Here is a 56,497-nt window from a genome sequence, read left to right on the forward strand (position 1 = left end):
GAATCGTTCCGGGTGCGCCATGGAAAACCCCGCCTGACTAACGGTCTGGCGGGGTTTTCCTTGTCTACGGTACCGAACCGTTCGTTCGAAAATGGGGAGCGCCGCTGCGACGCTCCCGCAATTCATCCCGGTTATTTCGCCTGCCAGACATAAGGCCCGACGACGGTGCCGACGAAGCCGCTTGCAACCTTCGTGCTGAGGAAGCGGACGTCGACGTCGCTCCTGAGCGTCCGCTTCGCGCCGCCCGTCATATAGTCGAACGCCATCGTGCCGCGATCGGCACGGATGGTCAGGGTGACCGGCGCGTTGTTCGCGACCGGGGCGGCGGCGACCAGTTCCTCGGCCCCCTTGTTCCGCGTGTAGAGCGCGACGACCCGCTTGCCGTCCAGCCGGGTGACGCCGAAGAACAGATAATTTTCGTCATTCTGCATCGCCGCCAGCCCGGCACGGTCGCCGTCGCGCTGCGGCGTGAAGGCGACCGTCGTGCCCATCGTCGCGATATGATGCTGCTGGCGTCGACCGACAAAGCCCGGCACTCCATTTAGGTCGCCGATCGGCGCGCCGCCGTCGATCAGCAACTCCCCACCGGCCACGCGATACACCGGTGCCTTGGGCGTCCGCACGCCGATCCACTGCATGGCCAGCGTGTTGCCGTCGAACTCGTCGACATAGCCGAAGTTACCGCTGGTCGGCAGCTTTGGCGCGGGCTGGCGCGGCAGCTTCGGGCGCGCGGCGACGAACGGTACGCGCTGTCCGGCGGGCAGGATCGTCGGCCAGCCGTCCTTCCACGTCACCGGCAGGAGGAACGTCTCGCGCCCGATATTGTAGTAATCGTCGCCATAGGGGCGCACCGCGAGGAAGGTCGCCCACCAGTCGCCATTCTGCGTCTGGACCAGCTTGGCATGGCCCGCCGCCGATACCGGATCGGCGCGGTCGCCGGGCAGGTCGCGCTGGGTCAGGATCGGGTTGCCGCTCCACGGCGTGAACGGCCCGCGCAGGCTTTTGGAACGGAAGGCGACCTGCGAATGGTTGACGCTGGTCCCGCCCTCGGCAGCGGTCAGATAATACCAGCCGTCCTTGCGGAAGATGTGCGGTCCTTCGATCCACACTGGCTTCTTGGTGATGTCGACGCCGCCGTTGATGAGCTGCGTCGATGCACCGACCATCTGGCCGGCGCGCCAGTCATATTCCTGCACCCAGATTGCGCGGTGGCCGTCATAGCGCGGCGGCTCGTTCGGCGCGCGGTTGTTGACGATATAGGCGCGGTCCCCCTCCCAGTAGATCGACGGGTCGATACCCTCGAACGGCAGCCAGATCGGGTTCGACCATGGGCCTTTCGGGTCCTTGGCAGTAATGACGAAATTGCCTTTGCACGCGACGCAGGTGTTGACGATGTAGAAGGTGCCGTCGTGATAGGATATGTCGGGTGCGAACACCGCTTCCGACACGCGCCGCCCGGTGAAATCGAGCTGTTCGGGCCGGCTGATCGCGTTGGCGATCTGGGTCCAGCTGACCAGATCCTTCGAATGGAAGATCGGCAGCCCCGGAAAATGGGCGAAGGACGACAGCACGAGATAATAGTCGTCGCCGACGCGGGTGACCGACGGGTCGGGATAATAGCCCGACAGGATCGGATTGCGATACTGGTCGGGGCCGGGCGTCGCACGTTCGACGCTGCGGCCTTCATAGGTGAAGCGGCTGAACCGCGCCGGTTCGGCAAGTGCGGTGGTGCTGGCGATGAGGGCCAGTCCGGTCATCAGAGGTCGGAGCATCACTTGTTCCTGTCGCAATGGGGATGGGGTCAGGCGTCGAGGCGGTAAAGGCCGGCACCGTGCGGCGGCAGATCGGCCTCGACCCGTGTGGAGGCGGTGCCGATGTCGCGGCGCGCCCACAGGTCGCGGACCCGGACCGGACCGTTCAGCTTCAACCAGCGCAGATCGACGCCGGTTTTCCGTGGCTTGTCGCCCGGATTGAACAGCGCGAGGTAGGTGCCGCCATTCGCTGCCCTTGCGGTCCAGGCGCGCATCCCGTCCTGCACATGCAGCGGGCGGTTGGCGGTGCTGGCCTGGTTGACGGCGATGACTTCCGGGTTGGTCAGCAGTGCAAGCGTCGCCGCGTCGAGATGGCGCAGGTCGCCGCCCATGATGAGCGGCGATCGCGCGATCGACCATAGGGTCATCAACGTGCGCTGTTCGGCCGGGGTGAACTTGGTGTCGCGCTTGCCGAGTGCCAGTCGGCCGAGCGGCAGCATGTCGGCATCGGGCCAGCCGCCCGGACCCGCAAAACGCTGCCAATTCTCCAGCCGGACGAACTGCGCGTCGAGCAGCGGCCATTCGTCCCAGAAATCGTCGCTGATGCGCCACATCTGCGCGTGCGTGCGGACATGATCGCCGCTTGCGACCGGCGTTTCGCCGGGGGAGAGGCTCAGCAGGATCGGGCGGCCCGAGCGTTTGATCGCCGCGCTCGCTGCTTCGATCTCCGGCGCGTGCGCGTCATAGGGGCGGCTCATATCGTCCATCTTGACCAGATCGACGCCCCATTCGGCATATTGCGCGAACACGCTGTCATAATAGGCCTGCGCGCCCGGCCGGCGCATGTCGACGCCGTACATGTCGCCATTCCACGAACAGATGCTCGACGGGTCGGCAATGTCCTGCGCGCGGTAGCGGGTCCCGAGGATCGGCAAGTTGCGGCGCACCGCCTCGCGCGGGATGCCGCGCATCAGGTGGATACCGAATTGCAGGCCAATGCCATGAACCTGATCGGCGATGGCGCGAAAGCCGCGACCATCGGCGGCGGAGGGGAAGCGTTTCGGATCGGGCTGCAATCGGCCATAACCGTCGAGCACCGGCACTGCATCGGCGCGATATTCGTAGCCGGTGGCGCCGGGTTCATACCATTGGATATCGATGGTGAAGATCGAATAGCCGGCGGGCAGCAGCTTGTCGCGCATGATCCGCGCGGTCTGCAGCGCTTGCGCTTCGGTGATCGTCGTGGCGAAGCTGTTCCAGCTGTTCCACCCCATCGGCGGCGTCTGGGCGAGCTTTGCCTTGGTCCGCGGTGCCGCTCGCGCCGCGCCGGCAATGATCGGTGCCGCGCCTGCCGCACCGATCAGTCCGCGCCGTGTGATTCCGTCGGTCGTCATGCCCCGTTCCCCCAATTATCGGTCGAGCAGCGCGGCATCGCCCCACACCACCGGATCGTTGAACCGTGCGCCGCGCTCGCCCGCGGCGACCAGTTCGATCAGCTTGACGCCGCGCACGTCGGCGGCGATCGGTGCGGCGGTCTCACCGAAGCGCAGCGGCTTCGACGAGGCGAGCAGTCTGCCGTCACCATAGATGCGGAAGGTCACCGGATAGCGGCGGTCGCGCGCGCTGTCGTCGACGCCGACCGTCGCGGTGAAGCGCCGCGCGGTCGTGTTGCGGACCTCGATCCGCGAATTGGCAAGCACGCCGATCGCGGTTTGGAAGCGGCGCCCCGCGACGCCCGCCGTCTCGCCATAGGGGGTGCTGTCGGCCTGCGCGCCGCCCCAGCCGCCATAGCGCGGCCGCTCGCCATCACCACGCGAACTGCGCCATGGCAGCATCCCGCGATGGATCAGCGGCTCGACCTCCGGCACGACGACGCCGTCCACCGCCGGGTTCACCCGGCCGGGCATTTCGGACAGATACCGTCCGTCGGCCAGCCGCCGCGTGCCGCGTGCGACGAAGGCCAGCGTCTCGTGTGCCGCCAGTTGCAATTTGCGTTCGCCCCGGAAGCGGCTGGCCGTACCGCGCCAGAGGTCGGTCAGGTCGATATCGGCATCGCTTAGCAGCTTCAGATGATCGGCGGTCAGCACCGCCTCGACCGGCTGGTTCAGCCGGTTCAGGATCGCCACCGCCTTGTCGCCACTGGCCAGCGTCTTGACGAAAATCTGCACATCGTCGCTGTCATGCGCCAGCACCGCCTGATTGCCCGCTGCATCCTGATTGAGCGCGATGATCCGCTCGTTGCCGAGGATCGCGAGCAGTTCGGGCGTCGCCTTGCGCAGGTCATAGCCGATCAGCAGCGGCGCATTGACCATCGCCCACAGCGTGAAGTGCGATCGCGCCTCGGTCAGATGGCTGGCATCGAATTCGCCAGTGCCGACGAACAGCATGTCGGTATCGTTCCACGACCCCGGATGGGCATAGAGCGGGCGACGCGCCGTGCTGTCGAGATTATGAAGCATCCGACTCCAAGTGGCAGATATATCCTCGCTGGTGCGCGACGTGCCGCCGATATTGCGGCCCCACGACCGGATATCGGCCGCCCCCCACAGGCACAGCGATAGGATATAGTCGCCATCGGGATTGTGCCGCCGCAGCGCGCTCGCGACATCCTCGTACAGCTTGCGGGTAGCGGGAATGTCGGTGCGACCGAGCGAGTCGACATCGACCAGCGGCTGGAACACCCGGTGCCGCCCGCCGCGCACCGCCGGACTGTCCGGCCCAAGCCCGCGAATGCCGCAACCATCGACCTTGATGTAATCGAAACCCCATTCGGCGAAATAGGTCCGGATGTCGCCATCGACATGGCCGTACAGCCCGATTTCCCGTTCCAGTACCGACCCTTGCGGCTGGTTCGGCATATTCGACGTGAACACCTGGCCACAGGAATTGCGGCCGATGTCCGAATAGATGCCGGCCTTCAGCCCCATGGCGTGCAGCCGATCGGTCAGCGGGCGAAAGCTGGTATTGCCATCGGCGGTTCGCGCCGACGGAAAGGTATCGGTGCGGATCAGCACCCGCCCGTCCGACTGGCGCCGTTGCAGCCACCAGCCGTCATCGATGTTGACGTAGCGATAGCCCTTTTTCGCCAGCCCGGTGTCGATGATGATCGTTGCCGACGCGAGCAGCTTTTCCTCGTCGATATCGGTGTAGAAGGCGTTCCAGCTGTTCCAACCCATCGGCGGCAGCTGCGCGCGCCCTTCGGTATTCGCACTCCAGCGGCCGGTCGGGCGCAAATCCTGTGCGGCGGCGGCCAGCGGCAGCAGCGCGGCGATGCCGGCGAGCAGCCAGCGCTTCACTTCGCGGCCTTCAGCGTAAAGCTGTCGACGTCGAGGAAGCCGGCGCCGGGGGCGGGGTTATAGCAGAAGATCGCCATCTGCTCGCCCTGGAACGTTCCGGTCCGCCAGGCGAAGGCGAGCGGGAAGTCGCCACCGATCGGCTGCCAGCGTCTGCCGTCGCTGCTATAGGACAGGCGGCCCCGGTCGGTAGTGAAGTCGAGGTCCATCGCCATCCACAGATCGCGTCCGGCGATCGGCTGTGCAGCAACCCGGTTGTCGATATTCGGGCCGGTATCGGTGCTTTCGATCAGGTCCATCGCCAGCGACGCCGCGCCCTTCGCATCGCGGGTCACCGCCAGCGTCGCGCTATATTGGCCGAAGGTACCGAAGCCGCAGCGGTCGCCGCTGCGGATATCGGCGATATCGAGCTTCACCTCCGCCCGGCTGCGCGGTCCCTGCGCCTTCTGGACCAGCGTATTGCGCGCGGTCCAAAAACCGTCCGCCTGGGTCGGGCGCAGCCGCAGGAAGCCCGGCCGCTGCGTCAGCGACCAGCGCGCGTCGATCGGGTTGTGGTTCCACTGCCATTGCAGCCCGAGCTTCGACCCGGAAAAATCGTCGGAGGTCGCAGGTTCGACAAAGGGAAAGCCCTTGATCGGCTTGGCCGCACGCTCTGGCACCCGGTCGGGCGCATCCGGCGTACCCCAGACCGGCCAGTCGTCACGCCAGAATATGGGGCTCAGGTTCGTCATCCGACCGATCGAACCGGAATCGATCATCACGAAACCGACCCAGTTCCCGTCCGGCGTATCGACCAACGCGCCCTGATGACCGCCGCTCTTGTCGTCGATCTGCGGCCGGGTTTCCCACGGCCCGTACAGGCTCTTCGCGCGCGATACCGTCAGGCCCAGCCGGCGCGGGATCGCGTTGAACAGGTAGTAATAGTCGCCGCGGCGAATGATCTTCGATCCTTCCGCCCCGGCATTGTAATGGATCTTGCGATCGTCGACGACCTTGCGGAGATCGCGGTCGAGCTTGAGCAGCCGCGTCGTCCCGTCCGATCCGATCGCGGTGGCGATATAGGCCGAGCCGTCCGGTTCGATGAACAAGCCGGGATCGAACGCCGCCCGATCGAGCTCGTTCATCGTCCAGGCTCCACGCGGATCACGGGTGCGGTAGATGCGCGTATTCTGCCCGACCGGGGTCACCGCGATATAGAAGGTGCCGGCGTGATGGCGCAGGCTGGCTGCGAACAGGCCGCGCCGATAGGCGTTCTTGCCATCGGTCAGGTTATATTCGGGCCGATCGTCCAGCCGGGGTACGACATGGCCGATGATCTGCCAGTTGAGCAGATCCTTCGAATGGAGCAGTGTCAGGCCCGGCGCATTGGCGAAGGTCGTGGTGACGAAATAATAATCGCTGCCGACGCGAATGATGTCGGGATCGGGATAATCGGCATAGAGGATCGGGTTGCGATAGCTGCCATCGCCCTGATCGGCGCGCCACACCTGTGCCGGGGCGGTGCCGGCCAGCGCGGCGATGGTGACGAACAACGTCGCTCGGATCGATCTGGTAGCCAACATCGCTCTCCCTGTCCGGCGACTTGCGGCCGTTTATTGTCTGGGTATTCGCCCCGCGCCCATGCGTCAACGCCGTTCGTGGTAGCGGTAACGTATTGACCGAACTGCCGCGCTTTGATCCGAAACTGGTCCTGTCCTGCCCGATTTGACGGCGGCTGTCCGGGTCCGTAGCATCGTGTGCAAGGATCGAACCGACATCGAACCGCGGCCTATTACCTCTACATTGCGCTGCCGGCCGCCGCGTCGACGCTGAGGGCGAAGGAAGCTGTGTGAGCACGAAGGGGCAGGATATCGACATGGCCGAAATCGACGAGGGCGTCGCCGGAACGCTGTCGGACGAACCCGCCGCCCCGGCACGCAAAGGGTCGGGCCGCCGGCTACGCGGTGCGGTGGCGCATTATCTGGGTACCGCCATCGTGTCCGGCCGGATCGCGCCGGGCGAATTGCTGACCGGCGAAGTCGCCAATGCCGAGGCGCTGGACGTCTCGCGCAGCGCCTATCGCGAAGCAGTGCAGGTGCTGACCGCCAAGGGGCTGGTCGAGAGCCGACCCAAGATCGGGACGCGGGTGCTGCCCCGGCGACGGTGGAATTTCCTTGACCCTATGGTGCTCGCCTGGGCGTTCGAGGGGGAGCCGAACATCGCATTCATCCGCGGTCTGTTCGAACTGCGTGCGGTCGTCGAGCCGGCGGTAGCGCGGCTGGCGGCGGAGCGGCGCGACAAAGACGATATTAAGGCGTTGCGCGCCGCGCTGGGCGGGATGCGCCGCCACACACTGGCGACCGAGGCTGGGCGTGCCGCCGACCGCGATTTCCACGATGCGCTGATCTATGCCACGCATAACGAAACATTCGTGGCCCTGAGTGCGAGCATTGGCGCGGCGGTCAACTGGACGACGCAGTTCAAGCAGCGCCAGCGCGCACTGCCCCGCGATCCGGTGCCCGATCATACCCGTGTGTTCGAGGCGGTGGCGGCTGGCGATGCGAAAGCGGCGGAGGAGGCGATGACCGCGCTCGTCTCGCTGGCGCTGGAGGATACGCGCACCGCGATGTGACGCGATCCCCATGGTGCAAACGCGACGGTAGCGCCGCCCGCGCGGCTGTTGCATGGTAGCGCTCACAATAGTCGGGGAGGGGTTATGCGTTCGATTCGGGCTCTGGCAGGCTGCGCGCTGTCGGCATCGCTGTTGTGGAGCATGGCGGCCCATGCGCAATCGGCGGCGCCAACGCTCGCTAATATCTTCGGCGATCACGCGGTGCTGCAGCGCGACCGCCCGATCGCGATCTGGGGCAATGCCGCGCCCGGCACGGCGGTCACCGTCAAGCTGAACGATCGCAGCGTCACGGCGCAGACCGGCAGCGACGGCAAATGGCGCGCGACGCTCCCGTCGATGCCGGCGGGCGGCCCCTACACACTGGACGTCCGCACCGGCACGGCATCGGTGCAGCGCCTGTCCGACATCATGATCGGCGACGTGTTCCTGTGCGGCGGACAGTCGAACATGGAGTTTCAGGTCAAGCATGCCACCGGCCTCGAAGTGATCCCGTCGGCTAACGACGCCGCGTTGCGCTTCACGACCATCCCCGACAGCAGCAAGACTGCGCCCGCCGGCGATCTCGCCAAGCGGGTCGATTGGCGCAGCGTCACGCCCGAGACGGTCGGCGACGCATCGGCGGTCTGCTATTTCATGGCGCGTTCTCTGCGTGGGACCGAGAAGGTGCCGATGGGGATCATCGCCTCCGAATGGGGCGGCACCCGCATCGAAAGCTGGATCAGCGCGCCGGCGCTGGCGACACAGCCCAGCTTTACCGAGGGCCTGAACGCGATCGCGATGTTCGACCGCGATCCGGCGGCGGCGACGGCTGCGGACGGGGTGCGGCGCGAAAAGGCATGGGAAGCGCTCGACCCGGCGGCCAGGACCGAACGCGCGTTCCGCAACGCCGATTACGACGATCGCAAATGGGCGACGGTGCCTGCGCAGTATGAGCAACTGCCCGCTGCCGACCGCGATCGGCTGGGCGGGGTCGTCTGGCTGCGTACGACGGTTGACCTGACCCCGGCACAAGTTGCGTCCGCGCAGACGCTGCGGCTGGGGCCGATCGGACGCTATGACGAAACCTATGTCAACGGCCGTTTCGTCGGCGGGGGCAGCGTCGACTGGGCTTGGCGCAACTATGGCATCCCGGCCGGCATGCTGCGCGCAGGGCGCAACGTCATCGCGATCCGCACGGTCGGCCCTAAGCAGGACGGGCGCTTCACCGACATGAGCATCCGTACCATCGGCCTGTCCGATGGCGGGGCGGTGCCGCTGGCGGGGCCGTGGCGCTACCGGATCGGCTCGGTGTTGAAGGACGTCGCGGTCGGTCCGGCGCCATGGGACGTGCCGAACAGCCTGACCACGCTCTACAACGGCATGATCGCGCCGATCGCGCCATACGGGCTCAAGCTGGCGGCCTGGTATCAGGGTGAATCGAACACCGGGCAGGCTGCAGCCTATCGCGGGTTGATGTCGACGCTGATGGCCGATTGGCGGCGCGCCTTCGCCGCACCCGAGCTGCCGTTCTTCGTCGTGCAACTGACCAGCTATGGCAAGCCCGCCACCGCGCCGCGCGATTCGGGCTGGGCGGCGCTGCGCCAGTCGCAGGCACAGGCGGTCGCCGCCGATGCCCATGCCGGCCTCGCCGTCACCATCGACGTCGGCGACCGGTTCGATATCCACCCGGCGCAAAAGACGGTGATCGGCGAGCGGCTGGCCCGGCTGGCGCGTGTCGTCGCCTATGGCCAGCCGGGTCTGCGCAGCGGTCCCGAAGCGGCCGAGGCGGCGCGGCAGGGCAGCGATATCGTCGTGCGCTTCCGCAACGTGACCGGCGGCCTGCAACGCTATGGCGGGGCAGGGGCGATCGGGTTCGAACGCTGCGCCGGCACCATGTGCAGCTTCGTCGACGGCCGGGTCGAGGGCGATACGGTCGTCCTGCCCGGCGCCAACCGGCCGGAGGTGACGGCGGTGCGCTACGCCTGGGCCGATGCGCCGTTCGTCAACCTGTTCGATGGCGCCGACCTGCCGGCGGCGCCGTTCGAACTGCCGGTGCGCTGACGGTCTTCGGGCGGCGGGAAGGAAGCCCCGCCGCCCGGTCGATCACCCTGCGACGAAGCTGGTCGTCGCGATGTGGTGCAGCTTGTCGACCGGTCCGCCGGCGACGCGCAGCTTCCCCGTCTCGGCCTGCGCCGCGGTCAACAGGTAGCGCCCCTTCGCCGTAACCGGCACCGTGACCGCCCCTTCGGCATCCGCAGTCATCTCGACGCTTTTGCGCTCCGGGGTGATGACGGTGATCTTGGCGGCCTTCACCGGCTTGCCGCCCTGCATCAGCGCGAAACGATGGCCACCGGCGGTGAGCGGCGCGATCTCATAGGGCATGGCGGTCGCGGTCTCGGCACGACCGGCGCGCGCATAATAGACGACGCCTTCCTTTGCCTCGGCGTCACCCCATGGCGCGAACACCGAATCGTCGGTTACGCGCACGTCGCCCGCCGGCACTAACGCTTCGAGATAGCCGACCTTGCGCTGCAACTGCGCGCCCGTCTGTCCGACGATGCGCGGCGCGACCAGTCGCTTGAATTCGGGATCACCACCCGGCGGCAGCGCCTCGGCCGGTTCGCCCAGATAGATGCGCGCCGGGCCGGTGCCGTCGCGCTCGACCCAGATTTCATGGGCATCGGCCACCGCCGGCAGCGCCAGCGCGAGAATAAAAGCCAAGGTTCGCATCGATCTCTCCTGTACGGTCCACGTCCACGACGCCATGGCTCCCGCATAGTTCTAATGAGAGTAGGTCGCAATAGCGTTGCAATGTCCATTTCGGGCCGTTAATGCGAGGCATATTGAAAGTGACTCGCAAAGGGGGAATGATGAAGCGTCCGGTACGCACGACGACGCTGGCGGGACTGCTCGCGATGTTAGCAGCGGTCCCGGCATTGGCCGAACCGGTCGTTCCGGCGGAGGGGGAATCGGACGCGCAACGTGGTGAAGAGATCATCGTCGTCGGCAAAAGCTATGGGCAGGCGGTCGGCAAGACCGTCACCCCGCTGAAGGACGTGCCGAACACCATCACCGTGATCGATCAGACGCAGTTGCAGCAACGCAACCTCTTCACCCTCGAAGACGCGCTGATCGTCACCAACGGCGTGACCGTGACCGGGATCAGCAGCGAGGACCCGTCCTATCTGTCGCGCGGCTTCACCATCAACAATTACCTCGTCGACGGCGTCCCCACCTTTGCCTTCGGCTTTCCGGCGGTCGTGCCCGACCTGTTCCTGTACGACCGGGTCGAGGTGCTGCGCGGGCCGGCCGGGCTGTTCAGCGGCGCGGGCAATCCGGCGGGCAGCATCAATCTGGTGCGCAAGCGGCCGCTCGACACCTTCGCCGTCAGCGCGCTGGCCGGCTATGGCAATTTCCAAAATGTCCGGGGTGAGGTCGACATGTCGACACCGCTCGGCGACCGCTCCGGCCTGCGCCTCGGCGCGATGGTGCAGGACCAGGACCAGTTCTTCGACATCGCCCACCGCTATCGCTTCGCGGCATTCGGCGTGGCCGATACCGAGATCGGCGATCGCACGACGCTGACCGTCGGTGGCAATTACGACCTGTTCAAACCGGCGATTCAGTCGGGCCTGCCCGGGTTCGTCGGCGGTGCGGACGGCAGCGACGGGCGGCTGCTCGACGTCGACCGTTCGACCTATCTCGGCGCCGACTGGAACCGGTTCCGTTCGGAAAGCTGGTCGGGCTTCGTCGAACTGGCGCACCGCGTCAGCGACCGGTGGACGTTGCGCGCGACCGGCCTGCTGACCAACGTCGATCGCATCGATATCTACAGCTATATCGGCAACCAGCCGGTGACGCCCGCCAATGGCGGCACCACCAACCACATCGCCTATCGCGGCGACAGCGCGATGCAGACCCGCTCGTTCGACTTCAATGGCGTCGGCAGCTTCCCCGCCTTCGGCCGCGACCAGACGCTGATCCTCGGCGCCGATTATCAGGCGAGCTCGGCGACATCGGATTTCACCCGCCTGTCCAACTATGCGCGGATCAACGTCTTCGACCCCGTCTCACCGGCCGAGCCGCCACTCGACCCCTATGGCCCGCTGCCGGCGTTCCAGGGACCGAACGGCCCGGTCACGCAGGTCTATGGTGGGTCGCTGACCGACATCGAGCAATATGGCCTGTACGGCCAGATGCGCTTGAGCCCGCTCACCGGGCTGACGCTGGTCGGCGGCGGGCGGATGACGTGGTGGGACACGACCATCACCACCACCCGTGTCGCGACCGGATCGATCCCGCTGCCCAGCCGCTACAGCTTCGACGAACGCTTCACCCCCTATGCCGGCATTGTATGGGACGTGACCGGCGACCTGAACCTCTATGCCAGCTATGCCGACAGCTTCACGCCACAGGCCCCGCCCGCCGGCCGCAGTCTGCCCGGCGGCGGTGCGGTCGAGCCGCTGATCGGCGAACAATATGAGGTCGGCAGCAAGCTGTCGCTGATGGACAAGCGGCTCCTGCTGTCGGCGGCGCTCTATCAGATCACGCAGACCAACCGCCTGTTCAACGATCCCAACGAACCGACGCTTGCCTATCAGATCGGCAAGGTCCGTGCGCGCGGCATCGAGGCGGAGGCGAGCGGCGAGATTTTGCCCGGCTGGCGGGTCAATGGTGGCTATACCTTCACCCGCACGAAATATCTGGAGGACGCCAATCCGGTGCTGGAGGGGCTCAGCCTGTTGCCGGTCATCCCGGAACATATGGTCAAGCTGTTCACCAATTACGAAGCCGGCGACGGCCCGCTCGCGGGGGCGAGCATCGGCGCGGGGGTGACCTGGTTCGACGGCACGTGGAGCGGCAACCCGCCGGTCTATAACGCCAATGGCACGCTGCGCACGCCGTCCACGATCGTGCGGCAGGGCAGCTATACGGTCGCCGACCTGCGCGCCGGATACCGGATCACCGACAATCTGTCGCTGGCGGTCAACGTCAACAACCTGTTCGACCGCAGCTATTATGCCCGTATCTCCTCGACCGGGCGGGGCAATTATTATGGCAGCCCGCGCACCGTGTTCGCCAGTGTCAGGGTGAACTTCCCGTGATCGCACAGGCGCGGCATATCCTGTGGCGGCGCTTGGCCGACAATGCGCTGCGGCTCATCGCGGCGCTGCCGGTCGGCTATGCCGTCGCCAGCCTGTGGGCGATGGCGCTGGCGCGGATATTGCCGGGCGATCCGGTGCAGACGACGATGGCGGCGGCGCTGATCGCGCTGCTGCTCTGCGCGCTCGCCGCCATGTGGGCCTATGCGGCGCGTAGCGGCTGGCGGGCGCTATGGACGTTGGTCGTGGCGGGCGCGGTCGCCGGCGCGTTCACCTGGGGATCGGTCGCCATCTGGGGGCGGATATGAGCAAGGGATTTCGCCAGTCGCAATCGACGCTGCACACCTGGTCGGGGCTGCTGCTCGGCTGGTTGCTGTTCGCGATCTTCGTCGCCGGCACCTCCGCATATTGGCGGGAGGCGCTGAACCGCTGGGCACGACCCGAACTGGCCCCAATCGCCAATCGCGAGCGGGTTGTCGAAGGCGCCGTCGCCTTCCTGAACCGCCGCGCCCCCGATGCGCAAAGTTGGTTCATCACCGTGCCCGGTACGGAGAGTGCCGGTGGCGAGGTCTTCTGGGTGCCGCAGGTCAAGCCGGGCGAGGAACGCCGCCGCGGCCGCCGCGATACCCGCGCCTTTATCGGCAGCGACGGGCAGGAGGGGACCGCCCGCGAAACCCGCGGCGGCGACTTCTTCTATCGCTTCCATTTCGACCTGCATTATGTCCCGGTCTTCTGGGCGCGCTGGCTGGTCGGCATCGCCGCGATGTTCATGCTGGTCGCGATCTTCACCGGCATCGTCACCCACAAGAAGATTTTCCGCGATTTCTTCACGCTGCGCCGGGGGAAGGGGCAGCGTAGCTGGCTCGACGGGCATAATGCGACGGCGGTGCTGGCGCTGCCGTTCCACCTGATGATTACCTATACCGGGCTGGTCACGCTGATCGCGATGCTGATGCCATGGGCGATCGTCGCCCATTACGACGATCCGACCAAATTCTATGCCGCGGTGTTCCCGGAGGCACCGGCGGTCGAGCGGACCGAACGGCCTGCACCGCTGACCCCGCTGGCCCCGGTGCTGCGCGATGCCGAACGGCGGCTGGGCGGACAGGTCGGCTATATCACCGTCTTCAATCCGGGCGATGCCGCGGCGCGGATCACGCTGACCCAGTCGGGCACGTCGATGCTGTCGGCGCGCACCCCGGCACTCGCCTATGACGGCGTGACCGGGCGGCTGACCTGGCGCGCCCCGCCGCCCGGCGGCGCGGTCGAGACGCAGGGGGTGATGGTCGGGCTACATGCCGGGCGCTTCGGCGACTATCCGATGCGCTGGCTGTATTTCCTGTGCGGCATCGCCGGATCGCTGATGGTGGCCAGCGGACTGGTGCTGTGGACGGTCAAGCGGCGCGAGCGGCTGCCCGATCCGGCGCACCCGCATTTTGGATTCCGGGTGGTCGAGCGGTTGAATGTCGGTTTCATTGCCGGCTTCCCGATCGCGATGACGCTGTATCTCTGGGCCAACCGGTTGCTGCCGGTCGACATGGCGGCACGCGCAGATGGCGAGGTCAACATGATGTTCGCCGGCTGGAGCGTGCTGTTCCTCTACGCCCTGCTGCGCAGGCCCGCACGGGCATGGGTCGAGTTGCTGGCGTTGCAGGCGGTGCTGCTGTTCGCCCTGCCGCTCTACAATATCGTCGCGCTGCCGACCGGCCTGCCCGCGACGATCGCGCACGGCGACTGGGTGCTGGCCGGTGCCGACCTGACGTTCCTCGCGCTCGGCCTGGGCTTCGGCTTCGCGGCATGGCGCGTCCATCGCTTCCGTCCGAAGGCGCGGCGTCGTGCCGCCCGCGCCGTTTCGGCGATCGACACCGCAAACTGGGCACCCGCCGAATGATCCTGCTCGCCTTACTGATAGCACTTGCCGCCTTCGCGCTGCTGGCGCTTGCCAGCGACCGGCACCGCGACCGGTGGCCGGCGATCGACCCTCGCTGGCGACGCCGCGGCGGTTGGGCGCTGGTGGTCGCGACCTTCGTCGCGGCGTTCGCAGCATGGGGGCCGGTCTATGGTGCGATCGGGGGCACCGGGCTGCTGATGTTGGGGGCGGGGGCGAGTTTCCTCGCGCTCAACCTCACCCGGCCGTAAGCGCGCTCGCCCAGGGTTCGAACGCGTCGCGGGCGCGCGACGTGTACATCTTCTTGCGGTCGGCCTTCTTCGTCCGCCCGGGAATCGGCGGCATCAGCCCGAAATTGACGTTCATCGGTTGATAGGTCTCGGCCACCGCCGCACCGGTGATGTGATGGAGCAGCGCGCCCATCGCCGTCTCGACCGGCGGAGGTGTGACGCTGCGCCCGGCCAGTTCGGCGGCAGCGAAACGTCCTGCGAGCAGGCCAACGGCGGCGCTTTCGACATAGCCTTCGCACCCCGTCATTTGCCCGGCAAAGCGCAAATGCGGCCGCGCCTTCAGCCGCAGCGTTGCATCGAGCAATTCGGGTGAGCGGATGAAGGTATTGCGATGCAGCCCGCCCAGCCTTGCGAACTCGGCATTCTCGAGCCCGGGGATGGTGCGGAACAACCGCACCTGTTCGCCATGCTTCAGCTTGGTCTGGAACCCGACGATATTCCACAGCGTGCCCGACGCATTGTCCTGCCGCAACTGCACCACCGCATGCGGCCACCGCCCGGTGCGGGGATCATCCAGCCCTACCGGCTTCATCGGGCCGAAGCGCAGCGTGTCCAGCCCGCGTTCGGCCATCACCTCGATCGGCATGCAGCCTTCGAAATAGGGGACGTTTTCCCATTCGCGAAACTCGGCCTTTTCCGCCGACAGCAGCGCGGCGTGGAAGGCCTCATATTGTTCGCGGTTCATCGCGCAGTTGATGTAATCCTTGCCGTCGCCCTTGTTCCAGCGGCTCTGGAACCATGCCTGTTCCATGTCGATCGAGTCTCGGTGGACGATCGGGGCGATCGCATCGAAGAAGGCGAGCGCCTCTGCCCCCGTCGCGCTGCCGATATCGCCGGCCAGGCCGGGCGCGGTCAGCGGCCCCGTCGCGACGATGGTCATGCCGCTGTCGGGCAGGGTGTCGATCCGTTCGCGGACGACGCTGATGTTGGGATGCGCCACCAGCGCGGCGGTGACCGCGGCGGAAAAGCCGTCACGATCGACCGCCAGCGCCGATCCCGCCGGCACCTTGTGTTCGTCGCCCTTCGCCATGATGAGCGATCCCAGCGCGCGCATCTCGGCATGCAGCAGCCCGACCGCGTTCGATTCGGCGTCGTCCGAACGGAAGCTGTTCGAACAGACCAGTTCGGCCAGATCGTCGCCCTGATGCGCGGGCGTGCTGTCGCCGCCGCCGCGCATTTCCGACAGACGGACCTTCGCCCCGGCCTGTGCCAGTTGCCACGCGGCCTCGGACCCGGCGAGCCCGCCGCCGATGATGTGAACGTCATACTGCATGACGGGGCGTCTAGGCCGGACAAGCCCAACCGGCAATGAACGTACGAAACGGACCGTCGATTTGTTGGGTTACGCGTTGGGGAAGTACGACGAAGGGAAGGCGCATGAAAATCTACACCATTGGTTACGAGGCGGTGACGGTGGCTGAATTCGTGACGGCGTTGCAGGCGGCCGGGGTCAGGCGGGTGATCGACGTGCGGGCGCTGCCGCTGTCGCGTCGGCCGGGCTTTTCTAAATCCTCGCTGGCGGCCGAACTGGCGACGCATGGGATCGATTACGTGCATCTGAAGGCGCTCGGCACGCCCAAGCGGGGGCGTGACGCGGCGAAAAAGGGCGACGTCGCGACGCTGCGCGCGGTGTATGACGAGCAACTCGAACTGCCCGAGGCGCAGGCGCAGGCGGCGATAATGCTGGGACTGGCGGCGGAAATGCCGTCGGCGCTGCTCTGCTTCGAACGCGAACCGGCACATTGCCACCGGACGTTACTGCTCGAAGCCGTAGGGCAGGGCGCGGAGATAGTAGAACTCTACGCGTAAAGATCCTCCCCGGAATGGGGAGAGGACCATGCGCAGCATGGTGGAGGGGGGCTTCCCCAAGCGATGCGTTCGCGGCCAACCCCCTCCACCATCGCCTTCGGCGGCGGTCCCCCTCCCCGTGCCGGGGAGGAATTTCAGCCGGTCACCGGCCGCTGGACTTGCCCCGCATCATCCCGGTGTAACGGCCCATACGCCACCACCACCTCCAGCGGCAGCGGCCCGTACAAATGCGGAAACAACTGCCCGCCGCGCGACGGCTCCCATTTTACCGCCTCGCCCAGCGCCTCCAGATCGACCTCCGCCACATGCAGATCATCCTGCCCGGCAAAATGCTTCTCGACCGTTTCGGTCAGTTGGTCGAAGGTCGACAGGTGGATATAGCCATCGGCCACATCCACCGGCGCCCCGTCGAAACTGCCCGCCTCCAGCACTGCCATCTGTTCGGCGGTCAGCACCTTGAAGGCGGTAGCAGGCGTCATTCCTCGATATCCTTCTCGCTGATCGTGGCGGGACCGGTCCCGTCGTCGACCATGATATCGCCCTCAACCGGCGGCAGCGCGGCGCGTTCCTCGGCGACGATCGCTTCCGCCTCGTTCTCCGGGTTCTCGTCCTCGTCGATCTTCGCGGCGGACACGACCTGTTCGCCTAGCCCCACGCGGAAGATCGTGATCCCCTGCGTATTGCGGCCCGCGACGCGGATATCGCCGACGGTGGTGCGGATCAGCTTCGCCTGATCGGTCACCAGCATCAGCTGTTCGCCATTATGCGCCGGGAAGCTCGCCACGACCGGCCCGTTGCGGTCGGAAGTGACGATATTGGTGATCCCCTGACCCCCACGCCCCGTCCGGCGATATTCGTACGCCGAAGTCCGCTTGCCGAAGCCGTTGGCGGTGACGGTCAGGATGAATTCCTCCGCCGCCTCGAACTCGGCCATGCGCTCGGCCGACAGCGTCACCTCGCGCTCGCCCTCCTTCCACGGCGCCGCCTTTAGATAGGCTTCGCGTTCGTCCGGCGTCGCATCGAACCCGCCAAGAATCGACAGCGAGATGACCTCGTCGTCCTTGCCGAGCGAAATGCCGCGCACGCCGGTCGAGGTCCGGCTCTGGAACTCGCGGACATCGGTCGCGGCGAAGCGGATCGCCTTGCCCGCCTTGGTCGCGAGCAGCACGTCGTCGGTCTCGGTCAGCAGCGCCACGCCGATCAGGCGATCGTCGCTGTCGTCGTCGAAACGCATCGCGATCTTGCCGGCAGTCGGGATATTCGCGAACGCATCCATCGAGTTGCGCCGCACCGTGCCATTTGCCGTCGCGAACATGACGTGCAGGTCGCTCCACCGCTCCTCGTCCTCGGGCAGTGGCAACACGGTCGAGATCGTCTCGCCGGCCGCCAGCGGCAGCAGGTTGACCATCGGCCGCCCGCGCGTCGCCGGCCCACCTTCGGGCAGGCGCCATACCTTCATGCGGTACACCTTGCCGGCGGTCGAGAAGAACAGCACCGGGGTATGGGTGCTGGTCACGAACAGGTTCGTGATCGCATCCTCGTCCTTGGTCGCCATGCCGGCGCGCCCCTTGCCGCCGCGCTTCTGCGCGCGGAAGGCATCGAGCGGCGTGCGCTTGATATAGCCCTGCACCGTAACGGTGACGACCATCTCCTCGCGCTCGATCAGGTCCTCGTCGTCGATGCCGTCGGCGGCCCCGGCGATCTCGGTCCGCCTGGGCGTCGCGAATTCGGCGCGGACATCGACCAGCTCCTGCCGCATTACCGCATACAGCTTGGCGCGGTTGCCGAGGATTTCGAGCAGATGGCTGATCGATCCGGCGAGCGTCTTCAGCTCCTCGCCGATCTCGTCGCGACCCAGTGCGGTCAGGCGATGGAGCCGCAGGTCGAGGATCGCGCGAACCTGCAGGTCGGACAAGCGATAGACGTCCCCGGTCGTGTCGGCTTCGACCGCCTCAACCAGCTTCAGATACGGCGCGATCTCCGCGACTGGCCATTCGCGCGCCAGCAACGCGGCCCGGGCGGCGGCGGGGCTTTCCGACCCGCGAATGATCCGCACCACCTCGTCGAGATTGGTGACCGCGATCACCAGCCCCAGCAACAGATGCGCCCGCTCGCGCGCCTTGGCCAGTTCGTACTTCGACCGCCGTGTAATGACTTCCTCGCGGAAGCCTACGAAGGCATCGATGATCTGGGCGAGGTTGAGCAGCTCGGGCCGCCCGCCACGGATCGCCAGCATGTTGGCAGCGAAGCTCGACTGCGCAGGCGTGTGCCGCCACAGCTGGTTCAGCACCACGTCGGGCGTCGCATCGCGCTTCAGGTCGATGACGATCCGCACGCCTTCGCGGTTCGATTCGTCGCGAATGTCGCTGACGCCTTCGATCCGCTTGTCCTTGGCGGCCTCGGCGATCTTTTCGACCAGCCCCGACTTGCCGACCTGGAAGGGGATTTCGGTCAGCACGATCGAGCGCCGCTCGCCGCGGGCCTCGACCATATGGCGTGAGCGCAGGATGATCGACCCGCGACCGCCGGCATAGGCTGCGCGCGCACCGGCGCGGCCGAGCATCAATGCGCCGGTCGGAAAGTCGGGTCCGGGCACGATCTCGCACAGTTCGTCATGGGTCAGTGGCTCGCCACCCTCGACCCGGCGATCGATCGTGGCGAGGCAGGCGTCGACCACCTCGCCCAGATTGTGCGGCGGGACGTTGGTCGCCATGCCGACCGCGATCCCGCCCGCGCCGTTGACCAGCAGGTTGGGGAAGCGCGCCGGCAGCACGGCGGGCTCGCGTTCCGACCCGTCATAGTTGGGCACGAAATCGACGGTATCCTTGTCGAGATCGTCGAGCAGCGCCATCGCCGACTTGGCAAGGCGCGCTTCGGTATAGCGCATCGCGGCAGGCGGATCGGGGTCCATCGACCCGAAATTGCCCTGACCGTCGATCAGCGGCAGCCGCATCGACCATGGCTGCGCCATGCGCGCCAATGCGTCGTAGATCGCGGTGTCGCCGTGCGGGTGATATTTACCCATCACGTCGCCGACGATGCGCGCCGACTTGCGATACGCCTTGCCGGGAACGAAACCGCTTTCCTGCGCCGAGAACAGGATGCGGCGGTGCACCGGCTTCAACCCGTCGCGCACGTCGGGCAGCGCGCGGGCGACGATGACGCTCATCGCATAGTCGAGATAGCTCGACCGCATCTCGTCCACGATCGAGATGGGGGCGATATCGGATGGGTCGGCGATCAGCGTCGCGTCTGTCAAAGTTCGATGCTTTCGGGGAATGTTTCGGTTGGGCGACAACCTAGCCGCTCGGGTCGCGAAAGCCAAGCGTTGCGGCTCGGTTCGGCCGCCACCCGGAACATGCTGCGGCGCAAAAGGTTGCCCCGGCCATGCGCGACATTCAACGCTTCCTGAACACGCTGCCGCCGGCCGCCACCGATCTCGCGACGATCGCGATCTCGGTACTCGCCGCGCTGCTGCTGCACCTGATCCTGTTCCGGTTGCTGCAACGCTTTGCCGAGCGGACGCCGGGGTCGGTCGACGACGTCTATGTCGACCATGCGTGGCGGCCGATGCGCTGGATATTGGTGGCGATGGCGCTGGCCAGCGTCCGCCGGCCGCTGCGCCTGCCCGAACGCTGGGACGATCTGTGGACACAGGTCGCCGGGCTGGTCGTGCCGCTGCTGATGGGCTGGTTCGCGATCGCGATGATCCGTGCATCGGTGAAGGCGATCGAGGTCGCGACCGACATCACCGTCGCCGATAATCTGCGCGCGCGGCGGCGGCGGACGCGCAGTGCCATATTGGGGCGGATCGCGATCATCGCCATCGGCTTCATCACCGTCTGCCTGATGCTGCTGTCGATCCCCAGCATCCGGTCAATCGGCGTCACGCTGATGGCGTCGGCGGGTCTCGCCGGCCTCGCGGTCGGTGCCGCCGCGCAGCCCGCGCTCAAGAACATCATTGCCGGCGTGCAGATGGCGTTCACCGAACCGATCCGCATCGACGACGTGGTCATCATCGAGAATGAATGGGGCCGGATCGAGGAAATCCGCCTGACCTATGTCGTCGTCCGGCTATGGGACGAACGGCGTCTCGTGGTGCCGGTGTCCAAATTCCTCGAATCGAGCTTCCAGAACTGGACGCGCACGACCAGCGGCCTGCTCGGCTCGGCCTTTTTCTGGCTCGACCCCACCACCAACATCCCGCGCCTGCGCGAGAAGTTCGAGGAGCTGGTCAAGGCCGATCCGCTCTGGGACGGCCGCGCCCATGTGTTGCAGGTGACCGACACCAAGCCCGACGCGATCGAGGTCCGCATCCTCGCCACCGCCTCCGACGCCGCGCGCGCGTTCGACCTGCGCTGTTCGCTGCGCGAGGGGATGCTGGCCTATATCCGCGACGAAATGCCCGAGGCGCTGCCGCGGCGGCGCCTCGCCATCGATTCCGCCGAGCCTATGCCCGGCGGGCCGCGATAAACGCGTCGACGTTGCGCCCCAACACCGTCATCGGCACCCCGCCGCCCTGCACGACCGCGTCGTTGAACGCCTTGAAATCATAGCGGTCGCCAAGCGCCGTCTTCGCCCGGTCGCGCAGGCGGTTGATCTCCGAATGCCCGACCTTGTATCCGCACGCTTGTCCCGGCCACGAACAATAGCGGTCGACCTCGCCGGTCACTTCGTCGACGCTCGATCCGTTGGTGCTGGCGAACCAGTCGATCGCTTGGCTGCGGGTCCAGCGCTTGGCGTGCAGCCCGGTATCGACGACCATCCGGCAGGCGCGGAACGCGATCGACTGGAGATAGCCGAGCCGCCCGACCGGATCGCCCTCATAGGCACCCAGTTCGTCGCCCAGCTGTTCGGCATAGAGCGCCCAGCCTTCCGAAAAGGCATTGAACTGCAATAGCGACCGGATCAGTGGCAGGCGGAAACTGTATTCGCCCTGCCACACATGGCCGGGAATCGCCTCGTGATAGGTCAGCGTCGGCAGCGAATAGCGGGTCCAGATGCCGGTATTGCGCAGGTTGATCCACATCTTCCCCGGCACCTTGCCGTCTATCGACCCCGGCCCGCCATAGGCGCCGGGCGCGCCCGCTTCCTCGACGACGGGGATACGCTTCACCTCGACATTGCCCGGCGCCAGCGTGTTGAACGCACGGGGCATCCGGGCGCGAATGTCGCGCAACCGGTTCTGGACCAGCTCCATGATCTGCGCACGACCGGCATCGCCCTCCGGAAAGGTGAAGCGCGGGTCCTTGCCGAGTGCCGTCATCCGCTCACCGACGCTGCCCTTGGTATAGCCGAGCGGTTTCAGGATCGCGTCCATCTGCGCCTGCAACCGCGCCAGTTCGTCGCGGCCCATCGCATGGACCTCGTCCGGGGTCATCGTCGTCGTGGTCGATGCCCGCAACGCCCAGCGGTACCAGGCATCGCCGTCGGGCCGCGCCCACATGCCCGCATCCGACGTCGCCTTCTTCCGGTCGTCCTGCAGCGCCGCCAATTGCCGTTCGAGCGCGGGTTTCACCCGGTCGCGCGCGATCGCGGTCGCCTGCGCGCCCCAGTCGCCCGGAATGTCCTTGGTCCGCCGGGTCAGCGACGTGACCACATCCCAGTCCGCAGGATCGCCACTCAGCGACTGGGTCATCTGCTTCAGCGTCTTGTCGAGCAGGAAATCGGGCGGCACCACCCCGCGCGCCGACGCCGCGCGCACCCGTGCCGTCTCGGCATCCAGTTGCGTAGCATAGCTGTCGAGCCGCGCCAGATAGGCATCGGCATCCGCCTTGGTCGCGATGCTGTGATCGCTGTCGAGGAAGCGCGGAATGTCGAGATAGGCGCCGACATTCTGAATCACGACATAGGGCGTGTTGCGCCACCCGCCGACGGCGACATCGCCATAGGGCAGGGCAAAGCCGTCGAGCGCGGTTTCGAACGCGGTCTTGACCACGTCGATATCGGTCCGCGTCGCCGGGGACAGCGGCGCGGTGTCGATGGCTTTCAACGTCGCGACATGCGCGCGCAGATGCGCGGCGATCGCGCGTTGTCCTGCCGCCGACCGATCGCCCAGTCGCGCCTTCAGCGCCGCCCGCGCGCCGGTATCGATGCCGAGACCACTGGCGCCCTCGGGCGAATCGACCAGCATCGCCTCGGCGATCCGCGACAGCGTCGCCTCGGCCGCCTTGTCGGCGGCGCTGGCGGTGGACGCGGCGGACGCGGCAGTCTGCGCGCGGGCCGGCAGGGCGGCGGCCAGTGTCGTTGCGGTGGCACCGGCGATCCAGTCGCGGCGGGTCAGTTCCATCGGCAATCCTCGTCAGCGAAGCGGTGCCGCCTTGTCCTGCGCCGCGTGGCCCTCGTCAATCGTCCGCCACGACGCTCAGCGTCGATCCGCTGACGCCGACGATCCGGACGCGGCGGCCGACGGCCAGATCGGGGCCGCGCGCGATCCAGTCGCTGTCGCCGACCCGTACCCGACCGATCCCGCCGACAATTGCTTCGACTACTATAACCTCCTGTCCGATCAGTCGCGCCGCGCGATCGTTCAGCAGCGGGTCGTCGCTGTCGACCGGATAATCGGCATACCAGCGCCGCCCGATCAGCACCGCGACCACGCTCCAAGCGCCGAACACCGCCAGTTCGGCCGGCAGGGTCAGCGCGGGGAACAGCAGCGCCAGCAGGCCGGTGATCGCCGCCGCGATGGCCACGAAGACGAGGAATACGCCCGGCACCGCCAATTCGGCCGCGCCCAGCGCCGCCGCCAGCAACAGCCAGCCATAGCCGCCGTCGATCATCGCGCCGGTGGCTCGAACGGGCCGATCGGCCGCTCCCGTACCGCCGGTGCCGGGGCAGGCGCGGGGGCGGCGGGCTTCGTCTCGCCCAACGCTTCCTTCGCCAGCTGCCCGATCCCGCCCAGCGTCCCGATCAGCTGCGTCGCCTCGACCGGGAACAGGATCGTCTTGGCATTCGGGCTGGTCGCGAACTTGCCGACCGCCTCGACATATTTCTGTGCGATGAAATAGTTGATCGCCTGCGTGCCGCCCGCCTCGATCGCATCGCTGACCACCTGCGTCGCCTTGGCCTCTGCTTCCGCGGCGCGTTCGCGCGCTTCGGAATCGCGGAACGCCGACTCGCGCCGGCCTTCTGCCTCGAGGATTCGCGCCTGTTTCTGGCCCTCGGCGCGCAGGATCTCGGAGGCGCGGGCGCCTTCGGCCTCGAGGATGTTGGCGCGCTTCTCGCGCTCGGCCTTCATCTGCCGGCCCATCGCGTTGACGATGTCGGCGGGCGGGCGGATGTCCTTGATCTCGACGCGGGTGATCTTCACGCCCCATGGATTGGTCGCGTGGTCGACCACGCCCAGCAGCCGGGCGTTGATCTCGTCGCGCTTCGACAGCGTCTCGTCGAGGTCCATCGACCCCATCACCGTGCGCAGGTTCGTGGTCGTAATCTGCTGGAGCGCGACATACAGGTCCGACACCTCATAGGCCGCCTTTGCCGGGTTAAGTACCTGAAAGAAGACGACTCCATCGGTCGAAACCATCGCATTGTCGCGGGTGATGATTTCCTGTCCCGGGATATCGATCACCTGCTCCATCATGTTAACCTTCCGGCCGACACGATAGAAGAACGCCGGGTAGAAATTGAACCCGGGCTTGGCGACCGCGGTGAAGCGGCCGAAATGTTCGATCGTATATTGATGCCCTTGCGTGACGATCTTCACGCTCGCGAACAGGTAGAGCAGCACCACCAGCACCAGTGCCGCGATCACGCCTACGATCATCGCCCATCCCCGCTTGCCTCGACCGCGACCGGTCTAGCATAGCGTCGGCATGGAACCCACCATCAGCCTTGCCCCGCGCAGCCTTTTGTTCGTGCCCGCCGCGCGCGCGAACATGATCGCGAAGGCCGCTGGACTGCCCGCCGACCTGATCGTCCTCGACCTCGAAGATTCGGTCCGCGCCGATGAAAAGGCGGCGGCGCGTGCCGCATTGCCGGCGGCGCTCGCGCTGCTCGGCGGTCGCGGCGCGGTTCGCATCAACGCGAACGACAGCGACCAATTCGCCGCCGACCTCGAAGCGATCGGCGACGTGCCGCTGGTCGTCGTGCCGAAGGTCGAACGCCCCGCCGACCTCGCCCGCCTCTCCGGACACGCCGTGCTGGCGATGATCGAGACGCCGCGCGGGGTGCTGGCGGCGGCGGACATTGCGGTGGTCCCCGGTGTCGTCGGGCTGATGATCGGGACCAACGACCTCGCCGCCGAACTGCGCCTCCCGCCCGGCAGTGGGCGGGCGGCGCTGACCGTCGCTTTGCAGAGCGTCGTGCTCGCCGCGCGCGCGGCGGGGGGCTGGGCGATCGACGGGGTCTTCAACGCGCTGGCCGACCCGGAAGGGTTGGCGCGCGAATGCGCCGAGGGGCGCGCACTCGGCTTCGATGGCAAGTCGCTGATCCATCCCGGTCAGATCGCCGCTGCCAACGCCGCCTTCTCGCCCGGTGCCGCCGAACTGGAGGAGGCAGCGGCACTGGTTGCCGCGGCGACCGGTGGGGCGGAGCGGTTCCGCGATCGGATGATTGAGGCAATGCACGTCGAAACCGCGCGAAGGTTGCTCGAACGCGCGCGTTGACGCTTGCCCGTCACGTTTCGGATCGATAGTGGGGCGCATGTCGCTCCGCCCGATCCTCGGACTCGCCGCCCTGCTGTGCAGCGTCTCGGCGGTTCACGCCCAGCACATCACCCCGCAGATGCTGCGCGACCATGTCGCGGTCCTCGCCAGCGATGCCTATGAAGGCCGCGAGCCGGGCACCCCCGGCGGCGATCTTGCCGAAGCCTATGTGTTGCAGGCGTTCGCCGATGCCGGCCTGAAGCCCGGCGCGCCCGATGGCCGCTGGCGACAGGAGGTATCGCTGACCGAGATCGAGGCGAAGTCGGCGACCGCCGCGGTCACCCGCAACGGCCGCACGACGCCGCTGACCGGCGTCGTCGCGATCGGTGCCCAGCCCCAAACCCGGATCGCTGGTGCCGGCATCGTCTATGCCGGCGGGATCGAAGCCGATGCCATCGCCGCCGCGCCCGTTCGCGGCAAGGTTGTGGTGATGACGCTCGGCCCCGGTCGCGGTGCCAAGGTGAAGGCACTGGCAAAGGCCGGTGCGGTCGCCGCGATCTTCCTGACCCCGGCCACCATTTCCGACGCCGATCTGCGCGAGAATTTTGGCCGTTCGACCGTCCGCGACGGCGAAGCCGCACCGCTGTCGGTCGCCTATCTCTCCGATGCGCAGGCAACCAGCTTGCTCGGCGACCGCGCGGCATCGCTTGCCAAGGCAGGCACTGCCAAGGATTTCCGCCCCGTCGACGTCGACGGCACGCTCGACCTGACGGCAACGACCACCCGCCGCCGCTACACCACCGCCAACATCGTCGGAATGATCCCCGGCCGCACCCGCCCGAACGAAGCGGTGCTGCTGTCGGCGCATTGGGACCATATCGGCATTTGCCGGGCAGAGGGCGCGCCCGACCGCATCTGCAACGGTGCGGCCGACAATGCCAGCGGCACCGCGATCCTGATCGAGGTCGCCCGGGCGCTGGCCAAGGGACCGGCGCCCGAACGCAGCATCTATTTCGTCGCGACCACGGCCGAGGAAAAGGGCCTGATCGGCGCCGATGCCTATGCCGCCGCCGTCGCCCAGAGCCCGCTCAAGATCATCGCGAACCTCAACATCGATACCGCCGCGATCGTGCCGACCGGCATGCCGGTCGCGATGGTCGGGCGCGGCAACCATCCGAAGATCGACGCGATCGTCGACGCCACCGCCCGCGCGATCGGCCGCAAGGTCGATACCGACACCGAGGCGAACATCATGGTGCAGCGGCAGGACGGCTGGGCGTTCGGCAAGCGCGGCATCCCCGCCGTCATGGCGACCGGTTCGGTCAGCGACATGAAGCGCCTGTTCGCCTATCTCGACGGCCCGTATCACAAGCCGAACGACGACCTCGCGCATATCGACCTGTCGGGCGCTGCCGAGGATGCCAATTTGCATGTCGCGCTCGCCCGCGCGCTCGCCGACCCCGCCCGCTACCCCGCCAACTGAAGACGAGACGACGCTTCCCATGGATATCACCCTCGGCCTGACCTTCGACGACGTGCTGCTGGTTCCGCAGGAATCGGACGTGCTGCCCAGCCAGGCCGACCCGCGCACCCGCGTCGCCCGCAACCTGGCGTTGAACATCCCCTTCCTCTCGTCCGCCATGGACACCGTAACCGAGGCCGACATGGCGATCGTCATGGCGCAGCTGGGCGGGATCGGCGTGCTCCACCGCAACCTGACCGTCGAGGAACAGGTCGCGGCGGTGCGCGCGGTGAAGCGCTTCGAAAGCGGCATGGTCGTCAACCCGATCACCATCACTGCCGATGCGCCGCTCTCCGCCGCGCGCGCGCTGATGGAGCGCCACCGGATCAGCGGCATTCCGGTGGTCGAAGGGTCAGGCAAGCTGGTCGGCATCCTGACCAACCGCGACGTCCGCTTCGCCGAGAACCCCAATCAACCCGTCGCCGAACTGATGACGCGCGACAATCTCGCGACCGTCCGCATCGGCGTCAGCCAGGAAGAGGCGCGTCGCCAACTGCACCAGCGTCGCATCGAAAAGCTGCTGGTCGTCGACGACAATTATGCCTGCGTCGGCCTCATCACCGTCAAGGACATCGAAAAGGCGGTGACCTATCCGAACGCGACGAAGGACGGCGCCGGCCGCCTCTGCGTCGCCGCTGCGACCACCGTCGGGGACAAGGGCTATGAGCGGACCGAAGCGCTGATCGAGGCCGAATGCGACCTGATCGTCATCGACACCGCGCACGGACATAACCGGCAGGTGGCCGAGGCGGTGAAGCGGGTCAAGGCCATCGCTCCGCATGTGCAGGTGATCGCCGGCAACGTCGCCACCGGCGAAGCGACCCGCGCGCTGATCGACGCCGGCGCCGACGGCATCAAGGTCGGCATCGGACCGGGATCGATCTGCACCACCCGCGTCGTCGCCGGCGTCGGCGTGCCGCAGCTGACGGCGGTCATGGACGCTGCCAAGGCCGCGGCGGGCACCGGCGTGCCCGTCATCGCCGATGGCGGCATCCGCACCTCGGGCGACGTCGCCAAGGCGCTGGCTGCCGGTGCGTCGGCCGTCATGATCGGGTCGCTGCTGGCGGGGACCGAGGAAGCACCCGGCGAAACCTTCCTGTACCAGGGCCGCGCCTACAAGAGCTATCGCGGCATGGGATCGGTCGGCGCGATGGCCAAAGGATCGGCCGACCGCTATTTCCAGCAGGATATCAAGGACCAGCTGAAGCTGGTGCCCGAAGGCATCGAGGGACAGGTCGCGTTCAAGGGCCCGGCCAAGGACGTTATCCACCAGCTGGTCGGCGGGGTGAAGGCGGCGATGGGCTATACCGGGTCGCACACCATCACCGATCTGCAGGAACGCGCGCGCTTCGTCCGCATCACCAATGCGGGCCTGCGCGAAAGCCATGTCCACGACGTGACGATCACGCGCGAGGCGCCGAACTACCCAACGCGCTGAGCCTGAAGGGCAACGGCACAGGCGCGGTGGCCGGGCTTTTTCGGTCGCCGTTCCCTTTCGGGTTGCCGCGCGTTTGACGGTACGGCACCGCGCTCTGTGCCTGCGCTCGCTGGATTGATCTATGTTATGTTGGTAGCGTCGGGCATGGTTTTCTTGGACAGCGAAGCATGACCCCGGCGGCACGGACTCAAGCGGCAATCGATCTGGTCGACGCGATCCTTGACGCGGCGCGCACCGGTGGCGCGGCGGGCGATCAGGTCGCCAAGCGCTTCTTCGCCGCTCGCCGCTATGCCGGGTCGAAGGACCGCCGCGCGATCCGCACGCTCGCCTATGACGCGGTCCGTCGTTTTGGCGCGGTCCCGGTCAACGCGCGCGCCGCGATCGTGGCCCTCGCCGATAACGACGCCGATCTCGCCGCGACCTTCGACGGATCGCCCTACGGCCCCGTGCCGATTGCCGCCGACGAACCGCGCGCCGAAGTCGGCTATGCCCCCGCTTGGCTGGTCGATGCGCTGCGTAGCGCCGGCCTCGACGACGCCGACCTCGCCGCGCTGCTCGAACGCGCCCCGCTCGACATCCGCGTCAACCGCCTGCGCACCGATCGCGACACGCTGCTCGCCGAACTGGGCGGCGAACCGGCCGCCGACCTGCCCGACGCGATCCGCCTGCCTGCCGACACGCTTCCCGACAGCGAGGCGCTGCGCGACGGCCGTGCCGAGGTGCAGGATATCGGCAGCCAGATCGTCTCGCTCGCCGCCTGTGCCGAACCGGGCGGCTTCGCGATCGACCTGTGCGCGGGCGGCGGTGGCAAGACGCTCGCCATTGCCGCGCAGATGGCGGGGGAGGGACGCATCCTCGCCACCGATACCGACCGTCCGCGTCTGTCGCGCCTCGCCCCGCGTGCCGCCCGCGCCGGCGTGACGATCGCCGAACCGCGGCTGCTCGATCCGGGCAAGGAAGCGGCGATGCTGGCCGACGTCGCCGGTCAAGCCAACTGGGTCATGGTCGACGCCCCCTGTTCGGGCACCGGCACGTGGCGGCGCAATCCGGAGGCCCGCTGGCGGCTGACCCCCGACCGGCTCGACCGGGTGGTCGCCACCCAGGCGCGACTGCTCGACGTCGCCGCCGGGCTTACCGGACCGACCGGCACCATCACCTATGTCGTCTGCTCGCTGCTCGATGCCGAAGGCGCGGGACAAGTCGATGCGTTTCTTGCCCGCAACTCCGATTGGCGCGCGCTGCCGCTTGCATTGCCACGCGGGCACGTTCACGGTCCGGGAATGCGCCTGACCCCGGCATCCGATTCAACCGACGGCTTCTTCGTCGCACGGCTCGGCCGGGAATAGGGCGGTGTCGCACTCGGAGAAGTTGATGCGGTTCACCTCGGTTTCGGTCGCGGCCGCGCTCGCGCTGGTCTGCGCGTCGACCTCGCTCAGCGGGCAGCGTCCCGACAACCAGATCGACCCGCGCTCGACCGCGCTGCTGCAGCAGGGACGCGCCGCCCAGGCTGCCGGCAATATCGAGGGTGCGGTCGGTCTGATCGAAAGCGCGCTGGTCGTCGACCCGCGCAACCGTCCCGCCTATATCGCGCTCGCCGATATCGCGCGCGGACAGGGCCTGCCCGGCAAGTCGATCCGCCTGTACCGCGAGGCGCTGAGCCTCGAACCCAACGACGTCGTCGCACTGAAGGGCGAGGGCGAGGCACTGGTCCAGAAGGGCGCCGTCACCAAGGCGCGCGAGACACTCGCCAAGCTCAAGACCGTCTGCGGCGCGACCTGCCCCGCCGCGACCGAACTGGCGGCCGTCATCGCCAAGGGTCCGCCCGTCACCGCGACCGCGCAACAAACCCCGCCGACCGTACCGGGCACGCCGACGACGACCCAGCAATAATGGCGTTGCTGCTCGCCGCGCTGGCACTTGTCCAGGCGAACGTGGCGGATCAACCGTCGGCGTTCCTTCAGGTTACCGGCAACGGGATGGTCGCCACCCCGCCCGATCGGGTAGAAATCGGCTATTCGATCGCGGGCGAAGGCAAGACGCCTGACGAAGCCAGCCGTACGCTCGCCGCGCGGCAAGAGGCGATCGCCGATGGACTGGCGGGGGTGCTGAATGGCGGGGCGAAGGTCACGACCGGCAATGTCGAACTGACCGAAGTCCGCGCACCGGAATGTGACCCCTCGGGCTATGGTAATCGCCCACGGATCAGCACCGGCGCATGCGCCATAACGGGCTATGTTGCGACGTTACAGGGCACCGCCCGCACGAGCGCGGTCACCAAGGCCGGCACTGCCGTCGGCCTCGCCGTACGTTTGGGCGCGCGCGATGCGCGGGTCCGGCAATTTCGCCTCGCCGATCCGGCTGCGGCCATGCGACGCGCAACCGCTGCGGCGATCGCAGACTCACGTGCCAAGGCAGAGGCGATAGCCGCCGCCGCCGGGGTACGGTTGGGCGAGGTACTGAGCGTTACCGACCAGAACCAGCAATCGATCGATAGCTTTACCGCAGACGATATCGGATCAATGCCCGGCGTATCGCGCGGTCGGGTTTCCGGTGCGGTCGCCATCCCGCTTTCTCCCGAACCGATCGAGACGCGAGCGCGGGTCTACGTCCGCTTTGCGGTGGTCCGGTAGCTGTTCAACCCGCGTCCAGCCGCCGGGCGAGTGCAACGAACTCGGCGACGCTGACCGTCTCCGCGCGTCGCGTCGGATCGATGCCAACCGCCGCAGCCGCGTCGATCGCGCCTGGCACCGCCTTCAAGCTCTGCCGTAGCATCTTGCGCCGCTGACCGAACGCGGCGGCGGTTAGCCGTTCGAGCGTTTTCAGCGAAACGCCCGCCGGCGCCTCGCCCGGCACGACATGCACTACCGCCGACATGACCTTGGGCGGCGGGGTGAAGGCGCTGCGATGCACCGGCATCGCGATCCGTGCCGTGCTGCGCCACTGGGCCAGCACCGCCAACCGCCCATAGGCGTCGTCATTGGCGCTGGCGACGATCCGGTCGGCGACCTCGCGCTGGAACATCAGTGTCAGGCTGCGCCACCATGGCTGCCAGTCGCTCGACAGCCAGCCGACGAACAGCGCGGTACCGACGTTATAGGGCAGGTTGGAGGCGATATGCGGTCGTCCCTCGAACAGCGACGGCGCGTCGATCTCCAGCGCATCGCCCTCGATCACTCGCAACCGGCCCGGAAACGCCGCGCCCAGTTCCTCGAGCGCCGGGATGCAGCGCCGGTCGCGCTCGATCGCGGTCACCCTCGCGCCGGCGAGCAGCAGCGCGCGGGTCAGCCCGCCCGGCCCAGGCCCCACCTCCAGCACTTCCTGATCGTGCAGGTCGCCGGGCACGCGCGCGATCCGGTCGAGCAGTTGCTGGTCGAACAGGAAATTCTGTCCCAGCGCCTTGTTCGCCGACAGATCGTGCCGCTTGATGACCTCGCGCAGCGGCGGCAGGTCGCCGACCGGGGCGACGCTCACGCTGCGGCCCGGCGCGCGGCGGCTTCGCCCGCCATGCGGATGGCGGCGATCATGGCGCCCGGCTCCGCCAGATCCTGCCCAGCAATGTCGAAGGCGGTCCCGTGGTCGGGCGAGGTCCGCACGATCGGCAGCCCGAGCGTGATGTTGACCCCGTCGTCGAAATGCAGCGTCTTGATGGGGATCAGCGCCTGATCGTGATAGGCACATAGCGCCGCATCATAGCGGGCCCGGGCGCGCGGGTGGAACATGGTATCGGCGGCCAGCGGTCCGACGATGTCGATACCCTCGGCACGCAGCTGCTCGACGGCGGGGATCATCACCTCGATCTCCTCGCGCCCGATCGCGCCGCCTTCGCCGGCATGCGGATTGAGCCCGGCCAGCGCAAGGCGCGGGGCGGCGATCCCGAAATCGCGCATCAATCCGCGCGCCGTCGCCCGCGCCCGCGACACCAGCAGGTCGATGGTCAGCACCTGCGGCACCGCCGCGAGCGGCTCGTGAATCGTCAGCGGCACCACGCGCAACGTCGGCCCGGCCAGCATCATCACCGCATTCTCGCGCGCCACGCCGCAGCGTTCGGCGACGAATTCGGTCTGCCCCGGATAATCGAACCCGATCCGGTACAGTTCGGCCTTGGACACGGGTGCGGTGACCAGCCCCGACGCAGCATCCGACCGCGCCAGCCCCGCCGCGAGTTCGAGCGACTGCAATGCACAGCGCGCGCCGCCGATATCGGGGCGTCCGGGCACGATGGCGTCGCCGTCGACGACCGACACGACCGGCAGCGCGCGCCCGCAAACCGCCGCCGCATCGCGCGGATCGTCGATACGCTCGACCGGCCCGTTCCAGACTGCCGATACCGCCCGCACGTCGCCGACCGCGAAGAAACATGGCAACGCTTCGCTGTCGCGCCGTTCCCATGCCTTGGCGATGACTTCCGGGCCGATGCCGGCGGGATCGCCCATCGATACGGCTAACGGCGCGATCGCCGACATCGCACCCGCTCCCTCAACGATATTCGATCACCGCGTCACGCCGCAGGTCGCGCATCATCCGCTGCGCGCGCAGGTTGACGCGCTCCTGCTCCAGCCCCTGTTGGATCTGCGCGGCGCTAGGCAACGCACCGTTGCGCGGGTCTTCGCGACCGCACAGCACCAGCACCCGCACGCCGTCCTTGGGCGAACCGAAGGGCGGGGTGGCCTGTCCGACGTTCAGCTTCAGGATGATCTCCTGCAATGCCGGCGGCAGGCTGCGCACGGTGACCGAATCATTGTCGACGATCTCGGCCTTCTGCGTCTGTGCGACCTTGGTCGCGTCGCCGCAGCCGCGGATAGCCTGCGTCGCTTCGGTAAAGGCGGCGACCTTCGCACTCGCCTGCGCCTCGGTCGTGCCCGCGGGGAAGGGGAGGAACAACTGCCGCAGCGCCAGCTTCGCGTCGCGCGGATCGGCCATCAGCACCTGCCGCTTGTCGGCCAGGTACAGAACCGAATAGCCGCCCGGCACCTCGATCGGTCCGGCGATCTGCCCGACCTGCATCTGCTGTGCCGCACGCTGCAACTGTTCGGGCAGCATGTTCAGGCGCACGAAGCCCAGGTCACCGCCCACCGCACGCGTCGATGCCTCGGAAAAATTCCGCGCGAAATATTCGAACGGCGCGCCCTGCCGGATCTGCTCGATCATCTTGGTCATGCCCGCCTGCACCTCGGCAGCACGGTCGGGCGTCGCGTTCATATAGATTTCGCGGAGATTGAACTCCTCGGCGCCCTTGGATTCCTCCATGCGCTTGATGACCGCCGCGACTTCCTCCTCGCCGACGTTCACGAACGGCTCGACCTGCCGCCGAAGCAGCCGGCTCCACGCCAGTTCGCCCTCGATCTGCCGCCGTAGCGAGCGGTCGGAAGACCCGACCGTGCGCAGATAAGCGCGCAACTGCTCGGGCGTCTGGTTGAAGCGCTGCTTGGCGAGGCGGTTGAAGCTCTGCTCCAGCTCGGCCGGCGTGACGGTGATGTCCTTCGCCTTGGCCTGCTGGATCTGCAGCGTCTCGTCGATCAGCTGGCGCACGACCTGCTGGCGCAGCACCTCGCGGTCCTGCTCGCTCAGCTTGAAGTCGTTGAGCGCGACGATCAGCGCCATGCGCTGGTCGACATCGGTGCCGGTCAGCACCGTGTCGTTCACGATCGCGGTCGGCTTACGGATATTGGGGTCCAGCTTGCCGAAGATCGTCGGATTGCCCGGCAGGTTCAGATTGGCGCCGGGCACTTCCTGCCCGTCGCTCACGGTCTGCGCCGCCAGCGTGGCGGCGGCGGCGATCGCGACGAAACCGGCGATCGAACGGCCGATGCGGCCGACATTCACGATGTTGTTGGTCACTTGGTCGTCTTATCCCATGCGCGCGGATTCAGGGCGGTGCCGCACCATTCGGGCAAATTCATGGCCCGCCGCGCCTGAACAGAGCCTTATCGCCCCAGGTTCTTCAAAGCCAGCGTTACCAAATAGCTGCTGCCGCTGCGTGCGTCGCCGATCCGCTGGTAATCGCGCTTCCACGTCAGCCCCAGCCGCAGGCAATCGTCCTCATACTGGACACCCAGCCGGTGACGGATCGGATCGTAACCATCGGACAGCGATAGCGAATCCTCCGACTTGTCGGTCAGGTCGACCGTCGCCGACCCGAATGCCGACCAGAACGGGCCATAGGCGATCCGGCCAGCGACGCGAATTTCCTCGCGATCCTGCAGATCCTCCAGCTCGTCGATATCGCGGTTCAGCCGCAGATAGCCGACCTGGAGGTACGTCCGCCGGCTGCCGACCGTCGCGTCGAGTTCGTTGCGGCGAATCTTCAGCCCGTCCTTGTCGAGGCGGTAGCGATGGGTGAACGTCACCAGCTCGCGGAACCGGATATCGGTCCGCCCGACAAAGTCGGAGAAGCGATCGTCCAGGCCGGTGCCGCTCGGCAGGATGCTGGCGCGCTGGCTGGCGCGGTAGCTCTGCCCGATCGTCGCCGACACCGCCACGCCCGGCAGGTCGAGCGCATAGTCGAGCCCATAGGTTATGCGCGACGAATCCTCGAACCGGTCGTATCCGGCGAAGCGATTGAGCGCGAACAGGTTCGAATCCTCGAGATCGACGGCGCGGGCATCCTCGTTCGGGACCGCCAGATTGGCGATCCTCGGCGACGCGACCAGCTGTACGCGCGGGCTGATCCGTTGTGTCCCCGCGCCGATCGGCCCGACGAACGGCCAGCGGATATCGACCGCCGCCGCCGCGATGCCGCGCGGGGTGAAGCCTTCGTCGCCGCGATAACTGAGCACCGCGGTATCGATCGTGTCGCGCGCATTATAGACGTCGCCACGGGCATAGGCGGTGAAGGTCACCTCCTGCCCCAGCGGCGTATAGCGCGTCAGGTCCCAGCGCGCGGCGGCAAAGGCACGCTGCGTATCCTGTCCCTCGCTCCGCCCGATCGCCAGCGTATTGAGCTGCACCTGCGCGACGCCACCCAACAGGCCGTTGAACCGGCGTCGATAATCGAGTTCGGGCAGCGCCACCGGCTGCATGCCCTGATCGTCGCCGACCCGAAGCGTCTGCACCGCCCAGCCGCTGATCGTCAGCATCGAGTCGCGGTCGATCCGCTCGACCGTCACATTGTTGCGCAGCCGGTCGTCGCGTGAAATGTCGTAGCGGCGCAGGAACGTCTGGTCAGTGGTATAGCGCAGCGACCCCGACACCGCCCAGTTCGGATCGAGCTGGAACCGCCCGACCGCGTCAAGATAGCCACGGAACGACTGTTCGCTCCCCGTCGGAACGATGCCGAGCACGAGATCGTCGCTGCGCCGGCTGACCGTCGCATAGCCCTGTACCCGGTACGCACCCTTCGACGTTAGCGCCCGATAATCACCCTGCAGCATCGGCAGCACCGCGGTATAGACGTGCGGCGTGATGGTCAGGTCGCGATTGGGCGCGAGGCTGAAATAATAGGGGACGGCGACCTCGACTCCGTTGACCCGGTCGAGCCGGATCGACGGCGCCAGCAGCCCCGAATCGCTGCCGTCGCCGATCGAATGCGAGAAGGACGGCAGCGGGATCGTCGGCAGGCCGAAGATGGTCAGCCCCGCGCCGGTATAGCGGATGCGCTGCCGCGTCGGATCGTAGCGGACGCGGATCGCGGTGATCTTCCACGACGGCTCCTTCGGGCATCCCGCCGAATTGGTCACCGAACACGGCGTATAGGCCGCGCTTTCGACGGTCACGACGCCGTTTTCGGAACGGGTACCGCGCTTCGCCGCAATCCGCCCGCCTTCGTCGAGCACCACCAGCATATTGTCGACCACGCCGTCCTTCAGCGTGTCGGTCAGCTCGATCCGGTCACCATAGGCGATATCGCCCTGCGGATTGGTCACCGCGATATTGCCGTCGGCGACGACCTGTCCGGTCTTGCGGTTCCACGTCACCCGGTCGGCGCGCAGCCGGTTGCCGTCGCGCAGCAGCCGCACCTCGCCGCTGGCCGTCACGATATCGGCATTGCTGTCATATTCCAGCAGGTCGGACGAGAAATCGATCTGGTCGCTGGTCGGCGGGGTCGGCAGCGCCTGTTCGGGCGCGGGCGGCGACGTGGGCCGATCCTGCAAATCCTGCGCACAGGCCGGCCCGCCGAACGCCAATGTCAACCCAAGGGCAAGCGACCCGATCGAACGCACCACTAGTTCCGCTTCCCCTTGTCGCCGCCCGCTGGCGACCTTGTCGCCAGTGCCTATCGCACCGTGCAACGGGAACCGCAATCGCTGTCCACCCGCTTTACCTGCCCGCAACAGCGGGCCTAGAAGACGGCAGCGCATACGTGCGCCAGCGTAGAAGGAAGTGCATGTCGATCTCGATCCAGTTCGCCCCCGACCGGGGAACCGCCACCGCCCTCGTCCTGCCGATCTCCACCGGGGGGCTCGACCGGATCGCCGCGGCCGGGCTCGACGAAGCCACCGCGACGCTGGTCGCCGGTGCCGCCCGCGCCGGCCGGTTCGAGGGAGAGGCCGGGTCGATGGCCGAAATCTTCGTCCCCGGTGAGGGCGACAGCGCTAACCGCGTCATCCTGCTCGGCATCGGCGCCGGCGACGGCGCAGCACTGGAAAAGGCGGGCGGCGCGCTGACCGGCCGCTTCCTGCTCTCCGGCCTGACCGAGCTGACCGTCGATTTCGCCGGCACCGACTTGCCCGCCGCTTCGGTCGCACGCTTTGCGGCGACCGCCGCGCAACGCGGCTGGCGACAGGACGGCTATCGCACGAAGATGCCCGAAAAGTCGAAGCCCACGTTGACGACCATCACCATCGCCAACGCGCCCGATGGCATCGACGACGCGTTCGTCGCCGCCGATGCGATCACCAAGGGGCTGGACCTGACCCGTACGCTGGTCACTGACCCGCCGAACGTGCTCTACCCAGTCAGCTTCGTCGAGAAGTGCCGCGAACTGGCCGATCTCGGCATCGAACTGACCATCCTCGACGAACGGCAGATGGCCGAACTCGGCATGGGCGCGCTGCTCGGTGTCAGCTTGGGCTCGGAGAAGGAAGCGCGGCTGCTCGCCATGCGCTGGAACGGGAAGGGCGAGGGCGATGTCGACCTCGCGCTGGTCGGCAAGGGCGTGACCTTCGACACCGGCGGCATCTCGTTGAAACCCGGCCCCGGCATGGAAGACATGAAATGGGACATGGGCGGCGCGGGCGCGGTCGCCGGCGCGATGAAGGCGCTGGCGTCGCGCAAGGCGAAGGCCAATGTCGTCGGCGTCGTCGGGCTGGTCGAGAACATGCCCGATGGCAAGGCGCAGCGCCCCGGCGACGTTGTCACCAGCATGTCGGGCCAGACGATCGAGGTGCTCAACACCGATGCCGAAGGGCGTTTGGTGCTCTGCGACGTGCTGACCTGGGTCCAGAAGACGCATAACCCCGGCACCATCGTCGATCTCGCCACGCTGACCGGGGCGATGATCATCAGCCTCGGCAGCGAGCATGGCGGCATGTTCGCCAACGACGATTCGCTCGCTGACCAGCTGCTCGCCGCATCGCGCGAGTCGGGCGACCTGCTGTGGCGCTTCCCGCTGTCGCCGGCCTATGACAAGCTGCTCGACAGCCCGATCGCCGACATGAAGAATATCGGCCCGCGCGGCGCCGGCTCGATCACCGCCGCACAGTTCCTGAAGCGCTATATCGAGGAAGGCGTGCGTTGGGCGCATCTCGACATCGCCGGCATGGTATGGGCCGACAAGCCCGGCAACCATCACGACAAGGGCGCGACCGGCTTCGGCGTGCGACTCCTCGACCGGTTCGTCGCGGACAATTTCGAGGGTTGAGACCGGACTGCCGCCGCCTCCGTCATTCCAGCGCAGGCTGGAATCTCCCGCGGCAAGCGCGGTACATCTGCTGCGAGAGACCCCAGCCTCCGCTGGGGTGACGGGGGTGGGGAGGGCCCACGAGCAAACCCATGAAAGTCGACTTCTACCACCTGACCCGCAGCCCGCTCGAACGCGTGCTTCCCCGTATCGCCGCGCGGCTGCACGGCGATGGCGAGCGGCTGTTGCTGGTGTCCGAAGATGCCGATCAACGCCGCGACCTCGACATGCTGCTGTGGACCTACGCTCCCGACAGCTTCCTGCCGCATGCGCAGGCCGGGGCGGGGGACGACCGCCTGCAAGCGGTGCTGATCGCGCCCGACGTCACACCGGCCAACAGCGCCCGCAACATCGCCATCGTCGACGGCCGCTGGCGCGACGAGGCGCTGACGTTCGATCGCGCCTTCCACTTCTTCGGGGAGGATCATATCGCCGCCGCCCGCTCCGCCTGGAAGGCGCTGGCCGATCGCGACGGCGTCGAACGCCGCTACTGGCGACAGGGCGACAATGGTTGGGAACAGGCGGCGTAGCGCTTGCCTGCAACGCGGTGCGCGACTAGGGGGACCGTCAACTTCCAACCAGCAACGCAGGAGCTGCGACCACCATGGCCGCCACCCGTACCTTTTCGATCATCAAGCCCGACGCGACCCGCCGCAACCTGACCGGTGCCGTCACCAAGATGCTGGAGGAAGCCGGCCTGCGCGTCGTCGCCTCGAAGCGCATACAGATGACCCGCGAACAGGCCGAAGGCTTTTACGGCGTGCACCGCGAGCGTCCGTTCTTCAACGACCTGGTGTCGTTCATGATCTCGGGCCCGGTCGTCGTCCAGGTGCTGGAAGGCGAAAACGCCGTTCAGGCGAACCGCGACATCATGGGCGCGACCAACCCGGCAAATGCCGAACCGGGCACGATCCGCAAGGAACTGGCCGAATCGATCGAAGCCAATTCGGTCCATGGTTCGGATTCGGAAGAGAATGCGAAGATCGAAATCGACTTCTTCTTCAAGCCGGAAGAAATCGTCGGCTGATTGAATGCCTGATGCGAAAAAGGCCCGCTTCCCGGTTGGGGAGCGGGCCTTTTTTGTGTCGGAAGCAGTAATTTGTACCTAACCGTTCATGCTGAGTAGGGGCTGAGCGCAGTCGAAGACCCGTATCGAAGCACCTTCCCCAGACGGTCCTTCGATACGCCATTTCGACAGCTCAATGGCTACTCAGGACGAACGGGAATGTCGGAGCTACCTTCCCCGTTCGGTTCGAGCAGCTTCGAGCTTGTCGAGAAGCGTCCGTCGAGAACCCGGCGCTTGGGGCACCCCCTTCTCGACAAGCTCGAACCTTCGCTCGAAGCAAACGGGAAGTGCACGAGGAAAGGGGAAGGTAGCAGATAGCCTACCCCGCCAACCGCCCCAGTTCCTGAGCCCACAGCGTATCCAGCCGCCGCCCGACGCCACCGCTCGCCGCTTCCCGCCGTGCAAGCGCGGTCAGTTGCAGCGACCGCCCACCGACCAATCGCCCATGGGTAGTAAAGACCAGATCGTAGATCGCACTCGATCGTCGCTGCGTCTCGCCGTCCCACCACGTCGCGGTGATCGCAACGGGCAACCGGCCCTCGATCGCATCGGCCCCGCCATCGGTGATCGCCAGCAACGGCGCACGCACCCAATCCGCTGAGATCGCCACGTCGCCGACCGCGGATTTAGCCGGCACCTTCAACGCCGGCGGAAAGGTAACGTCGATCCGCTCGATCCGACGGTCGGCAGCGCTGAGCACCAGCCGTTCGCCACCGCGGTCCGGCGTGGCCACGATCGCCAGCGCCGTCTTGGCCTTGGCCAAAGACGCGCGTTCGGCGGCCCGTTCAGCCTCGGTCGTCCGTCGCTCCGACACGTTGTTCCACAGCGTCAGCCCGCCGATCACGACGCCGGCCACCGCCACGCCCTCGGCCAGCGTGATCCACCGCCGCCGCTCGGCCCGGGCGTCCTCGGCTTCGCTCACCGACCGCCGGCCTCCAGCAGTCCGCGCGGCGCGGCCAGTTCCCACGCATGGGCGACCGCATCGTCGATCGCGGTCGCATCGCCATCGGGCAGCGCTACCCAGCCATCGTCGCCGCGCACCGTCGCCGCGCCATCCACCCGCACGAACGCTTCGCCTTCGACCAGAAAGACGGTCGCGCCATCCTCCTGTCGCTCCTCGACCGCCGGCAACACCTTTACGGCTTCACGGATACGGTCGATCGTCTCGGTCATCGCGTCACAAACTCCGCCAGGGTTCGCGGGTAGAGGCGGTGTTCCTCCACCAGCACCCGCGCCGCCAATGTATCGGGCGTATCGTCGGGCAGGATCGGAACGCGCGCCTGCGCCAATACGCTCCCGGCATCCAGTTCCTCGGTCACGACATGGACCGAACAGCCCGCCTCCGCATCACCGGCAGCGATCGCCCGCGCGTGCGTATCCAGCCCCTTATAGGCCGGCAGCAACGACGGGTGGATATTGACGATGCGGTCGCGCCACTGCCCGACGAACCAGTCCGACAGCAACCGCATATAGCCGGCAAGCGCGATCGTCTCGACCCCCGCCGCCCGCAGCGCACCGTCGATCGCCGCCTCATATTCCGCCTTCGGAATGCCCTTGGGTGAATGGGCGAAGGTCGCGATGCCCGCTTCGGCGGCATGGGTCAGGCCAGCGGCATCGGGCTTGTCCGACGCCACCATCACGACTTCAAACGGACAGTCCGCCGCCTGTGCCGCCGCGATCAGCGCCGCCATGTTCGATCCCCGCCCCGAAATCAGGACGCCGACACGGTGTTTAGCCAAGATGCGTCGCGCTCCAGTCGCTCCGCGCGCTCCATGTCCCGGCGCTGCCCTTGACGGTGCAACCCTTCTCGCCCGCATCGACCGTGCCGATCCGCACGACAGTCTCGCCGGCCTCCGCCAATGCGGCGGCGACCGCGTCCGCGTCCTCGGCAGCGACCAGCACCGCCATGCCGATACCGCAGTTGAAGGTGCGCGCCATCTCCTCCGGCTCGATATTGCCCTGCGCCTGCAGGAACGCCATCAACCGCGACTGTTCCCACGCATCGGCATCGACCATCGCATGCGCGCCTTCAGGCAGCACGCGCGGGATATTCTCCAGCAAGCCGCCGCCGGTAATGTGCGCCAGCCCATGGATGCGCCCTTCGCGCAGCAGCGGCAGCAGCGATTTCACATAGATCTTGGTCGGCGCCATCAGCGCGTCGATCAGCAGCACATCCTGATCGAACAGGGCAGGGCGGTCGAGCTTCCACCCCTTGTCCGCCGCCAGTCGCCGCACCAGCGAGAAGCCGTTCGAATGCACCCCCGACGATGCGAGGCCAAGGATCACGTCGCCCACCGCAACCTTGTCCCCGGTCAGCAACTGCTCGCGCTCGACCGCACCGACGCAGAAGCCGGCCAGATCATAATCGCCATCGGCATACATACCTGGCATTTCGGCCGTCTCACCGCCGATCAGCGCGCAGCCCGCCTGCCGGCACCCCTCGGCGATCGACGCGACGACCCGCTCGGCGGTATCGGCGACCAGCTTGCCGCTGGCGTAATAGTCGAGAAAGAACAGCGGCTCGGCACCCTGCACGATCAGGTCGTTGGCGCACATCGCGACCAGGTCGATACCGACCCCGTCATGCGCGTCATGCTCGATCGCCAGCTTCAGCTTGGTACCGACCCCGTCATTGGCCGCGACCAGCAACGGGTCCTTGAACCCGGCGGCCTTGGGATCGAACACCCCGCCGAACCCGCCCAGTTCGGCATCCGCACCCGGCCGCCGCGTCGACTTGGCCAGCGGCCCGATGGCGCGGACCAGGGCATTGCCCGCCGCGATCGAGACGCCTGCCTGTGCGTAGGTATAGCCGCCGCCGCGGTCCGCTTCGTTGCTCATGCACGCTCGACTAGCCACATCGCGCTTGGATTTCCACGCCTGCTTCGTCAAAAGGCGCGGATGACCCTGGTTCAGCCCCGCCGCATCCTTGCCGCCCTCGCATTGGGCGTGGTCGCGACCGGGGCGGTCGTGGCGCAGCAGGGCGGCGTCGCCGCGGTCGACGGATCGGGCAGTTTCGAGGTGAACGGCGTCCGCATCGACGTCGCCGGCCCCTCGGCCGAAGCCGCGCGCACCGCCGGCTGGCGCGTGGCACAGCGCAAGGGCTGGCAGATGCTGTCGCAGCGGCTGACGGGGCAAGCCCGCACGCTGCCCGACGGTACGCTCGATTCGCTCGTCACCAGCATCGTCGTCGAAAGCGAACAGATCGGCCCGAACCGCTACATCGCCCGGCTGGGCGTGCTGTTCAATCGCGGCCGCGCCGCCTCGATCCTCGGTATCGCCGGCGTGTCCGAGCGGTCGCCCGCCATGCTGGTCGTGCCGCTGATGTGGGACGGCGGCACCGGCACCGTGTTCGAACGCGCGACCCCGTGGCAGGCGGCATGGGCCCGCTTCCGCACCGGTGGCAGCGTCATGGACTATGTCCGCCCCAGCGGTACCGGCGCCGACGGCCTGCTCCTCAACGCCGGACAGGTGACGCGGCGCGGGCGCGGCTGGTGGCGCACCGTCCTCAACCAATATGGCGCGTCCGACGTGCTGATCCCGCAGGTCCGGCTGTACCGCCAATGGCCCGGCGGCCCGGTGATCGGCACCTTCACCGCCGGCTACGGCCCCGACAACCGCCTGCTCGGCAGCTTCTCGCTGCGCGTGAATCAGGGCGATGCCGTGCCCGCGCTCCTTGACGAAGGGGTCCGCCGCCTCGACGCCCTGTATCAGCAGGGCCTGCGCAGCGGCGCGCTGCGCCCCGATCTGGTGCTTGCCGCCCCGCCACCGGGCAGCGTCATCGTCCCCGACGAAGAGGAGATCGACGACCCGACGATCACCGATCCCGGCACCGGCCCGACCCCGCTGCCGACCGGAGAGAGCGTCACCCTGTCGATCCAGGCCGATACCCCGAACGTCGCCGCCGTCGAATCGACCGAGGCCGCGCTGCGATCGGTGCCCGGCGTCCGCTCCGCCGCGACCTCTAGCCTGGCGCTGGGCGGCGTATCGGTGCTGCGCGTCACCTTCGACGGCGATATCGCGATCCTGACCGCCGCCCTCGAATCGCGCGGCTGGCAGGTGCAGCAGGGTGAAGGGGCGCTGCGCATCCGCCGCCGCACCGCCTCGACCCCCGCCGCCCCGCCGAGTGCACCGCAGGAATGACCACGCTGCCTCGCGGTACGGTTCAGCTTACCCTGCCATTGGAACTTCCCGCCGGCGCCCGGCAGGACCTGTTCCTCGTCGGGCCGTCGAACGAAGCCGCCGTCCACCATCTCGATCATTTCGCGACCTGGCCGGTACAGGCCGCGCTGCTGGTCGGCCCGCGCAAGTCGGGGCGCACGCTGCTCGCCCGGCTGTTCGCGGCGAAGAGCGGCGGGACGATCGCCGACGATGCCGATCGCTGGAGCGAGACCGAGCTGTTCCACGCGTGGAACCGGGCGCAGGCCGATGCCCGCCCGCTGCTGATCGTGGCCGACGCCCCCCCGCCGATCTGGCGGATCGGGCTGCCCGACCTGCGTTCGCGGATCAACGCGACGCCGGTGTTGCGGCTCGAAGCGCCCGACGACGTGCTGATCGAAACACTGCTGCAATATCTCTTCGACAGGAAGGAACTCGTCGCCGCGCCCGATCTGGTGCGCTGGCTTGCCCGCCGCGTCGAACGGAGCCACCTTGCGGTGCTTCGCATCGTCGAGGCTCTGGAGGAAGATGCCATGTTGCGCTCGACGCGCCGTCTGACCGTTCCCGCCGCGCGCGCCGCGCTCGCCGGCAACCCGCTGCTGCTGGACCGGCTGCTGTGAACGATCCCGTCCCCTCCGCCCGCACCACCGTCGCCGCCGCACCCGAGGCGCGCTATTTCAACCGCGAACTGTCGTGGCTGGCGTTCAACCGTCGCGTCCTCGACGAAGCGTGCAATCCCGACCACCCGCTGCTCGAACGGCTGCGCTTCCTGTCGATCTCGGCCACGAACATCGACGAATTCTTCATGGTCCGCGTGGCTGGCCTGAAGGGACAGCAGATGCAGGAGGTCGGCCATGAATCCGCCGACGGCCTGACCCCGTCGCAACAGCTGGCGGCGATCACCGTCGACGCCGCCGGGCTGGTCGACAGCCAGCAGCGCATCTGGCGCGATATCGCGGCGCGACTGGCCGAACAGGATATCGTCGTGCTCGATGCCGACGCCCTGCATGGCGAGACCGAGGAATGGCTCGCCCGCTATTTCCGGGAACAGGTGTTTCCGGTGCTGACCCCGCAGGCGCTCGATCCGGCCCACCCGTTCCCGTTCATTCCGAACCTCGGCTCGGCGATGCTGTTCGACCTGATCCGCCGGTCGGACGATGTCGAAGTGCGCGAGGTCGTGCTGCTGCCCCCGGCCATGCCGCGGTTCGTCCGCCTGCCGGGCAAGACCGCGCGCTATGTCGCGATCGAGACGGTGCTGCGCCATTTCTCCGGCCTGTTCTTTCCCGGCTATACGGTGCGCGCCTCCGCCGCCTTCCGCGTCATCCGCGACAGCGATATCGAACTGGAGGAAGAGGCCGAGGACCTCGTCCTCTATTTCCGCACCGCGATCAAGCGCCGCCGCCGCGGCCGGATCATCCGCCTCGAGATCGAATCGGGTATCTCCGACGAACTGGTCCAGCTGCTGCGCGACGAAATGGGCGGCAGCGACGCGCTCATCACCGAAACCGGCGGGTTTCTCGGCATCGGCGACCTGTCGATGCTGGTCGCCGAGGATCGCCCCGACCTGAAATTCCCGCCTTTCTCCCCGCGCTTTCCCGAACGCATCCGCGAATATGGCGGCGATTGTTTCGCGGCGATCCGGGCAAAGGACATCGTCGTCCACCACCCGTACGAGACGTTCGACGTGGTGCTCGCCTTCCTCAAACAGGCCGCCGCCGACCCCGATGTCGTCGCGATCAAGCAGACGCTGTACCGCGCCGGCAAGCAGTCCGCGGTCGTCGCGGCGCTGGTCGCTGCGGCCGAAGCCGGCAAGTCGGTGACAGCCGTCGTCGAACTGAAGGCCCGCTTCGACGAGGAGCAGAATCTCAACCTCGCCTCGGTCCTCGAACGCGCGGGGGTGCAGGTCGTCTACGGCTTCATCGAGTGGAAGACCCACGCGAAAATCTCGATGGTCGTCCGGCGCGAGGAACAGGGCTATCGCACCTATTGCCACTTCGGCACCGGTAATTATCACCCGATCACCGCGCGCATCTACACCGACCTAAGCTTCTTTACTGCCGATCCGTTGATCGGACGCGATGCGGCGCAGGTGTTCAACTACATCACCGGCTATGTCGAACCGCAGGCGCTGCAACAGCTTGCCATCAGCCCGCGCGACCTGCGCGACCGGCTGGAAGCCCTGATCGAGGGCGAGATCCAGACCGCGCGTGCCGGGGGCAGGGGCTCGATCTGGCTGAAGATGAACTCGCTGGTCGACCCGGCGCTGATCGACAAGCTGTATGAGGCATCGGCGGCGGGCGTGCAGATCGACCTGATCGTGCGCGGCATCTGCTGCCTGCGGCCGGGTGTGCCAGGCATGTCCGACAACATCCGCGTCAAATCGGTGGTCGGCCGTTTCCTCGAACACAGCCGTATCTATTGCTTCGGCAACGGACAGGCGCTGCCCAACGACGACGCGCTGGTCTATGTGTCCTCGGCCGACTGGATGCCGCGCAATTTCGACCGCCGCGTCGAATATCTGCTGCCGATCACCAACCCGACCGTTCACGACCAGGTCCTCGATCAGGTCATGGTCGCCAATCTGCTCGACACTGAACAAAGCTGGGACCTTGGCCCCGATGGCAGCTATCGCCGGATGGCGAAAGGTGACAAGCCGTTCAACCTGCACCGCTATTTCATGACCAACCCGTCGCTGTCCGGGCGCGGTGCGGCGATCGAGAGCGGGGCGGCCACCGTGCCGCAGAAACTGTCGCTGCGCGCATGGCGGGCGGCCCGGGAAGGAACGATGTGATCCGATTGCCGTGGAGCCGTCCCGCCACCGTCGCGCATAGCGCGATCATCGACATCGGATCGAACTCGATCCGGCTGGTCGTCTATGGCGGGCCGGATCGCATCCCGGCGACGCTGTTCAATGAGAAGGTGCTGGCCGGGCTCGGCCGGTCGCTCGCGGCAACGGGCACGATCGACGCGGAGGCATTTCGCGTCGCCGGCGCCGCGCTCGCCCGCTTCGCATGGCTGACGCGCGAGATGCAGGTCGATGTCGTCCGCACCGTCGCCACCGCCGCCGTCCGCGACGCCAGCAACGGCCACGACCTGATCGCGCTCGCCGAAAGCGTCGGGCTGACCGTCGAGACGCTGTCGGGCGAGGAGGAGGCGCAGGCCGCCGGCCATGGCGTGCTGTCGGCGATCCCCGATGCCGACGGCATCGTCGGCGATCTCGGCGGCGGCAGTCTCGAACTCGTCCGGGTGAAGGGCGGCAAGCTTGGCGAGCGGGTGTCCTTTCCGCTCGGCGTACTGCGCATCGGCGCGATCCGCGAACGTCGCGCCGGCGAACTCGACCGCACCGTGCAACGGATGGTTCGTGACGCCGGCTGGGCGGGGCGCGGGCAGGGGCTGCCCTTCTACATGGTCGGCGGGTCGTGGCGTGCGCTCGCCCGGCTCGACATGCACCTGACCGGCTATCCGCTGCCGATCGCGCATGGCTATGCAATTTCCCTGAACCGGATCAATGCGTTGCGCAAGATTCTTGCCGATCTTCCCCGCACCGATTTGAAGGCGGTGCCGAACCTGTCGGGCGGACGCGTGCCGACGCTCGACAATGCGACGGCGGTGCTGGCGTCGATGACGAAGCATCTCGGCTCGGCGACAACGATGGTATCCGCCTACGGCCTGCGCGAGGGGCTGCTCTACGCCGCCTTGCCCGCCGATGTCCGCGCACAGGATCCGTTGCTGATCGCCGCCCATGACGAAGGCGCCCGGCAGGGCCGCTTCGCCGAACATGGCGACCTGCTACACAAATGGATCGCGCCGCTGTTTCCGAACGACGACGCCGCGATGGTCCGGCTACGCCACGCCGCCTGCCTGCTGGCCGATGTGGGCTGGCACGCCAACCCCGAATTCCGCGCCGAGCGCGGCGTGGAGATCGCACTGCACGGCAACTGGGTCGCGATCGACGCCGCCGGCCGCGCGATCGTCGCCCAGGCGCTCTACAGTTGTTTGGGCGGCGGTGGCGACGCCGCGCCCGATCCGCTCCCGCGGCTCGCCCCAGCGGCTGCGCTGTCCGCAGCGCACCGCTGGGGTCTCGCCATGCGTCTGGGCCAGCGCCTCAGCGGCGGCGTCGCCGCGCCATTGCAGCGCACCGACCTGCGGCGTGGTCGCGGGGCAGTCGAATTGGTCGTCCCCGCCCGCGACACCGCGCTATATGGGGAGGCGGTCCAGAAACGCCACAAGGCGCTTGCAACGGCGCTGGGCATGGAAGCGGCGCTGGTCGCCCCCTGACGCCGCTTTCCTACACGCTCCCGGTTTGCGATCCTCCGGCCGCTCTTTCCACGGTCCGGCCCACTAAACGCGTCTTGCGAACGTCAAGGTGACAACGTGTCAACTTCCGCGCCCAAGGTTTGACCTAACCAATTGCAATTATTGCAATAGAGCGGTTTCGAAAGATCGACGTACTGTCACCTTCGTCAACTTCCGCGATCATCAACCACAGCGCAAATCGGTCACTTTGCCCTTGTCGTCGACGACGATGTTCAGCCGGTCGGGTCGGAAGTCCATCGTCACCATCATCCCCGGCCGGATCACCCGCACGGTCCGCGCACCCGACCGCTTGCGCGCATCGTCGGCCATGGTCTCGGTCACCGACTTCCCGACCAGATCGCCGATCGACCCCAGACCGCAGCTATCGATCTGCGGCGCGACCCCCGGTCCGACCGGCCGCGATCCCATGGTCGGCGGCAAGGTCCGTACCGGCGGCGGGGTCTGCTGTTCGGCACAACCGGCCACCGCGACTGCCATCAACGCAAACTGCTTCATTCCACCACCTCCGCGCGGGTCATCTTCAATCGTCCACCCAGCACGGTGAACCCAAGCTGACCCTCGACCAGTGCCAGCGCATCACGCCCGAACTGTTCGAACCGCCAGCCATGCAGGATCGACAACCCGTCGCGCTGTCCGGCGGCCAGCGCCTCCAGATCGTCCGACCGCGCCAGCAGCCGTGCCGCGACCTTGATCTCGTTCGCCCGGATTTTCAGCAGCAGTTTCAGCAGGTCGGCGACCAGCGCGCCTTCCTTGCCCAATGCCGGCTTGCGCTCATCGCGCCCCGGCATCTCGTCGGCGGGCAACGGACGCGCCTCGGCCAGCGCGGTCATCATCCGCGCGCCGATATCGTTATGCGCCCATGCCGCCGATAGCCCGCGCACCTTGGCCAGATCGGCCTGCTTGCGCGGCGGATTGCCCGCGAGATCGGCGATCGTCTCGTCCTTCACGATGCGCCCGCGCGGCAGGTCCTTGCCCTGCGCTTCCAACTCGCGCCACTTGCCCAGCGCCTTCAACCGGCCCAGTACTTCGGGCTTGCGGCTGTTGACGCGAATGCGCTGCCATACCGTCTCAGGATCGTTGAAGTAGTTGGACGGATCGCCGATCCGCTCCATTTCCTCGTCCAGCCACAGCCCGCGCCCGGTCTTGCGCAGCTTGGCCAGCATCTTGGGAAAGATCACCGACAGATGCGTGACATCGGCGATCGCATAGTCGATCTGCCGATCGTCGAGCGGCCGGCGCGACCAGTCGGTGAACCGCGCCCCCTTGTCGACCGTAATCCCCAGATAGGCGTCGACGAGGTTCGAGTAGCCGACCTGCTCGCCCTGACCCAGCGCCATCGCCGCAACCTGCGTGTCGAACATGGGGAAAGGCGTCTTGCCGGTGAGGTTGTAGACGATCTCGATATCCTGGCCCCCTGCATGGAAGACCTTCAACACCTCGTCATTGTCGGTCAGTAGATCCAGCAACGGCTTCAGGTCGATGCCCGGCGCCATCGGATCGATCGCCGCCGCTTCCTCGGTATTGGCGATCTGGATCAGGCACAGTTCGGGCCAATAGCTGTTCTCGCGCATGAATTCGGTGTCGACGGCAACGAAGTCGGACGTGGCGAGGCGGGTACAGAGGGCGGCGAGGGTCGCACTGTCCTCGATCAACGGATGGATATGCATCGCGCCCGCATAGCAAGGTTCCGCGCCTTGACAAAAGGGGGTGGGGGAGGGAAGCGCGACCGCTCGCAACCAATATTCCTTGTTCGTCGCCGGAAGGTTTTCAATGCACGCCTATCGCACTCATAACTGCGGCCAGCTTACGGACGCGAACGACGGCGATACCGTCCGTCTGTCGGGCTGGGTGCATCGCAAGCGCGACCATGGCGGCGTGCTGTTCATCGATCTGCGCGACCATTACGGCATTACCCAGATCGTCGCCGACAGCGACTCGCCCGCACTCGCCCTGCTCGAATCGGCGCGCACCGAATCGGTGCTGACGATCGACGGCAGCGTGAAGCTGCGCAGCGAGGCGACGAAGAACCCGAACCTCGCGACCGGCGCGATCGAAATCTACGCCCGCGCTGCCACGCTCCAGTCGGCCGCGCAGGAACTGCCGATGCCGGTCGCCGGCGAAGCCGAGTACCCGGAAGACATCCGCCTGCGCTATCGCTTCCTCGACCTGCGTCGCGAGCGGCTGCACGCGAACATCCTGCTGCGCTCGAACGTCATCGCGTCGCTGCGCCGCCGCATGATCGATCAGGGCTTTACCGAGTTCCAGACGCCGATCCTGACCGCGTCGTCGCCCGAGGGTGCGCGCGACTATCTGGTCCCCAGCCGTGTGCATCCGGGCAAGTTCTACGCGCTGCCGCAGGCGCCGCAGATGTTCAAGCAGCTGTTGATGGTTGCCGGCTTCGACCGCTATTTCCAGATCGCGCCCTGCTTCCGCGACGAAGACGCCCGCGCCGATCGTTCGCCGGGCGAATTCTATCAGCTCGATTTCGAGATGAGCTTCGTGACGCAGGAAGACGTGTTCGCCGCGATCGAGCCGGTGCTGCATGGCGTGTTCGAGGAATATGCCGATTGGCAGGGCAAGGGTCGCACCGTATCGCCGCTGCCGTTCAAGCGCATTCCCTACCGCGAATCGATGCTGAAATACGGCAACGACAAGCCCGACCTGCGCAACCCGCTGCTCATCACCGACGTATCCGACCTGTTCGTCGGTTCGGGCTTCGGCCGCTTCACCTCGATCGTCGAGGCGGGCGATGTCGTTCGCGCGGTTCCGGCCCCCAAGACTGCCGACAAGAGCCGCAAATTCTTCGACGACATGAACGCCTGGGCGCAGTCCGAAGGGTTTGCGGGCCTCGGCTATGCCACCCGCAAGGGCGGCGAATGGGGCGGCCCCATCGCCAAGAACCATGGCGAGGAGGGCATGGCAAAGATCGCTGAAGCGCTCGGCCTCGGCCCCGATGACGGCGTGTTCTTCGCCGCGGGCAAGGAAGCGCAGGCCGCCAAGCTCGCCGGCCTCGCCCGCACCCGTGTCGCCGAACAGCTGGGCCTGATCGACGACAAGCGGTTCGAATTCTGCTGGATCGTCGACTTCCCGATGTTCGAATATGACGAGGACGCGAAGAAGGTCGATTTCAGCCACAACCCCTTCTCGATGCCGCAGGGCGAGATGGAAGCGCTGGAGACGATGAACCCGCTTGATATCTTGGCGTACCAGTACGACATCGTCTGCAACGGCGTGGAACTGTCGTCGGGGGCGATCCGGAATCATCGCCCGGAAATCATGTACAAGGCGTTCGAGATCGCCGGCTACAGCCAGGAAGATGTCGACACGAACTTCGCGGGCATGATCAACGCGTTCAAGTTCGGCGCGCCGCCGCACGGCGGCTCGGCACCGGGCGTCGATCGTATCGTCATGCTGTTGGCCGACGAGCCGAACATCCGTGAAGTTATCACCTTCCCGATGACGCAGAAGGCGGAAGATTTGATGATGGGCGCGCCGAACTATGCGACGCCAAAGCAGTTGCGCGAACTGAATATCCGCGTGACTGTCGACGGTCCGAAGGAAGGTTGAGTTGGTACGGGGCGGGGGATTGCCCCGCCCCGCTGCGTGTTCACGCGTTTTCGAATGTCTCGCCTTCGAGCACGCGCAGCCGCCCGTCCTCGATCGCAAAGACCGCGCCGTGTAGCTTCAGCTTGCCGGCCTCGACCCGTTCCTTGACGAACGGAAAGGTCATCAGGTTCTTGAGCGAGACCTTCACGCCCTCTTGCTCCAGCGCCTTCTGCCCTTCCGGCCCGGTGCCGTGTTCCGCGACGACCTTCTCACGCGCATCGTCGAGCAGGTCGATCCAGTGCGCGACGAAGCCGCCTTCGCCCGGCTTGGTATTGGCCAGCGACTGGGTGAGGCAGGCATTGACGCCGCCACAGGCACCATGGCCGAGCACCAGGACTTCCTCGACTTCCAGCTTGGTCACCGCGAATTCCAGTGCTGCCGACACGCCGTGCCGCCCGCCGTCATCCTCGAACGGCGGCACCAGATTGGCGACGTTGCGCACCACGAAGATTTCGCCCGGCCGCGCGCCGAAGATCGTCGCCGGATCGACGCGGCTGTCCGAACAGGCGATCACCATCACCTTTGGGCTCTGTCCGGTAGCAAGTTCGCTCCAGCGTTCGCGTTCCTGCTGCCATTCGGTGCCGCGGAAGCGATAATAGCCTTCTTTGAGGTCGCTGAAGTGCATCAGTGAATCTCCATCATATTGTATAAATCTTCCCTCGGGCACACAGACGCACGGCGCGCGCGAACGTTGCAGGCGGTTGTTCGTTTCGCCGCGCATCGCTATCTGACGCCCATGAACGAGATGACGCCGCTGCCCCGCCCCGAGCGGACCCGCAAGCCCGACTGGATCCGGGTGAAGGCACCGACCGGCAAGGTGGTGCAGGAAACCCGCGCGCTGATGCGCTCGAAAAGCCTGACCACGGTGTGCGAGGAAGCGGCCTGTCCCAATATCGGCGAATGCTGGTCGAAAAAGCATGCGACCGTCATGATCCTCGGCGACACCTGCACCCGCGCCTGCGCCTTTTGCAACGTCAAGACCGGCATGCCGCGTGCGGTCGATCCGATGGAGCCGCAGCATGTCGCCGAAGCGGCGGCGGCGATGGGGCTGAACCATATCGTCATCACCTCGGTCGATCGCGACGACCTGCCCGATGGTGGTGCCAAGCAGTTCGTGAAGGTGATCGAAGCGATCCGCGCCGCGAACCCGACCACGACGATCGAGATCCTGACCCCCGATTTCCGCAACAAGCATGAAGCGGCGGTCGAGATGATCGTGGCGGCGCGCCCCGACGTCTACAACCACAATCTCGAAACCGTGCCGCGGCTCTACCCGACGATCCGTCCGGGCGCGCGCTATTACGCCTCGCTGCGCCTGCTCGAAAGCGTCAAGAAGCTCGACCCGTCCATCTTCACCAAATCGGGGATCATGCTGGGCCTCGGCGAGGAGCGGCTGGAGGTGCATCAGGTCATGGACGACATGCGCTCGGCCGACATCGATTTCCTGACCATGGGCCAGTATTTGCAACCCACCCCCAAGCATGCCAAGGTCATCGACTTCGTCACGCCCAAGGCGTTCGACGGGTTCGCCGCCATCGCCCGTGCCAAGGGCTTCCTGCTGGTCGCATCGTCGCCGCTCACCCGGTCGAGCTATCATGCCGGTGACGATTTCGAACGGATGCGGGCGAACCGCGATGCCAAGCTGGGCGTTGTTCGCGCCTGATGCCCAAGCATAGCGAAACCCGCCATTTGCCCTACAGCCCCGAACAGATGTTCGATCTGGTTGCCGACGTCCCGCGCTATGGCGAGTTCCTGCCCTGGGTCAGCGCGATCCGGGTTCGCTCGAGCACCGAGACCGAAATGGTCGCCGACATGATCGTCGGGTTCAAGGGGCTGCGCGAGAGCTTCACGTCGAAGGTGCAGAAGGAACGGCCCGACCATATCCGCGTCGACTATCTCGACGGACCGCTCAAATATCTGAACAACGACTGGCGCTTCCGCCCTGATGGGCAGGGCGGGTGCTATGTCGATTTCTGCGTCGATTTCCAGTTCAAGAGCCGCATGTTCGAAATGCTGGCGGGACAAGTCTTCGACCGCGCGCTGCGCAAGATGATCGGCGCGTTCGAGGATCGCGCCGCCCGGCTTTACGGCGATTCGGGGACGGGTTCCTCAGGCGCAACCTCGGGCGGCAGCAGCAGTTCGAGCGCACACAGCGCAGCCTGAAGCCGGATACCGCCACGGCCGCGATCGCCGAACTGGCGCAGGTCGGCCACGACCTTCGCCGGATCGCCGCCCTTCTCCGCGCGAGCAAACACGACGGTACCGACCGGCTTCTTTTCGGTCCCGCCACCGGGACCGGCGACACCGGTGATCGCCACCGCGACGTCGGCTTGCGTGACTTCCAGCGCGCCTTGCGCCATGCTCCACGCCGTTGCGATCGATACCGCGCCGAACGTCTCGAGCACGTCGGAACTGACCTTGACCAGATCGACCTTGGCCTCGTTCGAATAGGTCACGAAGCCTGCGCCGAACACCTCCGAACAGCCCGGTATCTCGGTGATCGCCGCCGACACCAGCCCGCCGGTGCAGCTTTCGGCCAGCGTGATGCGCCGCCCGGCGGCGCGGTTGGTCTCGACGACCTTGCGGGCGGCGTCGATCAGTTCGGGGGGCAGAATGGTTTCCATTACATCAATTCCGGGCACGTTGTCCGCACAGCGGCAGACGCATTTGGGGGTTGGGCCGGTCGGCATCAATCTGCGCGAATAGCACGATCAGGCCGGCGACGTTGCGCGGGGGCAGCGGCTGGACGAGGTTCGCGGCGCGCTCGATCCGCGGACAATCGGCGGGATCGATATTGCCGACGACCATCGGCGCGATCAGCGACGCCACCAGCGGCGCGGCGAACGATGAATCGAGCAGCTGGATCGCCTGCGGTGCGGTAAGCCGGCCAAGCGCCGCCTTCGCCTGCGGCCACGCTGCCTCGGTTTCGGCTTCGTACCGGGCAAGGAACGGCCCGCCGGTCCGCCGGATCAGCGCGGTGGCGGGCAGCGCGTTGGCGCAGCGTGCGCCCGCCTGCCGGATCAGTTCCGGGGCGACGAACAGCACCAGCGCCTCGGCCTCGGCCGGCGTCACGCACGATGGCGGCGTCTGCGCCGATGCCGAACCGCAAGCGAACAGCGCGAGAAGGGCGGCTAGGCGCTTCATGCCGGCACCCGGATCGTCGCGATCGCCTGCGCCGCGATCCCTTCCTGCCGCCCGGTAAAGCCCAGCCGTTCGCTGGTCGTCGCCTTGATGCTGACCTGCCGTTCCTCAATGCCCAGGATGTCGGCGATCCGACTGCGCATCGCTGCGCGGTGCGGGCCGATCTTCGGCGCCTCGCAGATCAGCGTCAGGTCGACGAAATCAATGATGCCGCCTTCGGCCCGTACCAGCTTGGCTGCGTGCGCCAGAAACTGTCCCGATTCGGCACCGCGCCATTGCGGCTCGCTCGGCGGAAAATGCGTGCCGATATCGCCGGCGCCGATCGTGCCGAGCAGCGCATCGGTGATGGCATGCAGCGCGACGTCGGCGTCGCTATGCCCCGACAGTCCGCGGTCGTGCGGGATCAGCACGCCGCCCAGCCATAATTCCTCGTCCGCTTCGAGCCGGTGGACGTCATAGCCGGTGGCGCTGCGTGACACGAGCACGGGCAGGGCGCGCGCCTCGGCCAGCGCGAAATCGGCCGGGTAGGTGATCTTGTCGAGCATCGGGTCCCCTTCGACCATCGCTACGTCGAGGCCGATCGCGCGCAGCATCTGCGCATCGTCGGTCGCTTCGGCGCTGGCGTCCCATGCGGCATGGGCTTCCCGGATCGCCGGCACCGCAAAAGCCTGCGGCGTCTGCACCCGCACCAGCGCGGCGCGCGGCACGACATCGCCGAGCGCCACACCGCCCTGCGCCAGCGTATCGGCGACTGGCAGCACCGGCACCGCACCCGGCGCGTGATCGAGTACGGCGAGCAGCCGGTCGATCGCGTCCACCGGCACGAACGGCCGCGCCGCATCGTGGATCAGCACCCGTGCCGCATCGCCGATCGCGGCGAGGCCGGCCGCGACGCTCTCGCGCCGGGTCGCCCCGCCCGTGACATGCTCGACGTCGCCGATCGCGGCGCGCAGCGCCTCCTCCTGTCCGACGCCGATCACCACGACCACGCGGTCGATGCCGGGATGGGACGATAGCGCGGCATGGGCATGGGCGACCATCGGTCGTCCGGCGATGGTGGCGAACTGCTTGGGGGTGACGCTGCCCGACCGGGTACCGCTCCCGGCGGCGACGATCAGCGCGACTGTTGGTCCGGTCTGCATGGCCGTCCGCCTAGCGCAAGGCGCCGCCCCCCGCCAGCCTTGCCCTGCGCAGCGCTTTGCGCTAGGGGCTGCCCGACTTTCAGGCACAATCCATGACCCTAGTTCCCATCCGTATCGGCGATGTCGTCATCGACACGCCGGTAATCCTCGCGCCGATGACCGGCGTCACCGACCTGCCGTTCCGCAAGATGGTGCGGCGGCACGGATCGGGGCTGAACGTCACCGAAATGATCGCCAGCCAGGCGGCGATCCGCGAAACGCGCCAGTCGATCCAGAAGGCGATGTGGGACCCGGTCGAGGAACCGGTCTCGATGCAGCTCGTCGGCTGCACGCCCGTTGAAATGGGGGAAGCGGCGAAGCTGGCCGAGGACAAGGGCGCGGCGATCGTCGACATCAACATGGGCTGCCCCGTGCGCAAGGTGACGAACGGCGATGCCGGATCGGCCCTGATGCGCGACCTGCCGCTCGCCGCCGACCTGATCGCGGCGGTGGTGAAGGCGGTGAAGGTGCCGGTCACCGTCAAGATGCGCATGGGCTGGGACCATGCCAGCCTCAACGCCCCCGAACTGGCGCATATCGCCGAAGATCTGGGCGCGCAGATGGTCACCGTCCATGGCCGTACTCGTAACCAGATGTACCGCGACCATGCCGACTGGGCGTTCGTCCGTCGGGTGAAGGACGCGGTCAAGGTGCCGGTGATCGTCAACGGCGACATCTGCTCGGTCGACGACGCGCGCACCGCGCTTGCCCAGTCGGGTGCCGACGGGGTGATGATCGGCCGCGGCGCCTATGGCCGGCCGTGGCTGCTGGCGCAGGTGATGGCGGCGCTGTCGGGCGGGCACGTTCCCGACGATCCCTCGATCGAGGAACAATATCGCCTGATCCTCGACCATTATCACATGATGCTCGACCATTATGGCGCCGAAACCGGCGTCAACATGATGCGCAAGCATATCGGCTGGTA

General features: G+C 67.1%; 50 protein-coding genes and 1 tRNA gene (2 of these 51 only partly in view). 26 read left to right on the plus strand and 25 right to left on the minus strand.

Annotation, left to right across the window (positions count from 1 at the left end):
• Positions 1-20 (plus strand) — tRNA-Arg (locus ACTHQV_RS16165) (it extends 157 nt beyond the left edge of the window).
• Between the two features lie 111 nt (positions 21-131).
• On the opposite strand, the gene ACTHQV_RS16170 is transcribed toward ACTHQV_RS16165, so the two are convergent.
• Genes ACTHQV_RS16170 through ACTHQV_RS16185 form a run of 4 tightly spaced genes read right to left on the minus strand, consistent with a single transcriptional unit; the run spans position 132 to position 6,606 of the window.
• The gene (locus ACTHQV_RS16170; protein WP_440491733.1) at positions 132-1,772 is read right to left on the minus strand and encodes a glycoside hydrolase family 43 protein; all 1,641 of its coding nucleotides are present in this window, start codon (positions 1,770-1,772) and stop codon (positions 132-134) included.
• Positions 1,773-1,801: 29 nt separating this feature from the next.
• The gene (locus tag ACTHQV_RS16175; RefSeq protein ID WP_440491735.1) at positions 1,802-3,145 is read right to left on the minus strand and encodes a glycoside hydrolase family 27 protein; all 1,344 of its coding nucleotides are present in this window, start codon (positions 3,143-3,145) and stop codon (positions 1,802-1,804) included.
• Between the two features lie 15 nt (positions 3,146-3,160).
• The gene (locus ACTHQV_RS16180; RefSeq protein WP_440491737.1) at positions 3,161-5,047 is read right to left on the minus strand and encodes an NPCBM/NEW2 domain-containing protein; all 1,887 of its coding nucleotides are present in this window, start codon (positions 5,045-5,047) and stop codon (positions 3,161-3,163) included.
• Positions 5,044-6,606, minus strand: a complete 1,563-nt coding sequence (locus tag ACTHQV_RS16185; RefSeq protein WP_440491738.1) for a glycoside hydrolase family 43 protein — start codon at positions 6,604-6,606, stop codon at positions 5,044-5,046. The genes ACTHQV_RS16180 and ACTHQV_RS16185 overlap by 4 nt, the downstream gene beginning before the upstream one ends.
• A 293-nt stretch (positions 6,607-6,899) precedes the next feature.
• Here ACTHQV_RS16185 and ACTHQV_RS16190 point away from each other — a divergent pair, with 293 nt between their 5' ends.
• Positions 6,900-7,655 (plus strand): FadR/GntR family transcriptional regulator, encoded by a 756-nt coding sequence (locus tag ACTHQV_RS16190; protein ID WP_440491817.1) that lies wholly within the window; start codon positions 6,900-6,902, stop codon positions 7,653-7,655.
• Positions 7,656-7,739: 84 nt separating this feature from the next.
• Complete coding sequence (locus ACTHQV_RS16195; protein ID WP_440491739.1) at positions 7,740-9,695, plus strand: sialate O-acetylesterase; 1,956 nt, start codon at positions 7,740-7,742, stop codon at positions 9,693-9,695.
• Positions 9,696-9,737: 42 nt separating this feature from the next.
• On the opposite strand, the gene ACTHQV_RS16200 is transcribed toward ACTHQV_RS16195, so the two are convergent.
• Complete coding sequence (locus ACTHQV_RS16200) at positions 9,738-10,364, minus strand: DUF4198 domain-containing protein (protein WP_440491741.1); 627 nt, start codon at positions 10,362-10,364, stop codon at positions 9,738-9,740.
• A 140-nt stretch (positions 10,365-10,504) separates the two neighbouring features.
• Between ACTHQV_RS16200 and ACTHQV_RS16205 the strand changes: the two genes are divergently transcribed.
• The 4 genes from ACTHQV_RS16205 to ACTHQV_RS16220 are packed head-to-tail and all read left to right on the plus strand — an operon-like array spanning position 10,505 to position 14,875.
• Complete coding sequence (locus tag ACTHQV_RS16205) at positions 10,505-12,739, plus strand: TonB-dependent siderophore receptor (protein WP_440491743.1); 2,235 nt, start codon at positions 10,505-10,507, stop codon at positions 12,737-12,739.
• The gene (locus tag ACTHQV_RS16210; protein WP_440491744.1) at positions 12,736-13,044 is read left to right on the plus strand and encodes a hypothetical protein; all 309 of its coding nucleotides are present in this window, start codon (positions 12,736-12,738) and stop codon (positions 13,042-13,044) included. The genes ACTHQV_RS16205 and ACTHQV_RS16210 overlap by 4 nt, the downstream gene beginning before the upstream one ends.
• The gene (locus tag ACTHQV_RS16215; protein WP_440491746.1) at positions 13,041-14,627 is read left to right on the plus strand and encodes a PepSY-associated TM helix domain-containing protein; all 1,587 of its coding nucleotides are present in this window, start codon (positions 13,041-13,043) and stop codon (positions 14,625-14,627) included. The genes ACTHQV_RS16210 and ACTHQV_RS16215 overlap by 4 nt, the downstream gene beginning before the upstream one ends.
• A complete protein-coding gene (locus ACTHQV_RS16220; RefSeq protein ID WP_440491747.1) occupies positions 14,624-14,875 on the plus strand; it encodes a DUF3325 family protein in 252 nt (83 codons plus the stop codon). Before ACTHQV_RS16215 ends, ACTHQV_RS16220 begins: the two co-directional genes overlap by 4 nt.
• On the opposite strand, the gene trmFO is transcribed toward ACTHQV_RS16220, so the two are convergent.
• The gene (gene trmFO, locus ACTHQV_RS16225; protein ID WP_440491749.1) at positions 14,862-16,187 is read right to left on the minus strand and encodes a methylenetetrahydrofolate--tRNA-(uracil(54)-C(5))-methyltransferase (FADH(2)-oxidizing) TrmFO; all 1,326 of its coding nucleotides are present in this window, start codon (positions 16,185-16,187) and stop codon (positions 14,862-14,864) included. The genes ACTHQV_RS16220 and trmFO overlap by 14 nt on opposite strands.
• A 104-nt stretch (positions 16,188-16,291) precedes the next feature.
• Between trmFO and ACTHQV_RS16230 the strand changes: the two genes are divergently transcribed.
• Entirely contained in the window at positions 16,292-16,723 is a 432-nt protein-coding gene (locus ACTHQV_RS16230) for a DUF488 domain-containing protein (protein WP_440491750.1), read from the plus strand.
• A gap of 134 nt (positions 16,724-16,857) precedes the next feature.
• Here the strand turns inward: ACTHQV_RS16230 and ACTHQV_RS16235 are convergent, their stop codons facing one another.
• Both ACTHQV_RS16235 and gyrA read right to left on the minus strand, forming a co-directional pair.
• A complete protein-coding gene (locus ACTHQV_RS16235) occupies positions 16,858-17,202 on the minus strand; it encodes a DUF952 domain-containing protein (protein ID WP_440491752.1) in 345 nt (114 codons plus the stop codon).
• Positions 17,199-19,982: a DNA gyrase subunit A gene (gyrA, locus tag ACTHQV_RS16240; RefSeq protein ID WP_440491754.1), complete on the minus strand. Its 2,784-nt coding sequence runs from the start codon at positions 19,980-19,982 to the stop codon at positions 17,199-17,201. Before gyrA ends, ACTHQV_RS16235 begins: the two co-directional genes overlap by 4 nt.
• A 128-nt stretch (positions 19,983-20,110) precedes the next feature.
• Between gyrA and ACTHQV_RS16245 the strand changes: the two genes are divergently transcribed.
• Positions 20,111-21,196, plus strand: coding sequence for a mechanosensitive ion channel family protein (locus ACTHQV_RS16245; RefSeq protein WP_440491756.1), 1,086 nt, complete (start codon positions 20,111-20,113; stop codon positions 21,194-21,196).
• On the opposite strand, the gene ACTHQV_RS16250 is transcribed toward ACTHQV_RS16245, so the two are convergent.
• The 3 genes from ACTHQV_RS16250 to ACTHQV_RS16260 are packed head-to-tail and all read right to left on the minus strand — an operon-like array spanning position 21,174 to position 24,488.
• A complete protein-coding gene (locus tag ACTHQV_RS16250; RefSeq protein WP_440491758.1) occupies positions 21,174-23,012 on the minus strand; it encodes a DUF885 domain-containing protein in 1,839 nt (612 codons plus the stop codon). The genes ACTHQV_RS16245 and ACTHQV_RS16250 overlap by 23 nt on opposite strands.
• Before the next feature lie 55 nt (positions 23,013-23,067).
• Positions 23,068-23,502: an NfeD family protein gene (locus tag ACTHQV_RS16255; protein ID WP_440491760.1), complete on the minus strand. Its 435-nt coding sequence runs from the start codon at positions 23,500-23,502 to the stop codon at positions 23,068-23,070.
• Complete coding sequence (locus ACTHQV_RS16260) at positions 23,499-24,488, minus strand: SPFH domain-containing protein (RefSeq protein ID WP_440491762.1); 990 nt, start codon at positions 24,486-24,488, stop codon at positions 23,499-23,501. The genes ACTHQV_RS16255 and ACTHQV_RS16260 overlap by 4 nt, the downstream gene beginning before the upstream one ends.
• 49 nt (positions 24,489-24,537) lie before the next feature.
• On the opposite strand from ACTHQV_RS16260, the gene ACTHQV_RS16265 reads away from it, so the two are divergent.
• The 6 genes from ACTHQV_RS16265 (at position 24,538) to ACTHQV_RS16290 (ending at position 30,898) form a co-directional block, all read left to right on the plus strand.
• Complete coding sequence (locus ACTHQV_RS16265; protein ID WP_440491764.1) at positions 24,538-25,329, plus strand: HpcH/HpaI aldolase/citrate lyase family protein; 792 nt, start codon at positions 24,538-24,540, stop codon at positions 25,327-25,329.
• Positions 25,330-25,366: 37 nt separating this feature from the next.
• Positions 25,367-26,791: a M20/M25/M40 family metallo-hydrolase gene (locus ACTHQV_RS16270; protein ID WP_440491766.1), complete on the plus strand. Its 1,425-nt coding sequence runs from the start codon at positions 25,367-25,369 to the stop codon at positions 26,789-26,791.
• A 19-nt stretch (positions 26,792-26,810) separates the two neighbouring features.
• Entirely contained in the window at positions 26,811-28,268 is a 1,458-nt protein-coding gene (gene guaB / locus ACTHQV_RS16275; RefSeq protein ID WP_440491768.1) for an IMP dehydrogenase, read from the plus strand.
• A gap of 167 nt (positions 28,269-28,435) precedes the next feature.
• Positions 28,436-29,614, plus strand: a complete 1,179-nt coding sequence (locus tag ACTHQV_RS16280; protein WP_440491770.1) for an RsmB/NOP family class I SAM-dependent RNA methyltransferase — start codon at positions 28,436-28,438, stop codon at positions 29,612-29,614.
• A 25-nt stretch (positions 29,615-29,639) separates the two neighbouring features.
• Entirely contained in the window at positions 29,640-30,158 is a 519-nt protein-coding gene (locus tag ACTHQV_RS16285; protein WP_440491772.1) for a tetratricopeptide repeat protein, read from the plus strand.
• On the plus strand, positions 30,158-30,898 hold the full coding sequence (locus tag ACTHQV_RS16290; protein ID WP_440491774.1) for an SIMPL domain-containing protein: 741 nt from the start codon (positions 30,158-30,160) through the stop codon (positions 30,896-30,898). Before ACTHQV_RS16285 ends, ACTHQV_RS16290 begins: the two co-directional genes overlap by 1 nt.
• 4 nt (positions 30,899-30,902) lie before the next feature.
• On the opposite strand, the gene rsmA is transcribed toward ACTHQV_RS16290, so the two are convergent.
• From rsmA to ACTHQV_RS16310, 4 genes are all read right to left on the minus strand, one after another.
• Positions 30,903-31,739 (minus strand): 16S rRNA (adenine(1518)-N(6)/adenine(1519)-N(6))-dimethyltransferase RsmA, encoded by an 837-nt coding sequence (rsmA, locus tag ACTHQV_RS16295; RefSeq protein ID WP_440491776.1) that lies wholly within the window; start codon positions 31,737-31,739, stop codon positions 30,903-30,905.
• Positions 31,736-32,731 carry a 4-hydroxythreonine-4-phosphate dehydrogenase PdxA gene (pdxA, locus tag ACTHQV_RS16300; RefSeq protein WP_440491778.1) on the minus strand — a complete coding sequence of 332 codons (996 nt, stop codon included), beginning with the start codon at positions 32,729-32,731 and terminating at the stop codon, positions 31,736-31,738. Before pdxA ends, rsmA begins: the two co-directional genes overlap by 4 nt.
• Before the next feature lie 13 nt (positions 32,732-32,744).
• On the minus strand, positions 32,745-34,106 hold the full coding sequence (locus ACTHQV_RS16305) for a peptidylprolyl isomerase (protein ID WP_440491780.1): 1,362 nt from the start codon (positions 34,104-34,106) through the stop codon (positions 32,745-32,747).
• A gap of 86 nt (positions 34,107-34,192) precedes the next feature.
• The gene (locus tag ACTHQV_RS16310; protein WP_440491818.1) at positions 34,193-36,427 is read right to left on the minus strand and encodes an LPS-assembly protein LptD; all 2,235 of its coding nucleotides are present in this window, start codon (positions 36,425-36,427) and stop codon (positions 34,193-34,195) included.
• 170 nt (positions 36,428-36,597) lie between these two features.
• Between ACTHQV_RS16310 and ACTHQV_RS16315 the strand changes: the two genes are divergently transcribed.
• From ACTHQV_RS16315 to ndk, 3 genes are all read left to right on the plus strand, one after another.
• On the plus strand, positions 36,598-38,067 hold the full coding sequence (locus ACTHQV_RS16315) for a leucyl aminopeptidase (protein ID WP_440491819.1): 1,470 nt from the start codon (positions 36,598-36,600) through the stop codon (positions 38,065-38,067).
• 131 nt (positions 38,068-38,198) lie between these two features.
• The gene (locus tag ACTHQV_RS16320) at positions 38,199-38,636 is read left to right on the plus strand and encodes a DNA polymerase III subunit chi (protein WP_440491782.1); all 438 of its coding nucleotides are present in this window, start codon (positions 38,199-38,201) and stop codon (positions 38,634-38,636) included.
• A gap of 74 nt (positions 38,637-38,710) precedes the next feature.
• Complete coding sequence (ndk, locus tag ACTHQV_RS16325) at positions 38,711-39,133, plus strand: nucleoside-diphosphate kinase (RefSeq protein ID WP_242115458.1); 423 nt, start codon at positions 38,711-38,713, stop codon at positions 39,131-39,133.
• Positions 39,134-39,491: 358 nt separating this feature from the next.
• On the opposite strand, the gene ACTHQV_RS16330 is transcribed toward ndk, so the two are convergent.
• The 4 genes from ACTHQV_RS16330 to purM are packed head-to-tail and all read right to left on the minus strand — an operon-like array spanning position 39,492 to position 42,010.
• Complete coding sequence (locus ACTHQV_RS16330) at positions 39,492-40,094, minus strand: hypothetical protein (protein WP_440491783.1); 603 nt, start codon at positions 40,092-40,094, stop codon at positions 39,492-39,494.
• Entirely contained in the window at positions 40,091-40,345 is a 255-nt protein-coding gene (locus tag ACTHQV_RS16335) for a hypothetical protein (protein ID WP_440491785.1), read from the minus strand. Before ACTHQV_RS16335 ends, ACTHQV_RS16330 begins: the two co-directional genes overlap by 4 nt.
• Positions 40,342-40,863, minus strand: coding sequence for a phosphoribosylglycinamide formyltransferase (gene purN / locus ACTHQV_RS16340; protein ID WP_440491820.1), 522 nt, complete (start codon positions 40,861-40,863; stop codon positions 40,342-40,344). The genes ACTHQV_RS16335 and purN overlap by 4 nt, the downstream gene beginning before the upstream one ends.
• Before the next feature lie 40 nt (positions 40,864-40,903).
• Positions 40,904-42,010, minus strand: coding sequence for a phosphoribosylformylglycinamidine cyclo-ligase (gene purM, locus ACTHQV_RS16345; RefSeq protein WP_440491786.1), 1,107 nt, complete (start codon positions 42,008-42,010; stop codon positions 40,904-40,906).
• Between the two features lie 60 nt (positions 42,011-42,070).
• On the opposite strand from purM, the gene ACTHQV_RS16350 reads away from it, so the two are divergent.
• The 4 genes from ACTHQV_RS16350 to ACTHQV_RS16365 are packed head-to-tail and all read left to right on the plus strand — an operon-like array spanning position 42,071 to position 47,605.
• Entirely contained in the window at positions 42,071-43,312 is a 1,242-nt protein-coding gene (locus tag ACTHQV_RS16350) for a heavy-metal-associated domain-containing protein (RefSeq protein WP_440491788.1), read from the plus strand.
• Positions 43,309-43,947: a chromosomal replication initiator DnaA gene (locus ACTHQV_RS16355; protein WP_440491790.1), complete on the plus strand. Its 639-nt coding sequence runs from the start codon at positions 43,309-43,311 to the stop codon at positions 43,945-43,947. The genes ACTHQV_RS16350 and ACTHQV_RS16355 overlap by 4 nt, the downstream gene beginning before the upstream one ends.
• Complete coding sequence (locus ACTHQV_RS16360; protein WP_440491791.1) at positions 43,944-46,118, plus strand: RNA degradosome polyphosphate kinase; 2,175 nt, start codon at positions 43,944-43,946, stop codon at positions 46,116-46,118. The genes ACTHQV_RS16355 and ACTHQV_RS16360 overlap by 4 nt, the downstream gene beginning before the upstream one ends.
• The gene (locus ACTHQV_RS16365) at positions 46,115-47,605 is read left to right on the plus strand and encodes a Ppx/GppA phosphatase family protein (RefSeq protein ID WP_440491792.1); all 1,491 of its coding nucleotides are present in this window, start codon (positions 46,115-46,117) and stop codon (positions 47,603-47,605) included. Before ACTHQV_RS16360 ends, ACTHQV_RS16365 begins: the two co-directional genes overlap by 4 nt.
• Positions 47,606-47,806: 201 nt before the next feature.
• Here the strand turns inward: ACTHQV_RS16365 and ACTHQV_RS16370 are convergent, their stop codons facing one another.
• Both ACTHQV_RS16370 and rnd read right to left on the minus strand, forming a co-directional pair.
• On the minus strand, positions 47,807-48,139 hold the full coding sequence (locus ACTHQV_RS16370; protein ID WP_440491793.1) for an I78 family peptidase inhibitor: 333 nt from the start codon (positions 48,137-48,139) through the stop codon (positions 47,807-47,809).
• Entirely contained in the window at positions 48,136-49,311 is a 1,176-nt protein-coding gene (gene rnd, locus ACTHQV_RS16375; RefSeq protein ID WP_440491794.1) for a ribonuclease D, read from the minus strand. Before rnd ends, ACTHQV_RS16370 begins: the two co-directional genes overlap by 4 nt.
• A gap of 103 nt (positions 49,312-49,414) precedes the next feature.
• On the opposite strand from rnd, the gene aspS reads away from it, so the two are divergent.
• On the plus strand, positions 49,415-51,211 hold the full coding sequence (gene aspS / locus ACTHQV_RS16380) for an aspartate--tRNA ligase (protein WP_440491795.1): 1,797 nt from the start codon (positions 49,415-49,417) through the stop codon (positions 51,209-51,211).
• Positions 51,212-51,251: 40 nt separating this feature from the next.
• On the opposite strand, the gene ACTHQV_RS16385 is transcribed toward aspS, so the two are convergent.
• On the minus strand, positions 51,252-51,878 hold the full coding sequence (locus tag ACTHQV_RS16385; RefSeq protein WP_440491821.1) for a carbonic anhydrase: 627 nt from the start codon (positions 51,876-51,878) through the stop codon (positions 51,252-51,254).
• Positions 51,879-51,986: 108 nt separating this feature from the next.
• Here ACTHQV_RS16385 and lipA point away from each other — a divergent pair, with 108 nt between their 5' ends.
• Together lipA and ACTHQV_RS16395 are read left to right on the plus strand one after the other, a co-directional pair.
• Positions 51,987-52,913: a lipoyl synthase gene (gene lipA, locus ACTHQV_RS16390; RefSeq protein ID WP_440491797.1), complete on the plus strand. Its 927-nt coding sequence runs from the start codon at positions 51,987-51,989 to the stop codon at positions 52,911-52,913.
• The gene (locus ACTHQV_RS16395) at positions 52,913-53,413 is read left to right on the plus strand and encodes a type II toxin-antitoxin system RatA family toxin (RefSeq protein ID WP_440491799.1); all 501 of its coding nucleotides are present in this window, start codon (positions 52,913-52,915) and stop codon (positions 53,411-53,413) included. Before lipA ends, ACTHQV_RS16395 begins: the two co-directional genes overlap by 1 nt.
• On the opposite strand, the gene ACTHQV_RS16400 is transcribed toward ACTHQV_RS16395, so the two are convergent.
• From ACTHQV_RS16400 to ACTHQV_RS16410, 3 genes are read right to left on the minus strand one after another with little or no spacing between them, the layout of a single operon-like run.
• A complete protein-coding gene (locus tag ACTHQV_RS16400) occupies positions 53,335-53,874 on the minus strand; it encodes a CinA family protein (protein ID WP_440491801.1) in 540 nt (179 codons plus the stop codon). The two genes, ACTHQV_RS16395 and ACTHQV_RS16400, sit on opposite strands and share 79 nt — an antisense overlap.
• A 4-nt stretch (positions 53,875-53,878) precedes the next feature.
• On the minus strand, positions 53,879-54,394 hold the full coding sequence (locus ACTHQV_RS16405) for a hypothetical protein (RefSeq protein ID WP_440491802.1): 516 nt from the start codon (positions 54,392-54,394) through the stop codon (positions 53,879-53,881).
• Complete coding sequence (locus tag ACTHQV_RS16410) at positions 54,391-55,533, minus strand: bifunctional 2-C-methyl-D-erythritol 4-phosphate cytidylyltransferase/2-C-methyl-D-erythritol 2,4-cyclodiphosphate synthase (protein ID WP_440491804.1); 1,143 nt, start codon at positions 55,531-55,533, stop codon at positions 54,391-54,393. The genes ACTHQV_RS16405 and ACTHQV_RS16410 overlap by 4 nt, the downstream gene beginning before the upstream one ends.
• A 92-nt stretch (positions 55,534-55,625) precedes the next feature.
• Here ACTHQV_RS16410 and dusB point away from each other — a divergent pair, with 92 nt between their 5' ends.
• Positions 55,626-56,497: the 5' portion of a tRNA dihydrouridine synthase DusB gene (gene dusB, locus ACTHQV_RS16415; RefSeq protein WP_440491806.1), read on the plus strand. It continues 124 nt past the right edge of the window; 872 of the gene's 996 nt are visible here — the first part of the coding sequence; the start codon lies at positions 55,626-55,628; its stop codon lies beyond the right edge, outside the window.

Origin of the sequence: Sphingomonas sp. SAFR-052, assembly GCF_051965015.1 — a bacterium.
Taxonomy (GTDB): domain Bacteria; phylum Pseudomonadota; class Alphaproteobacteria; order Sphingomonadales; family Sphingomonadaceae; genus Sphingomonas.

What these genes read in the sequence shown, in the direction of transcription:
- ACTHQV_RS16170 (WP_440491733.1), bottom strand. Translation starts at nt 1,772, where the DNA reads ATGCTCCGACCTCTGATGACCGGACTGGCCCTCATCGCCAGCACCACC.
- ACTHQV_RS16175 (WP_440491735.1), bottom strand. Translation starts at nt 3,145, where the DNA reads ATGACGACCGACGGAATCACACGGCGCGGACTGATCGGTGCGGCAGGC.
- ACTHQV_RS16185 (WP_440491738.1), bottom strand. Translation starts at nt 6,606, where the DNA reads ATGTTGGCTACCAGATCGATCCGAGCGACGTTGTTCGTCACCATCGCC.
- ACTHQV_RS16190 (WP_440491817.1), top strand. Translation starts at nt 6,900, where the DNA reads ATGGCCGAAATCGACGAGGGCGTCGCCGGAACGCTGTCGGACGAACCC.
- ACTHQV_RS16195 (WP_440491739.1), top strand. Translation starts at nt 7,740, where the DNA reads ATGCGTTCGATTCGGGCTCTGGCAGGCTGCGCGCTGTCGGCATCGCTG.
- ACTHQV_RS16200 (WP_440491741.1), bottom strand. Translation starts at nt 10,364, where the DNA reads ATGCGAACCTTGGCTTTTATTCTCGCGCTGGCGCTGCCGGCGGTGGCC.
- ACTHQV_RS16205 (WP_440491743.1), top strand. Translation starts at nt 10,505, where the DNA reads ATGAAGCGTCCGGTACGCACGACGACGCTGGCGGGACTGCTCGCGATG.
- ACTHQV_RS16215 (WP_440491746.1), top strand. Translation starts at nt 13,041, where the DNA reads ATGAGCAAGGGATTTCGCCAGTCGCAATCGACGCTGCACACCTGGTCG.
- ACTHQV_RS16220 (WP_440491747.1), top strand. Translation starts at nt 14,624, where the DNA reads ATGATCCTGCTCGCCTTACTGATAGCACTTGCCGCCTTCGCGCTGCTG.
- trmFO (WP_440491749.1), bottom strand. Translation starts at nt 16,187, where the DNA reads ATGCAGTATGACGTTCACATCATCGGCGGCGGGCTCGCCGGGTCCGAG.
- ACTHQV_RS16230 (WP_440491750.1), top strand. Translation starts at nt 16,292, where the DNA reads ATGAAAATCTACACCATTGGTTACGAGGCGGTGACGGTGGCTGAATTC.
- ACTHQV_RS16235 (WP_440491752.1), bottom strand. Translation starts at nt 17,202, where the DNA reads ATGACGCCTGCTACCGCCTTCAAGGTGCTGACCGCCGAACAGATGGCA.
- ACTHQV_RS16245 (WP_440491756.1), top strand. Translation starts at nt 20,111, where the DNA reads ATGCGCGACATTCAACGCTTCCTGAACACGCTGCCGCCGGCCGCCACC.
- ACTHQV_RS16250 (WP_440491758.1), bottom strand. Translation starts at nt 23,012, where the DNA reads ATGGAACTGACCCGCCGCGACTGGATCGCCGGTGCCACCGCAACGACA.
- ACTHQV_RS16255 (WP_440491760.1), bottom strand. Translation starts at nt 23,502, where the DNA reads ATGATCGACGGCGGCTATGGCTGGCTGTTGCTGGCGGCGGCGCTGGGC.
- ACTHQV_RS16260 (WP_440491762.1), bottom strand. Translation starts at nt 24,488, where the DNA reads ATGATCGTAGGCGTGATCGCGGCACTGGTGCTGGTGGTGCTGCTCTAC.
- ACTHQV_RS16265 (WP_440491764.1), top strand. Translation starts at nt 24,538, where the DNA reads ATGGAACCCACCATCAGCCTTGCCCCGCGCAGCCTTTTGTTCGTGCCC.
- ACTHQV_RS16270 (WP_440491766.1), top strand. Translation starts at nt 25,367, where the DNA reads ATGTCGCTCCGCCCGATCCTCGGACTCGCCGCCCTGCTGTGCAGCGTC.
- guaB (WP_440491768.1), top strand. Translation starts at nt 26,811, where the DNA reads ATGGATATCACCCTCGGCCTGACCTTCGACGACGTGCTGCTGGTTCCG.
- ACTHQV_RS16280 (WP_440491770.1), top strand. Translation starts at nt 28,436, where the DNA reads ATGACCCCGGCGGCACGGACTCAAGCGGCAATCGATCTGGTCGACGCG.
- ACTHQV_RS16285 (WP_440491772.1), top strand. Translation starts at nt 29,640, where the DNA reads ATGCGGTTCACCTCGGTTTCGGTCGCGGCCGCGCTCGCGCTGGTCTGC.
- ACTHQV_RS16290 (WP_440491774.1), top strand. Translation starts at nt 30,158, where the DNA reads ATGGCGTTGCTGCTCGCCGCGCTGGCACTTGTCCAGGCGAACGTGGCG.
- pdxA (WP_440491778.1), bottom strand. Translation starts at nt 32,731, where the DNA reads ATGTCGGCGATCGCGCCGTTAGCCGTATCGATGGGCGATCCCGCCGGC.
- ACTHQV_RS16320 (WP_440491782.1), top strand. Translation starts at nt 38,199, where the DNA reads ATGAAAGTCGACTTCTACCACCTGACCCGCAGCCCGCTCGAACGCGTG.
- ndk (WP_242115458.1), top strand. Translation starts at nt 38,711, where the DNA reads ATGGCCGCCACCCGTACCTTTTCGATCATCAAGCCCGACGCGACCCGC.
- ACTHQV_RS16335 (WP_440491785.1), bottom strand. Translation starts at nt 40,345, where the DNA reads ATGACCGAGACGATCGACCGTATCCGTGAAGCCGTAAAGGTGTTGCCG.
- purN (WP_440491820.1), bottom strand. Translation starts at nt 40,863, where the DNA reads ATGGCGGCGCTGATCGCGGCGGCACAGGCGGCGGACTGTCCGTTTGAA.
- purM (WP_440491786.1), bottom strand. Translation starts at nt 42,010, where the DNA reads ATGAGCAACGAAGCGGACCGCGGCGGCGGCTATACCTACGCACAGGCA.
- ACTHQV_RS16350 (WP_440491788.1), top strand. Translation starts at nt 42,071, where the DNA reads ATGACCCTGGTTCAGCCCCGCCGCATCCTTGCCGCCCTCGCATTGGGC.
- ACTHQV_RS16355 (WP_440491790.1), top strand. Translation starts at nt 43,309, where the DNA reads ATGACCACGCTGCCTCGCGGTACGGTTCAGCTTACCCTGCCATTGGAA.
- ACTHQV_RS16370 (WP_440491793.1), bottom strand. Translation starts at nt 48,139, where the DNA reads ATGAAGCAGTTTGCGTTGATGGCAGTCGCGGTGGCCGGTTGTGCCGAA.
- rnd (WP_440491794.1), bottom strand. Translation starts at nt 49,311, where the DNA reads ATGCATATCCATCCGTTGATCGAGGACAGTGCGACCCTCGCCGCCCTC.
- aspS (WP_440491795.1), top strand. Translation starts at nt 49,415, where the DNA reads ATGCACGCCTATCGCACTCATAACTGCGGCCAGCTTACGGACGCGAAC.
- lipA (WP_440491797.1), top strand. Translation starts at nt 51,987, where the DNA reads ATGAACGAGATGACGCCGCTGCCCCGCCCCGAGCGGACCCGCAAGCCC.
- ACTHQV_RS16395 (WP_440491799.1), top strand. Translation starts at nt 52,913, where the DNA reads ATGCCCAAGCATAGCGAAACCCGCCATTTGCCCTACAGCCCCGAACAG.
- ACTHQV_RS16400 (WP_440491801.1), bottom strand. Translation starts at nt 53,874, where the DNA reads ATGGAAACCATTCTGCCCCCCGAACTGATCGACGCCGCCCGCAAGGTC.
- ACTHQV_RS16405 (WP_440491802.1), bottom strand. Translation starts at nt 54,394, where the DNA reads ATGAAGCGCCTAGCCGCCCTTCTCGCGCTGTTCGCTTGCGGTTCGGCA.
- ACTHQV_RS16410 (WP_440491804.1), bottom strand. Translation starts at nt 55,533, where the DNA reads ATGCAGACCGGACCAACAGTCGCGCTGATCGTCGCCGCCGGGAGCGGT.